At 67.1% G+C, this 55,473-nt stretch carries 58 protein-coding genes, 1 tRNA gene and 1 riboswitch (2 of these 60 cut by a window edge); of the genes, 41 read left to right on the forward strand and 18 right to left on the reverse strand.

The genetic code is table 11. The features are described 5' to 3' along the window. Positions 1-791, forward strand: the 3' portion of a protein-coding gene (gene wecC, locus AC3EC3_RS10500; protein ID WP_488489562.1) for a UDP-N-acetyl-D-mannosamine dehydrogenase. It extends 511 nt beyond the left edge of the window; 791 of the gene's 1,302 nt are visible here — the last part of the coding sequence; its start codon lies beyond the left edge, outside the window; the stop codon is at positions 789-791. An 83-nt stretch (positions 792-874) separates the two neighbouring features. On the opposite strand, the gene AC3EC3_RS10505 is transcribed toward wecC, so the two are convergent. The 7 genes from AC3EC3_RS10505 to AC3EC3_RS10535 all read right to left on the reverse strand — a co-directional run bounded on the left by AC3EC3_RS10505 (position 875) and on the right by AC3EC3_RS10535 (position 5,911). Then, entirely contained in the window at positions 875-1,057 is a 183-nt protein-coding gene (locus AC3EC3_RS10505; RefSeq protein ID WP_260925340.1) for a hypothetical protein, read from the reverse strand. An 80-nt stretch (positions 1,058-1,137) separates the two neighbouring features. Next, positions 1,138-1,323 (reverse strand): hypothetical protein, encoded by a 186-nt coding sequence (locus tag AC3EC3_RS10510; RefSeq protein WP_488489563.1) that lies wholly within the window; start codon positions 1,321-1,323, stop codon positions 1,138-1,140. A 134-nt stretch (positions 1,324-1,457) separates the two neighbouring features. Continuing rightward, positions 1,458-2,165, reverse strand: coding sequence for a CDP-alcohol phosphatidyltransferase family protein (locus AC3EC3_RS10515; protein ID WP_488489564.1), 708 nt, complete (start codon positions 2,163-2,165; stop codon positions 1,458-1,460). A 102-nt stretch (positions 2,166-2,267) separates the two neighbouring features. After that, a complete protein-coding gene (locus AC3EC3_RS10520; RefSeq protein WP_488489565.1) occupies positions 2,268-3,647 on the reverse strand; it encodes an L-serine ammonia-lyase in 1,380 nt (459 codons plus the stop codon). Between the two features lie 156 nt (positions 3,648-3,803). Further along, entirely contained in the window at positions 3,804-4,580 is a 777-nt protein-coding gene (locus AC3EC3_RS10525; RefSeq protein ID WP_488489566.1) for a molybdopterin-dependent oxidoreductase, read from the reverse strand. Continuing rightward, positions 4,577-5,449, reverse strand: a complete 873-nt coding sequence (locus tag AC3EC3_RS10530; RefSeq protein WP_488489841.1) for a cytochrome b/b6 domain-containing protein — start codon at positions 5,447-5,449, stop codon at positions 4,577-4,579. Before AC3EC3_RS10530 ends, AC3EC3_RS10525 begins: the two co-directional genes overlap by 4 nt. A gap of 45 nt (positions 5,450-5,494) precedes the next feature. Beyond that, the gene (locus AC3EC3_RS10535) at positions 5,495-5,911 is read right to left on the reverse strand and encodes a secondary thiamine-phosphate synthase enzyme YjbQ (protein ID WP_488489567.1); all 417 of its coding nucleotides are present in this window, start codon (positions 5,909-5,911) and stop codon (positions 5,495-5,497) included. A gap of 159 nt (positions 5,912-6,070) precedes the next feature. Between AC3EC3_RS10535 and AC3EC3_RS10540 the strand changes: the two genes are divergently transcribed. From AC3EC3_RS10540 to cobJ, 15 genes are all read left to right on the forward strand, one after another. Then, the gene (locus tag AC3EC3_RS10540; RefSeq protein ID WP_488489568.1) at positions 6,071-7,843 is read left to right on the forward strand and encodes a sensor domain-containing diguanylate cyclase; all 1,773 of its coding nucleotides are present in this window, start codon (positions 6,071-6,073) and stop codon (positions 7,841-7,843) included. 87 nt (positions 7,844-7,930) lie between these two features. Further along, positions 7,931-8,647 (forward strand): response regulator transcription factor, encoded by a 717-nt coding sequence (locus AC3EC3_RS10545; RefSeq protein WP_260925320.1) that lies wholly within the window; start codon positions 7,931-7,933, stop codon positions 8,645-8,647. Positions 8,648-8,658: 11 nt separating this feature from the next. After that, positions 8,659-10,026 carry an ATP-binding protein gene (locus tag AC3EC3_RS10550; protein ID WP_488489569.1) on the forward strand — a complete coding sequence of 456 codons (1,368 nt, stop codon included), beginning with the start codon at positions 8,659-8,661 and terminating at the stop codon, positions 10,024-10,026. A gap of 107 nt (positions 10,027-10,133) precedes the next feature. Continuing rightward, a complete protein-coding gene (locus AC3EC3_RS10555) occupies positions 10,134-10,829 on the forward strand; it encodes a carbonic anhydrase (RefSeq protein WP_488489570.1) in 696 nt (231 codons plus the stop codon). Next, entirely contained in the window at positions 10,829-12,397 is a 1,569-nt protein-coding gene (locus tag AC3EC3_RS10560; RefSeq protein WP_488489571.1) for a SulP family inorganic anion transporter, read from the forward strand. The genes AC3EC3_RS10555 and AC3EC3_RS10560 overlap by 1 nt, the downstream gene beginning before the upstream one ends. A gap of 368 nt (positions 12,398-12,765) precedes the next feature. Then, positions 12,766-15,075: a catecholate siderophore receptor Fiu gene (locus AC3EC3_RS10565; RefSeq protein ID WP_488489572.1), complete on the forward strand. Its 2,310-nt coding sequence runs from the start codon at positions 12,766-12,768 to the stop codon at positions 15,073-15,075. 91 nt (positions 15,076-15,166) lie between these two features. Further along, positions 15,167-15,844, forward strand: coding sequence for a Fe2+-dependent dioxygenase (locus AC3EC3_RS10570; RefSeq protein ID WP_488489573.1), 678 nt, complete (start codon positions 15,167-15,169; stop codon positions 15,842-15,844). Positions 15,845-15,987: 143 nt separating this feature from the next. Next, positions 15,988-16,061 (forward strand) — tRNA-Gly (locus AC3EC3_RS10575). Positions 16,062-16,268: 207 nt separating this feature from the next. Continuing rightward, positions 16,269-17,129: an SDR family NAD(P)-dependent oxidoreductase gene (locus AC3EC3_RS10580; protein WP_488489574.1), complete on the forward strand. Its 861-nt coding sequence runs from the start codon at positions 16,269-16,271 to the stop codon at positions 17,127-17,129. Next, a riboswitch (cobalamin riboswitch) is annotated at positions 17,090-17,322 on the forward strand. It overlaps the preceding gene by 40 nt. Before the next feature lie 193 nt (positions 17,323-17,515). Continuing rightward, positions 17,516-18,598 (forward strand): cobalamin biosynthesis protein CobW, encoded by a 1,083-nt coding sequence (gene cobW / locus AC3EC3_RS10585; protein ID WP_488489575.1) that lies wholly within the window; start codon positions 17,516-17,518, stop codon positions 18,596-18,598. Positions 18,599-18,627: 29 nt separating this feature from the next. Further along, on the forward strand, positions 18,628-21,927 hold the full coding sequence (gene cobN / locus AC3EC3_RS10590) for a cobaltochelatase subunit CobN (protein ID WP_488489576.1): 3,300 nt from the start codon (positions 18,628-18,630) through the stop codon (positions 21,925-21,927). After that, positions 21,924-23,057 carry a cobalamin biosynthesis protein CobG gene (locus tag AC3EC3_RS10595; RefSeq protein WP_488489577.1) on the forward strand — a complete coding sequence of 378 codons (1,134 nt, stop codon included), beginning with the start codon at positions 21,924-21,926 and terminating at the stop codon, positions 23,055-23,057. Before cobN ends, AC3EC3_RS10595 begins: the two co-directional genes overlap by 4 nt. Further along, positions 23,057-23,686 (forward strand): precorrin-8X methylmutase, encoded by a 630-nt coding sequence (locus AC3EC3_RS10600; RefSeq protein WP_488489578.1) that lies wholly within the window; start codon positions 23,057-23,059, stop codon positions 23,684-23,686. Before AC3EC3_RS10595 ends, AC3EC3_RS10600 begins: the two co-directional genes overlap by 1 nt. Beyond that, positions 23,683-24,420, forward strand: a complete 738-nt coding sequence (cobI, locus tag AC3EC3_RS10605; protein ID WP_488489579.1) for a precorrin-2 C(20)-methyltransferase — start codon at positions 23,683-23,685, stop codon at positions 24,418-24,420. The genes AC3EC3_RS10600 and cobI overlap by 4 nt, the downstream gene beginning before the upstream one ends. Further along, entirely contained in the window at positions 24,417-25,184 is a 768-nt protein-coding gene (cobJ, locus tag AC3EC3_RS10610; RefSeq protein WP_488489580.1) for a precorrin-3B C(17)-methyltransferase, read from the forward strand. Before cobI ends, cobJ begins: the two co-directional genes overlap by 4 nt. Here cobJ and AC3EC3_RS10615 read toward each other — a convergent pair. Next, complete coding sequence (locus AC3EC3_RS10615; protein WP_488489581.1) at positions 25,148-25,909, reverse strand: cobalt-precorrin-6A reductase; 762 nt, start codon at positions 25,907-25,909, stop codon at positions 25,148-25,150. The genes cobJ and AC3EC3_RS10615 overlap by 37 nt on opposite strands. Here AC3EC3_RS10615 and cbiE point away from each other — a divergent pair. From cbiE to cobU, 15 genes are read left to right on the forward strand one after another with little or no spacing between them, the layout of a single operon-like run. Continuing rightward, the gene (cbiE, locus tag AC3EC3_RS10620; protein ID WP_488489582.1) at positions 25,908-27,116 is read left to right on the forward strand and encodes a precorrin-6y C5,15-methyltransferase (decarboxylating) subunit CbiE; all 1,209 of its coding nucleotides are present in this window, start codon (positions 25,908-25,910) and stop codon (positions 27,114-27,116) included. The two genes, AC3EC3_RS10615 and cbiE, sit on opposite strands and share 2 nt — an antisense overlap. Further along, complete coding sequence (locus AC3EC3_RS10625; protein ID WP_488489842.1) at positions 27,113-27,502, forward strand: cobalamin biosynthesis protein; 390 nt, start codon at positions 27,113-27,115, stop codon at positions 27,500-27,502. Before cbiE ends, AC3EC3_RS10625 begins: the two co-directional genes overlap by 4 nt. Continuing rightward, complete coding sequence (gene cobM, locus AC3EC3_RS10630) at positions 27,499-28,284, forward strand: precorrin-4 C(11)-methyltransferase (protein ID WP_488489583.1); 786 nt, start codon at positions 27,499-27,501, stop codon at positions 28,282-28,284. Before AC3EC3_RS10625 ends, cobM begins: the two co-directional genes overlap by 4 nt. Next, positions 28,281-29,621 (forward strand): cobyrinic acid a,c-diamide synthase CobB, encoded by a 1,341-nt coding sequence (locus AC3EC3_RS10635; protein ID WP_488489584.1) that lies wholly within the window; start codon positions 28,281-28,283, stop codon positions 29,619-29,621. The genes cobM and AC3EC3_RS10635 overlap by 4 nt, the downstream gene beginning before the upstream one ends. A gap of 5 nt (positions 29,622-29,626) precedes the next feature. Next, on the forward strand, positions 29,627-30,412 hold the full coding sequence (gene cobF, locus AC3EC3_RS10640; RefSeq protein WP_488489585.1) for a precorrin-6A synthase (deacetylating): 786 nt from the start codon (positions 29,627-29,629) through the stop codon (positions 30,410-30,412). Next, entirely contained in the window at positions 30,399-31,028 is a 630-nt protein-coding gene (gene cobO / locus AC3EC3_RS10645) for a cob(I)yrinic acid a,c-diamide adenosyltransferase (RefSeq protein ID WP_488489586.1), read from the forward strand. Before cobF ends, cobO begins: the two co-directional genes overlap by 14 nt. An 8-nt stretch (positions 31,029-31,036) precedes the next feature. Continuing rightward, the gene (gene bluB, locus AC3EC3_RS10650; RefSeq protein WP_488489587.1) at positions 31,037-31,672 is read left to right on the forward strand and encodes a 5,6-dimethylbenzimidazole synthase; all 636 of its coding nucleotides are present in this window, start codon (positions 31,037-31,039) and stop codon (positions 31,670-31,672) included. 22 nt (positions 31,673-31,694) lie between these two features. Further along, positions 31,695-32,102 carry a DUF1636 domain-containing protein gene (locus tag AC3EC3_RS10655; RefSeq protein WP_488489588.1) on the forward strand — a complete coding sequence of 136 codons (408 nt, stop codon included), beginning with the start codon at positions 31,695-31,697 and terminating at the stop codon, positions 32,100-32,102. After that, positions 32,099-33,115, forward strand: coding sequence for a nicotinate-nucleotide--dimethylbenzimidazole phosphoribosyltransferase (gene cobT, locus AC3EC3_RS10660; protein WP_488489589.1), 1,017 nt, complete (start codon positions 32,099-32,101; stop codon positions 33,113-33,115). Before AC3EC3_RS10655 ends, cobT begins: the two co-directional genes overlap by 4 nt. Further along, positions 33,112-33,681 carry a histidine phosphatase family protein gene (locus tag AC3EC3_RS10665; RefSeq protein WP_488489590.1) on the forward strand — a complete coding sequence of 190 codons (570 nt, stop codon included), beginning with the start codon at positions 33,112-33,114 and terminating at the stop codon, positions 33,679-33,681. The genes cobT and AC3EC3_RS10665 overlap by 4 nt, the downstream gene beginning before the upstream one ends. Beyond that, a complete protein-coding gene (gene cobS / locus AC3EC3_RS10670) occupies positions 33,678-34,400 on the forward strand; it encodes an adenosylcobinamide-GDP ribazoletransferase (protein WP_488489591.1) in 723 nt (240 codons plus the stop codon). Before AC3EC3_RS10665 ends, cobS begins: the two co-directional genes overlap by 4 nt. After that, positions 34,397-35,386: a threonine-phosphate decarboxylase CobD gene (gene cobD / locus AC3EC3_RS10675; protein WP_488489592.1), complete on the forward strand. Its 990-nt coding sequence runs from the start codon at positions 34,397-34,399 to the stop codon at positions 35,384-35,386. Before cobS ends, cobD begins: the two co-directional genes overlap by 4 nt. Further along, positions 35,379-36,320, forward strand: a complete 942-nt coding sequence (gene cbiB / locus AC3EC3_RS10680; protein WP_488489593.1) for an adenosylcobinamide-phosphate synthase CbiB — start codon at positions 35,379-35,381, stop codon at positions 36,318-36,320. The genes cobD and cbiB overlap by 8 nt, the downstream gene beginning before the upstream one ends. A gap of 1 nt (position 36,321) precedes the next feature. Beyond that, the gene (locus AC3EC3_RS10685) at positions 36,322-37,782 is read left to right on the forward strand and encodes a cobyric acid synthase (RefSeq protein WP_488489594.1); all 1,461 of its coding nucleotides are present in this window, start codon (positions 36,322-36,324) and stop codon (positions 37,780-37,782) included. After that, positions 37,779-38,285 (forward strand): bifunctional adenosylcobinamide kinase/adenosylcobinamide-phosphate guanylyltransferase, encoded by a 507-nt coding sequence (cobU, locus tag AC3EC3_RS10690; protein ID WP_488489595.1) that lies wholly within the window; start codon positions 37,779-37,781, stop codon positions 38,283-38,285. Before AC3EC3_RS10685 ends, cobU begins: the two co-directional genes overlap by 4 nt. 196 nt (positions 38,286-38,481) lie before the next feature. On the opposite strand, the gene AC3EC3_RS10695 is transcribed toward cobU, so the two are convergent. Then, positions 38,482-39,096: a TlpA family protein disulfide reductase gene (locus tag AC3EC3_RS10695; RefSeq protein WP_488489596.1), complete on the reverse strand. Its 615-nt coding sequence runs from the start codon at positions 39,094-39,096 to the stop codon at positions 38,482-38,484. Positions 39,097-39,115: 19 nt separating this feature from the next. Between AC3EC3_RS10695 and argH the strand changes: the two genes are divergently transcribed. Genes argH through lysA form a run of 3 tightly spaced genes read left to right on the forward strand, consistent with a single transcriptional unit; the run spans position 39,116 to position 42,121 of the window. Further along, a complete protein-coding gene (gene argH / locus AC3EC3_RS10700) occupies positions 39,116-40,489 on the forward strand; it encodes an argininosuccinate lyase (protein WP_488489843.1) in 1,374 nt (457 codons plus the stop codon). Positions 40,490-40,497: 8 nt separating this feature from the next. Beyond that, on the forward strand, positions 40,498-40,842 hold the full coding sequence (locus AC3EC3_RS10705; protein ID WP_488489844.1) for a hypothetical protein: 345 nt from the start codon (positions 40,498-40,500) through the stop codon (positions 40,840-40,842). A gap of 19 nt (positions 40,843-40,861) precedes the next feature. Then, positions 40,862-42,121 carry a diaminopimelate decarboxylase gene (lysA, locus tag AC3EC3_RS10710; RefSeq protein ID WP_488489597.1) on the forward strand — a complete coding sequence of 420 codons (1,260 nt, stop codon included), beginning with the start codon at positions 40,862-40,864 and terminating at the stop codon, positions 42,119-42,121. Positions 42,122-42,184: 63 nt separating this feature from the next. Here the strand turns inward: lysA and AC3EC3_RS10715 are convergent, their stop codons facing one another. After that, positions 42,185-42,733 (reverse strand): superoxide dismutase family protein, encoded by a 549-nt coding sequence (locus AC3EC3_RS10715; RefSeq protein WP_488489598.1) that lies wholly within the window; start codon positions 42,731-42,733, stop codon positions 42,185-42,187. A gap of 158 nt (positions 42,734-42,891) precedes the next feature. On the opposite strand from AC3EC3_RS10715, the gene AC3EC3_RS10720 reads away from it, so the two are divergent. Beyond that, a complete protein-coding gene (locus AC3EC3_RS10720; protein ID WP_488489599.1) occupies positions 42,892-43,692 on the forward strand; it encodes a precorrin-2 dehydrogenase/sirohydrochlorin ferrochelatase family protein in 801 nt (266 codons plus the stop codon). 212 nt (positions 43,693-43,904) lie between these two features. Here the strand turns inward: AC3EC3_RS10720 and ruvX are convergent, their stop codons facing one another. Genes ruvX through pyrE form a run of 8 tightly spaced genes read right to left on the reverse strand, consistent with a single transcriptional unit; the run spans position 43,905 to position 49,884 of the window. Continuing rightward, complete coding sequence (gene ruvX, locus AC3EC3_RS10725) at positions 43,905-44,447, reverse strand: Holliday junction resolvase RuvX (RefSeq protein WP_488489600.1); 543 nt, start codon at positions 44,445-44,447, stop codon at positions 43,905-43,907. Then, entirely contained in the window at positions 44,375-45,673 is a 1,299-nt protein-coding gene (locus tag AC3EC3_RS10730; protein WP_488489601.1) for a DUF3089 domain-containing protein, read from the reverse strand. Before AC3EC3_RS10730 ends, ruvX begins: the two co-directional genes overlap by 73 nt. Positions 45,674-45,686: 13 nt before the next feature. After that, the gene (locus tag AC3EC3_RS10735; protein ID WP_488489602.1) at positions 45,687-46,829 is read right to left on the reverse strand and encodes an AI-2E family transporter; all 1,143 of its coding nucleotides are present in this window, start codon (positions 46,827-46,829) and stop codon (positions 45,687-45,689) included. A gap of 16 nt (positions 46,830-46,845) precedes the next feature. Beyond that, entirely contained in the window at positions 46,846-47,766 is a 921-nt protein-coding gene (gene lepB / locus AC3EC3_RS10740; RefSeq protein WP_488489603.1) for a signal peptidase I, read from the reverse strand. A 32-nt stretch (positions 47,767-47,798) separates the two neighbouring features. After that, positions 47,799-48,227 (reverse strand): holo-ACP synthase, encoded by a 429-nt coding sequence (acpS, locus tag AC3EC3_RS10745; RefSeq protein WP_488489604.1) that lies wholly within the window; start codon positions 48,225-48,227, stop codon positions 47,799-47,801. Then, positions 48,224-48,505 carry a hypothetical protein gene (locus AC3EC3_RS10750; RefSeq protein WP_488489605.1) on the reverse strand — a complete coding sequence of 94 codons (282 nt, stop codon included), beginning with the start codon at positions 48,503-48,505 and terminating at the stop codon, positions 48,224-48,226. Before AC3EC3_RS10750 ends, acpS begins: the two co-directional genes overlap by 4 nt. Next, on the reverse strand, positions 48,502-49,242 hold the full coding sequence (locus tag AC3EC3_RS10755; protein ID WP_488489606.1) for a pyridoxine 5'-phosphate synthase: 741 nt from the start codon (positions 49,240-49,242) through the stop codon (positions 48,502-48,504). The genes AC3EC3_RS10750 and AC3EC3_RS10755 overlap by 4 nt, the downstream gene beginning before the upstream one ends. A 57-nt stretch (positions 49,243-49,299) precedes the next feature. After that, positions 49,300-49,884 (reverse strand): orotate phosphoribosyltransferase, encoded by a 585-nt coding sequence (gene pyrE, locus AC3EC3_RS10760; protein ID WP_488489607.1) that lies wholly within the window; start codon positions 49,882-49,884, stop codon positions 49,300-49,302. A 233-nt stretch (positions 49,885-50,117) separates the two neighbouring features. Here pyrE and coxB point away from each other — a divergent pair, with 233 nt between their 5' ends. From coxB to AC3EC3_RS10790, 6 genes are all read left to right on the forward strand, one after another. Then, complete coding sequence (coxB, locus tag AC3EC3_RS10765; protein WP_488489608.1) at positions 50,118-51,224, forward strand: cytochrome c oxidase subunit II; 1,107 nt, start codon at positions 50,118-50,120, stop codon at positions 51,222-51,224. A gap of 16 nt (positions 51,225-51,240) precedes the next feature. Then, complete coding sequence (gene ctaD / locus AC3EC3_RS10770) at positions 51,241-52,959, forward strand: cytochrome c oxidase subunit I (protein WP_488489609.1); 1,719 nt, start codon at positions 51,241-51,243, stop codon at positions 52,957-52,959. A 111-nt stretch (positions 52,960-53,070) separates the two neighbouring features. Then, on the forward strand, positions 53,071-54,006 hold the full coding sequence (locus tag AC3EC3_RS10775; protein ID WP_488489845.1) for a heme o synthase: 936 nt from the start codon (positions 53,071-53,073) through the stop codon (positions 54,004-54,006). Positions 54,007-54,010: 4 nt separating this feature from the next. After that, complete coding sequence (locus AC3EC3_RS10780) at positions 54,011-54,169, forward strand: hypothetical protein (protein WP_488489610.1); 159 nt, start codon at positions 54,011-54,013, stop codon at positions 54,167-54,169. Beyond that, the gene (locus tag AC3EC3_RS10785) at positions 54,166-54,753 is read left to right on the forward strand and encodes a cytochrome c oxidase assembly protein (RefSeq protein ID WP_488489611.1); all 588 of its coding nucleotides are present in this window, start codon (positions 54,166-54,168) and stop codon (positions 54,751-54,753) included. The genes AC3EC3_RS10780 and AC3EC3_RS10785 overlap by 4 nt, the downstream gene beginning before the upstream one ends. A gap of 105 nt (positions 54,754-54,858) precedes the next feature. Then, positions 54,859-55,473 carry the 5' portion of a cytochrome c oxidase subunit 3 gene (locus AC3EC3_RS10790; protein WP_488489612.1) on the forward strand. It continues 207 nt past the right edge of the window, so the window shows 615 of its 822 coding nt (coding positions 1-615); it begins with the start codon at positions 54,859-54,861; its stop codon lies beyond the right edge, outside the window.

The raw sequence follows: 55,473 nt of genomic DNA on the forward strand, positions 1-55,473 counted from the left end.
AAGAGCTGACCAACAACGACCGCTCGATCGGCGGCATCACACCGCGCTGCGCGCGCAAGGCGCTGTCGTTCTATAAGCGCTTCGTGCGCGGCGAGTGCGTGACAACGGATGCTCGTTCGGCGGAAATGACCAAGCTGGTCGAGAACGCCTATCGCGATGTCAACATCGCCTTCGCCAACGAACTGTCGATGGTGGCGGACCGCATGGGGCTGGACGTGTGGGAGGTGATCCGCCTCGCCAACCGGCACCCGCGCGTCAATATCCTGTCGCCGGGGCCGGGCGTGGGCGGCCACTGCATCGCGGTGGACCCGTGGTTCATCGTCCACAGCGCGCCCGAAGAGACGCCGCTGATCCGCACCGCGCGCGGTGTGAACGACGGCAAGATGCACCATGTTGTGGCTCGTGCCGAGGCGCTGCTGGAAGCCCATCCCGAGGCGCGGGTGGCGTGTCTGGGGCTCGCGTTCAAGGCTAACATTGACGATTTCCGCGAGAGCCCGGCGCGCTTCGTCGCCAGCCGACTGGTGCGCCGCTTCGGCAGCCGGATCAGCGTGGTCGAGCCCTATGCCACCGAACTGCCGCTGGAGTTCAAGGATACCGGCGTCGCGCAGATCGACATCGACGATGCGCTGGAAACCTGTGATATCCTGATCGTTCTGGTCGACCACGACGTGTTCCGCGTGGTGCCGCTGGCCGAGCGCGCGGACAAGCTGGTCTACGATACGCGCGGCATCTGGCCCGATCAGCCCCGTGTCGTGCGCGAGGAAGAGGCGAAGCTGCGGCTTGCCGTCTGACCGTTTCGCTGCATCAGGCGCACATACAGAAAGGGCCGGTCCTGATGGACCGGCCCTTCGTGCATCGGGTGTACCCTGCGCGATCAGCGATGGCAGACGCGCACGCGGTGATGATGGCGCCACTCGGTGTGGCACACCACACGGTGATGATGGCGCGCCCAGGCGCCGTCGTGCGGACGGGCCGAAGCGGTGGCCGGAGCCAGGGCGAGAAGCGCTGCAGCAGCGGCAAGCGTGCCGCCGGCGGCGGCCAGAATGGTCTTGGTCATGGTGTCCGTTATCCCTTCCTGATGGACGATGCCGGATGTAACGCCGGGATTGCCCTTAGGTTGCAGACGGGACCAATCCCTTACTTGCAGACCTTCACCTTCTTGTGGTTCTTCACCACGTAACGGCAGGAGACCTTCTTGGCCGGGGTCTTCTTGACGACGACCTTCCGGGTCTCGACCTTGTGCGCAGGGGCAGCGATCGCGGCCACCGGAAGCGCGGCGCCCAGCGAAAGCGCGGAAATCAGGGCGATATGGATGTTCTTCACGTGACGATACCTTTTTCGAGACGGTCGCACCCGTCGCAAGGCTCTCAAGCACGGAATGTCCGTTCAAGGGAGCCGGGGCATCGCAGATACCGGTCGGTCTGTCGCAGGGCGGGGTAAAGCCCCGCCGGACAGACTCAGTCTTGACCGAATGCGTTGGGAATCGGGCCGGGATTGCGCTTTTCCTGACGTGCGAGTTCGCGGCAGGAACGGATCGTCTGGACGACGAAGAGGATCAGCAGCACTACGCCGACGGTGCCGACGAACCAGTCGAACGTGGTCATCGTCGTCATGTCGCGCTGGCGATCGCCGAAGATCAGCATCGACAGCGTGAGGCCGATCAGCACGAAGCGCAGTTCGGTGGGCCCGGCGGACAGGTAGGACAGGCGCATCTCGCCCAGTACGCGCACGGCAAGGAAGGCGTGGACCGAGAGCAGCAGGTAGCCGACCAGCGCAATCAGCGCGATGTCGAGGCGGACGTAAGGGCTGAAGCCGATCCCGGCGAGGATCAGGAACGTCGCGAGACCATCGCAGCTGTGATCGAGGAAATAGCCGTAGCGCGGACGCTCGATCCGGCGGAAGCGGGCAAGACTGCCGTCCATCGAATCGCCGAACCACTGGATCACGTAGCCGGGCAGGCACAGCAGCAGCCAGTCCTCGTTCAGCAGGCTGGAGGTGTAACCGGCGAAGATCAGCAGCGCGCCGAACATGCCGATCCCGGTCAGCAGGTCGGGGAACACCCATTTCGGCATACGCGGGCACAGCCAGTTGAGCAGTCGCCGCTCACCCTTGGCGAGGAAGTTCTGCTGGATACGGTCGATCGCTTGCGGGGCCGGGCTATGCATTGCGCCTTATCGTGACAGAACGAAGACTTGGCAAGCCCGGCCTGCCGTGGGCGCAGGCCGGTTTGGGACAGTGCGAGAGCCGGGAGGAATTGTCCTTTATTTTCAGCAGGCCACCACGTTGATCGCAAGGCCGCCCTGGCTGGTTTCCTTGTATTTGCTGGACATGTCGAGCCCCGTCTGGCGCATCGTCTCGATCACCTGATCGAGCGAGACGCGCGGGGTTTCGCCATCGTGAAGCGCCAGCTTGGCGGCGTTCACGGCTTTTACAGAGGCGATGGCATTGCGCTCGATACAGGGGATCTGCACCAGCCCGCCCACCGGATCGCAGGTAAGGCCCAGGTTATGCTCCATGCCGATTTCGGCAGCGGCGCAGACCTGTTCGGGCGTGCCGCCCCAGACGGCGGCGAGGCCACCTGCCGCCATCGAACAGGCAACGCCGACCTCGCCCTGACAGCCCATTTCCGCGCCCGAGATCGAGGCGCGCTGCTTGTAGAGCAGGCCGATTCCCGCCGCCGTCAGCAGATAACGCCGCGCCTTGGCGGGCACCGCGATGTTACCGTCGCTGCAATACTGGCGCAGCAGCGAGGGGATGATCCCCGCCGCGCCGTTGGTGGGCGCCGTGACGACACGGCCACCGCTGGCGTTCTCCTCGTTTACCGCCATGGCATAGAGGTTGAGCCAGTCCATCAGCGTTTCGGCCTGATTGTCCTGCGGGCGCGAGATCAGCTTCTGGTGGATCGAGCGCGCACGACGGCGCACGCCGAGGCGTCCGGGCAGCAGGCCATCGCGCTGAAGTCCGCGATCGATGCAGGTGTTCATCGCATCGGCAATGGCATCGAGGCCTTCCAGCGTTTCGGCTTCGGGGCGGCGCACGGTCTCGTTCGCGAGCATGACCGAGGCGATGTCGAGGCCGCTGGCCTTGCAGACGGCCAGGAGTTCCTCGCCCGAGCCGAAGGGGTGAGGGACGGGCGGCCCGCCCGGCACCTGATCGTCGGCCACCGGACGTTCCAGTTGCTGGCGCGTCGAATAGAAGCCGCCGCCGGTCGAGAAATAGTCTTGCCGGGCCAGTTCGCCGCCCGTTGCATCGAAGGCGGTGAGCACCATGCCGTTGGGATGAAGATCGGGAATGCAGTCGAAATCGAGCACGAGATCGGTGGCGGGATCAAAGTCGATGTCCCGAGCGCCCAGCAATGCAACGCGCTTTTCGGCGCGGATGCGCGCGGCGGCGGCGTGGGCCTCGTCAGGCTCGGCAGTCTCGGGGCGGAAGCCGGCAAGGCCCATCAGGCAGGCGTCCGGCGTGCCGTGGCCATCGCCGGTCAGCGCCAGCGAGCCCTGAAGCTCGATCCGGATACGCGCTACGGTATCGAGCACGCCATCGTCGGCCAGCGTTTCGAGAAACCGCGTGGCGATGCGCATCGGCCCGACGGTATGCGAACTGGACGGGCCGAGCCCGATGCGGAACAGGTCGAGCGCGGAAATCATCGGGCCGCGCGCCCGCTATCGGTGGTCATGCTGTTTTTCGCCATGGTGCCGCGAGTCCATTTCGCGTGTCGTCAGGCGGGAAGGGATTAGGGCAAGGCGGCAAAGTTGCAATGGGCCAGCGGCGCAGGATGCACAGGGGGCCAGTGATGTGCGCCGTCAAATTCCCGCATACCACGCGTAGGCGCCGTTATCCTCCCAGTAACCGCCCCGGCCGCCATAGATCCCGGCCAGCGAGGTGACGGCCTCGATCCGGGTGACGAACTTGGCGTGCTTGTAGCCCAGCTGCCGCTCCACCCGCAGGCGCAAGGGGGCGCCGTGCGCCTGTTCGAGCGGTCGCCCGTTCATTGCCCAGGCGAGGATCGTCTGCGGGTGGAAAGCATCGGCCAGATCGATCGATTCGTAATAGGGCCGCCCGTGGTAGAGGTCGGCGCAGTGGAACACGATGTAGCGCGTCTGCGGTTGCAGCTTTGCCATCGCCAGCACGGCGCCCAGTTGCGGCCCGGTCCACTGGCCGATCGCGCTCCAGCCCTCGACACAGTCATGCCGGGTGATCTGGGTACGCTGGGGGAGCGCCTTGAGGGCTTCGAGCGAGATCGACAGCGGTTGCTCGACGAGGCCGCCGACCGCGAGATGCCACTGCGCAAAGCCGCGCGCCAGTTGCGCCTGATAGGCGGGATCGGCGACTTCGCGGCTGCCGTTGGCCCGGAAGTTGGGCGACATCTGCGCCGCCGTGAACTCCTGCGCCAGCGCATTGCGCCCGAACAGGCGCTGCGTCGCCTCATGCAGGTCTTGCGCGGATTCGAGTGTGGCGCGGAAGGTGCGGTTGTCGAACAGCTTGTCGCAGCCGGACAGCAGCAGCGATCCGCCGCCCAGCGCCGCGCCGCCCGCCAGTCTGCCGACCAGCTTGCGCCGGGTGATCAGGGGCGGGCTCATACCTCGGGCTTCTTGGCCGAGGCCTCGCCGGGCAGGCGATACCAGCCGGTCACCATCCCGCGCAGCTCGTTGATCGGCCCTGCCAGCAGGACCATCGCCAGATGGACGATGACAAAGGCGACCAGCGCGAAGGCACACAGGAAATGGACCGAGCGCGCCGACTGGCGCCCGCCGAACACCTCGGCCGCCAGCGGAAGCCACGCGTCGGTGCCTGGCGACATGGCAAGCCCGGTCAGGATCATCAGCGGCAGCAGGCCGAACAGCACCCCGGCATAGGCGATCTTCTGGAGTGCGTTATAGCGCAGTGCGGCAGCCCCTTGGGGAAAGCGCAGCCGGGCATGGTCGGCGATCTCGCGGGCGAGGTGGCGGGGGTGCCATTCGTGGCGACGGATATGGATGTCGCGTATCAGGTGGCGGTTCGCCAGCGAGACCAGCAGATAGAGCAGCAGCCCCAGCGCCAGTACCCAGGCAAAGGCGAGATGCCAGATCCGTGCGACGGACAGGCTGTAGCGGCTCGGGATCGTCGCCCATCCGGGGAAGGCATGGCGCTGGATCTGCCCCTGCGGATCGCGCCACAGGCCCAGCGTGCCGGTGGTCTCGACCCGGACCTGCCCGATCTGGAGATAGCCGAACTCGCGGGTTCCGGTGCGGGCCGAACTGATCTTCAGCCACGGATGGTCATAGTTGGCGCCGTACTGCCCCCAGTAAAGCATCGGGTGTGCGTTGAAGATCATCAGCCCGCTCATCAACATGATGAGCAGCGTCACCGCATTGATCCAGTGCCACAGTCTCGTCGACAGGCGGTGGCGACGGACCAGCGAGCCCGCTTGCGGCAGGCCATCAGGGGCAGGCTCTCCGGTCGCGTCCATGCTGGGGAAGGTGGAGAGCGGGGCGGGCCCGGTCAAGTCGCGCGATCACGCGCCGATCAGATGGACGGCGATTTCGCGCCGGTGCGGGCGGCGGCGGTGTTCGGCCAGATAGATGCCCTGCCATGTGCCGAGCGCGAGTCGCCCGTCGATCACCGGGATCTGCAGCGAGACGCCGGTCAGGATGGCGCGAAGATGCGCGGGCATGTCGTCCGTCCCTTCGTCGTCATGGGCATAGCCGGGGCCTTCCGGGGCCAGCTTCTCGAACCATGCGGCGATATCGAGATGAACCTCGGGCGCGGCGTTTTCCTGGATCAGCAGCGAGGCCGAGGTGTGGCGGCACAGCAGGGTCAGCAGCCCCTCGCGAATACCCGTATCCCGCTGCCAGCTCGCGATTTCGCGCGTTATGTCGTGCAGCGCGCGCCCGCGGGTTTCGAAGGAAAGGATTGTGCTCGATTGTTGCATTGCCGCATCTGCCGGAAAAATTGATCGGCCTGCGCAAACTCGGTGCTTTCGCAATCCTGCGTTAGGCGACAGGCACAATATTCAAGACAATTTAACCAAGATCGCGCAAAAGTCTTCCCTGAGATGGCACCAGCTTCGTCCCGCCTGCTACATCTGATCGTGCTTCCCGTCATCGTGAGCACCGCGTACTGCGTTGCGGCCATCGCATCGCTGTCGCTCACGCGCGGGGTGGACGGTATCGCGGCGATCTGGCCGTCGAGCGGGATCGCGGTGGCAGGGATGATCCTTGCCCGAAAGGGGCAGCGCCGCTGGATAGCACTGGCCGTCGCCATCGCCAGCATGACCGCCAACACGATAATGGGCTCGTCACTGCCGACATCGCTGGGCCTGACATGCGCCAATGTGACCGAACCGATCATCGCCTGGCTGCTGATGCGGCGGATCGGCAGCCATCAGGATTCGCTCTATAACCTGACTTCGGTGGCGCGCTTCTGCTTTGCGGCAGTCACGGCAGGTGTTGCCAGCGGGCTGGTTTCGAGCCTGGCGACAGGGCAGTATTCGGACGAATTCGCGCTTTCGTGGATATCGACCGTCAGCCTTGGCATCATGATCGTGACGCCCGCGATCCTGAGCTTCGTGCGCAGTCCGGCAGCGGCCCACGGGGCTTCGGGCGAGGGACGCGGCAAGACCGTGCTGACTGCACTGGCGGTGCTGATCGCAACGCTGCTGGTCTTCGGGCAGTCGAGCTATCCGGTGTTGTACCTGCCGCTGGCGGCGGTGATCTTCGCGACATACCTGCAAGGTGCGCGCGGGGCGACGTACAGCGTGCTGCTGATCGCGGTGGTCGGCTCGGTTTCCACATGGCTGAACATCGGGCCGATTCCCCTTCTGAAAGCGCCCAATCAGGCTTCGGCGATCCTGTTCTTCCAGTTCTATCTGCTGACGTTGCTGCTTTCGGCCATGCCGCTGGCGGCGCTGCTGAATACCCGCCAGCGCCATTATGAACAGATCGCGCGCACGATGCGCTGGCTGGAGTTGTCCGAGCAGTTTTCCAAGGTCGGCCACTGGCGGCTGGAGCTTCAGAGCGGCCAGTTGTACTGGTCGGACGAGGTGTTTCGCATTCACGGTCTGTCCGAACACGGCCCGTTGCCGCTGGTCGAGGATGCGATCAATTTCTACCACCCGGACGACCGGGCGATGGTGCAGGATTTCGTGACGGCGCTGATCGCCGATCATGCCTCTTTCGAATTTGATGCGCGTATCCTGCGTGCAGATGGCGGTTTGCGCCATGTCTATTCGCGCGGAGAGATCGAATGCGATGAGGGCGGACGCCCGATCGCGATATTCGGCATTTTCCAGGACGTGACCGACCGCGTGCTGGCGACGATGCAGATCGCCGAGGCGCAGCGCGTCGCGGAATCCGAGGCCCAGCGTGCAAATGAACTGGCGCAGACCGATCCCCTGACGGGCATCGCCAACCGTCGCCGTTCGATCACCGTGCTCGAAGAGGAGTTCGAACGCGCACGGAACAGCGCGACGCCGCTGGCGGTGGGGATTCTCGATATCGACCACTTCAAATCGGTGAACGATACCTTCGGGCATGCGGTGGGGGATATCGTCATCCGCACGGTCGCGCAGACCTGCCGTCAGATGTTGCGCGGCAGCGATCTGGTCGGGCGCATCGGGGGCGAAGAATTCGTGCTGGTCCTGCCCGGTGCGCTGCTGCCGGTCGCCTCGATGTCGGTCGAACGGCTGCGTCTGGCCGTCGCCGCGATAGACTGGTCGCCGTTGCAGGTCGGGCCGGTGACGGTCAGCATCGGGCTGGCTGCGCTGAATGCGCAGGGCGATTGCTATGAGTTGCTGCAGGAAGCCGATCGCGCCTTGTACGAGGCCAAGCAGGCGGGCCGAAACCGGATGTGTCTGGCGGCGTGATTTTCGCGCACCGGCGGCATCCCGTTTGCGCTGCGTCGCGCACTTGCTATCAACACCGGCACGACAAAGGCGAGCGACACCACCCTTATGCAGACACCCACTATCGTACTGGTCGAAGACGACGGCCCGCTGCGCACCCTGACGGCGCGGGCCTTGCGCCAGAGCGGTTACAACGTGCTGCCTGCGGCGACCGGCGCGGAAATGGCGACGCTTCTGCGCGAGGTGACGCCGGACCTCATCATTCTGGACATCATGTTGCCGGGCACCAGCGGGCTCGACCTGTTCCGCCGCCTGCGCCGCGAAAGCGATGTACCGATCATCTTCGCCAGCGCGCGGGGCAGCGAGGAAGACCGCGTGCTGGGGCTCGAACTCGGCGCCGACGATTATCTGGCCAAGCCGTTCAGCACGCGTGAACTCGCGGCGCGCGTTGCCGCCGTGCTGCGCCGGGGCAATGGCGAGGCGAATGGCCTGTCCGAACAGGTGCCCGCAGGCACGATCCGTTTCGAGGGCTGGACGCTGTCGCTGGCCCGGCGCGAACTGCATTCGCCCAGCGGCGCGATGGTCGACCTGACCGGCGCCGAGTTCGATCTGCTCGCGACATTCGTCGCCCATCCGCAGCGGGTGCTGGGGCGCGAGCGGCTGATCGAACTGTCGCGCACCCGGCTGGGCGACAGCTCCGACCGCAGCATCGACGTGCTCGTCAGCCGGTTGCGCCGCAAGCTGGCCGATGGCGACGATCAGGGCCTGATCGCGACGATCCGCGGCGTGGGCTACATGTTCCGCGCCGATATCGAGAAGTTCTGAGCATCCGACGCATGGGATTCTTTCACCGGCTCACCCTTTCGCAGCGCTTGCTGGCGATCCTCGTGCTGGCGACGGTGCTCGACATTGCCGCCAACGTGGTGCTGCTCGATCGCGCCAACGCCGTGCAGCTCCACCGCGACGATGCGGCGCGGATAGCAGAAAGCGCGGTGCTGGCCGGGCACCTGCTGGAGCTGCTGCCGCAAAGCGAACGCCCGGCGGTGGCGCAGAGCCTGTCCAGCACACGTTTCCACACCCAGTGGGCGACGAAGCCTCCCGCCTCCGGGTCGAGTGTCGGGCTTACCTCGATGCGCCAGCAGATCGTCGCACAGGCGCCTGCGCTCGCCAAGCGCAGCCTCAGGCTGCATGTCGGCAATGCGCTTCTGGGTGATGAGGTGGGCGGATCGCTGAAGCTGGCAGACGGCACCTATCTGGTCTTCGAGACCGACGTGCGCAGCGCCTGGACGCTCGATGCCGCGCGCCTGCTGGGCATTGCCTTTCCCAATCTGGTGCTGGTGCTGACGGTCTGGCTGCTGGCCCGCGCGATCCTCGAACCGCTGCGCGCGCTGGTTTCCGCGACCCGCCAGGTCGGCACTGCGCCGCCCACGCCGATCGTCGAGCGTGGGCCTGCCGAAGTGCGTCAGCTGATCGGGGCGATCAACCAGATGCAGCACCGCATCGACCAGTCGCTGCGCGATCGCACGCAGACGATGCTGGCGATCGGGCACGACCTGCGCACGCCGCTATCGCGCCTGCGCTTGCGGCTCGATGGCACGCCCGAGGCGGCGAGCGAGGAAGAGGCCGCGCTCGATCCCGAGAGCCGGCAGGGCTTTGAGACCGACATTACCGAGATGCTCCACCTGCTCGATTCGCTGCAGGCCTATGTCGATGGCAACGGGCGCGAACTGCCGCCCGAGGGGCTCGATGTCGCGGTGATGGTGGCAACGCTGGTGGACAGCGCTGCCGATATCGGCGCCGATGCGACCTATTTCGGGCCGGACAATCTCGAAATCATGGCGCATCCGGTCTCGCTGCGCCGGGCGGTGTCGAACCTCATCGAGAACGCGCTGCATTACGGCGGTTGCGCCAAGGTGGTGCTGACGGCCTCGGTCGCCGAAGTGGTGATCGCGGTGGAGGACAACGGGCCGGGCATCCCCGAGGATCGCATCGCCGATGCGTTGCAGCCGTTCGTGCGCCTCGACAGCGCGCGGGCGCGCGATACCGCCGGAATGGGCCTGGGCCTTGCCATTGTCGCGCGGGCTGTCGGGGTCGAGAACGGCAAGTTCGAGCTGGCCAACCGCACAGGCGGCGGCCTGCGTGCGACGATCCGGCTGCCGCGAAAGCCGGACGGCGAATTGCCGCGCCGCAGCAATACTTCGTAACGCAAAGGCACCAACCGGGAAAAACGCAGCGCCTATTCTCCTCAGCAACAGCCCGCCGTGACCGGTGGGCACCGGCTTCACCGCCGGTCTTGCCAAGGAGAAACTTCGTGAACGAGCTGATTGGTCGCGTTTTCCAGTTCGAGAAGACCATCTACCCCGCCAGCAGCGATCTCTTCGCCAAGCTGTCGACCCACGGTCAGGAGCCCAAGGCGCTGATCGTATCGTGCGCCGATTCGCGTATCGTGCCCGAGCAGATCATGCAGGCCGATCCCGGCGATCTGTTCGTCTGCCGCAACGCAGGCAACATCGTGCCGCCTTACGCGGCGCAGACCGGCGGTGTCTCGGCGACCGTCGAATATGCCGTCGCCGTGCTGGGCGTGCGCGACATCATCGTGTGCGGCCACTCGGACTGCGGCGCGATGAAGGCGCTGGCCGCGCCTGCGCTGCCCGAGGGCATGCCCGCCGTCGCCAACTGGCTGCACCACGGCTCGGCCGCCAAGCACATCGTCGACAGCTGCCACGGGCATCTCGAAGGCGGTGAGCGCGTGCGTCGCCTCAGCCTTGAGAACGTGATCGCGCAGATCGCCCACCTTCGCACTCATCCTTCGGTCGCTGCGGCGATGGCCAAGGGCGAGATGGCGCTGCATGGCTGGTTCGTCGACATTGGCGCCGGGCAGGTGCTGGGTCTCGATGGCGAGACCGGCCAGTTCGTGCCGCTGCGCGAAGGCCAGCCGCTGCCCGTCGCTGTGCCTGCCATGGTCCGCACGGCCAGCGAAGCCGTCTTCGCCGAGGCAGCCGAGTAATGGCCGCCGGCGCCTCCCCCCCGGACGCGTCGGCTTCGACCGCGCCGGAGGCTTCGGCTTCCGGCAGCGGCCCGCTGCGCTTCTTCGGCCGTGATTTCACCGCCTCGATCGTAGTGTTTCTGGTGGCGATGCCCCTGTGCATGGGGATCGCCATCGCCTCGGGCGTGCCGCCCGAGCGCGGTCTGGTGACCGGGATCATCGGCGGTATCGTCGTCGGCCTGTTCGCCGGATCGCCCCTTCAGGTCAGCGGCCCTGCCGCGGGGCTGGCCGTGATCGTCTTCGAGTTCGTGCGCGAGCATGGCCTCGAAGCGCTGGGCCCGGTGCTGCTGCTCGCGGGCCTGTTCCAGCTTGTCGCAGGCGCGTTGCGGATGGGCGGCGTGTTCCGCGCCATCTCTCCCGCCGTGGTCCACGGCATGCTCGCCGGGATCGGCGCGCTGATCGTGATCGGCCAGTTCCATATCCTGTTCGACGCCAAGCCGATGCCGAACGGGTTGCAGAACCTTTCGATGATGCCCGAGCGCGTGCTTGGCATCTCGCCCATGAACTGGGCCTCGGCCGAGTTTGCGCTGATGATCGGCCTTGTCACCGTGGGCGTGATGCTGGGCTGGGAAAAGCTGCGCCCCGCCTCGATGAAGCTGGTGCCCGGCGCGTTGCTGGGCGTGCTGGCGGCGACGCTGATCGCCTGGCTGGGCGGTCTCGACGTTGCGCGGATTGCGGTGCCGGACAATCTTTCGAGCGCGATTTCGCTGCCCGGCGAAGGCTTCCTGGCAACGCTTGCCAACCCTACGCTGGTCATCTCGGCGCTGGCCATCGCCTTTATTGCCAGCGCCGAGACGCTGCTTTCGGCGGCGGCAGTTGATCGCATGCACGATGGCGTGCGCACGCTCTACAACAAGGAACTGCGTGCGCAGGGTATCGGCAACATGCTGTGCGGCCTGCTCGGCGCGCTACCGATGACCGGGGTGATCGTGCGCAGTTCTGCCAACGTGCAGGCAGGGGCAAAGACGCGTCTGTCGACGATCCTGCACGGAGCCTGGATCCTAGGCTTCGTGGCGCTGCTGCCCTGGCTGCTGCGCGAAGTGCCGATGGCGGCGCTGGGCGGCGTGCTGGTCGTCACCGGCTGGCGCCTCATCAGCCTGAAGCACGTGCGCCATCTGTTCAGCGTTCACGGCCCGCTGCCTGCGGCGATCTGGGCGGTGACGTTCGTGCTGGTCGTCACCACCGACCTGCTGACGGGCGTGCTTGTGGGCCTTGGACTATCGGCGCTCGAACTGCTGCCGAACCTGCGTCACCTGAAGCTCCATGCCGATCATCACGACGATGGCGAAGAGGCGCGGGTGAAGCTGGGCGGCGGCGCGACCTTCCTGGGGCTGACCAAGCTCAATGCCCTGCTGGAGCGCGTGCCCGGCGGCCGCAGCGTCCACCTCGACCTGCACGGCGTGAAGGCGATGGATCACACTACCGCCGAGACGCTGAGCGAGTGGCTCGGGCGCCATCGCCAGAGCGGGGCCGAAGTGGTCGTCTCCGGCCCACCGACGATATTGCGACCTTTGGGGCACGCGGCCTGAGCGCCGGGATGCGTTGAAACCGAACACCGGAGGACCCGGACCCTCACACCGGGCCTTCTACCTCAAGCCGGATGGACCTCCCACGGGTTCATCCGGCTTTCTTTATGCCTTGCCGAGACGCTTCGGCGGATCGCGGAGCGAGCCCGGGCCCTGCGACAATCATGCTAATGATTCGCATTCTGTAACGTAAAAAACACACTTATGGTGTTCGGTATTTTTAGATACCAATCGGTATGTAAAAATATCAATTGAAATCAGAATATTACAGTCAATTTCTACATTCTTTCGCGTATGCGAAATCTTCCTTGCAGTTATTGCGACGTAGTTTCATTAGCGACACATATTTCGTAATGTAACAGGGGGAATGAATGTCGCTTGCCCGTCTACGTGAATCTCTGGCCTCGGGTGCGCCCGCCTATCTCGCGCTCTCGTGCTTCGGCATGGCCGCAACGCCTGCGCTGGCCCAGCAGGCCGATGAACCGAGCGAGACCAACGCCACGCGCCTTCAGGGCGTGACCGTCTCGGACTCGGCCGTTGATGACAGCATCAAGGTCGATCGCGTTGCCTCTCCCAAGTTCACCCAGCCGCTGCAGGACACCCCGCAGACGATCCAGGTGATCAACAAGACGCTGTTCAACCAGCAGGGCGCGACCACGCTGGCCGAAGCGCTGCGCAACACGCCCGGTGTGGGCACCTTCTACGCGGGTGAGAACGGCACGACCTCCAGCGGCGATGCCATCCGCATGCGTGGCTTCGATACCTCGAACAGCATCTACGTCGATGGCGTTCGCGATATCGGTTCGGTCTCGCGCGATATCTTCAACACCGAACAGGTCGAAGTGACCAAGGGCCCGGCAGGTACCGACAACGGTCGCAGCGCGCCCACCGGCGCCATCAACATGGTGACGAAGCGCGCCAATCTCGATCAGTCGATCTCGGGCATCGCCTCGGTCGGCGTCGACAACCAGAAGCGCGCTAACGTCGATGTCAACATGCCGCTCACCGCGCTGCCCAACACGGCGCTGCGCGTGAACGCAGTGTGGCAGGACAGCGACGTTCCGGGTCGCGATCACGTTAACAACAGCCACACCGGGCTTGCCGCCTCGCTCGGCACCGGCCTTGGCACCGCGACCCGCGTGTACCTGAACGTCCTGCATGTCGATCAGAACAACGTGCCCGACGGTTTCGTGCCGACCATCGGCCTGCCGGGCTACATCTCGCCCGGCGGCGTTCTCGATGCGATCGCCGATCGCCCCGTAAATTCCTCGAACTTCTACGGTACGCGTCAGGATCACGACGACGTGAAGGCCAACATGGCTACGTTGATCGCCGAGCATGACTTCTCGGACAACGTGAAGCTCACCAACACCGCGCGCTGGGGCAAGACCTCGCAGGATTACCTGCTGACCTCGTTCATGAGCTCGACCACCAACGTCACCTACAACGCGGCGACTGACACCTACTATCTCGCGCGCAGCAATCCGACGATCAAGGATATCAGCAATCGCATCCTGACTGATCAGTTGAACCTGCGCGCCGATTTCGCGACCGGCGCGGTCCAGCACAACCTCAGCGCAGGGCTCGAAGTCACCAGCGAAAAGCAGATCAGCTACGCCTATTCGACGTCGGGTGCCGAGCCGCTGGCGAACCTGTACGACCCTGATTGGGACGATACCGGCAGCACTTATGTCTATTCGCGCAACGGCGGCGTTGCGCGCGGCCAGACCGACACGTACTCGGCCTACCTGTTCGACACCGCGAAGTTCTTCGACGAGAAGCTGTTGATCACCGGCGGCGTCCGCGTCGATCACTACAAGACCGATTACTTCAGCAGCGCGGCCTGCGGCGGCACCGGCCGTACCGTCATCGTGTGTCCTACCGGACAGCCTGCGGGAACGATCGTGACCTCTGCCGATCTTTCTAAGAAGGGCACGCTGTTCAACTGGAAGCTGGGCGCTGTGGTCAAGCCGATCGAGCCGGTCAGTGTCTATGTGAACTATGCGATCTCGCAGCAGCCTCCGGGCGGCGATGCTTTCACGCTCAGCGCGTCGAGCACGGCAGCCAACGGCATCGATGGCATCAAGCCCCAGAAGGCCAAGACCATCGAGGGCGGCGTGAAGTGGAGCGCGCTGGATGGCCGACTGGCCGTCAACGGTGCGGTGTTCCAGACCAAGGTCGACAACGAGATCGATTCCACCGACCTCGACGATATTCAGAGCGGTTCCAAGCGCGTGCGCGGGTTTGAACTTTCTGCCATCGGCAACGTAACCGATGCCTGGTCGATCATGCTGGGCTACAGCCATCAGAAGACCAAGGTAACGAGTGGCCCGGTCGTCAATGCCGACGGGTCGAGCAGTCTCAGCTATACGCCGGACGATTCGTTCACCTCGTGGACGACTTATCGTCTGCCGTTCGGCCTCGAACTGGGTGGCGGCGTTCGCTATATGAGCGGCATGAAGCGCGGCACCGACTGCGCGACCTGTTCGCCCAGCTCGACCAAGGGCTACACCGTGGTCGATGCGATCGTGTCCTATGCGCTGACCGACAACATCAAGCTGCGCGTCAACGCCTACAACCTGTTCGACAAGGACTACGTCGCGGCGATCAACAAGAGCGGCTATCGCTATACGCCGGGAACGCCGCAGACGTTCCTGTTCAGCGCCGACTTCAACTTCTGATCGCCAACCGCCATCGGATCGGCAAAATACGAAAGCGGCAGGCGAGCGATCGGCTGCCGCTTTCGCGCTTCCATCGAAGGCCATACCCGTCATGCTGCTGCACATTCCCAATGTCCTGACCGTCGATGAAGTGGCCGAGTTCCGGCGTCGGCTCGATGCTGCCGACTGGGCGGACGGGCGCGAGACGGTGGGCGCGCAAGGCGCGCAGGTGAAGCGCAACCAGCAGTTGCCCGATGCCTCGCCGCTCAAGGAGGAACTGGGCAAGGCGATGCTGGCGGCGCTGCGTCGCAGCCCGCTGTTCTTTGCCGGTACGCTGCCGCGCAAGATCCTGCCGCCGCGCTTCAATCGCTATACCGGCGGCGGTGAATACGGCTTCCATATCGACGGCGCGGTGATGAACCTGGGCGATGGCGAGCACTTACGCTCGGACGTCTCCTGCACCGTGTTCCTCAACGATCCCGACGAGTACGAGGGCGGGCGTCTGGTCATCAGCGATACCTACGGCGAACACCGCGTGGCCCACCGCGCAGGCGATGCGGTGATCTATCCTTCGTCCAGCCTGCATCGCGTGGAGCCGGTGACGAAAGGCGCGCGCCTCGCCTCGTTCTTCTGGATACAGAGTCTCGTGCGCGACGATGCCCAGCGCCGGATGCTGTTCGAGCAGGACACCTCGATCCAGAAGCTGACGATGGACGGCGCCGATGCCGACGCGATCCTGCAACTCACCTGTGTCTACCACAACCTGCTGCGACTTTGGTCCGATACCTGAGACAAGGACTGCGAAATTGCGTCTCGACAAGGCGAAGGGCGAATTTCGCCTCGACGAGGCAGGGGCAATCGGCTAATCGCCATCTCCTTCCGACGGCTGGCCTGCATCAGCGCGCAGTCGGACTGGCCGAAACAGGCCCGGATGCGGGTGTAGCTCAATGGTAGAGCAGCAGCTTCCCAAGCTGAATACGAGGGTTCGATTCCCTTCACCCGCTCCAATTTCTTGATATTTCAATGTTTTACCTGACAGGCCGTGCCTGTTGGCCGCTTTTGGCGTGGTTATCGCCCGCCCGTGTCTTGCAAGCAGGAATAGGCAAGAAATCGCCTGCTTCCGACATTCATCTTCGCGCTTCCGCGGCGCAAGGATTGCAGAGCTCCCGAGAGATCGGGTCTTCCTGCCCTGCAAGATGAAAGAGGTTCATTCCATGTCCGAACGCAAGATCGCGATCGTTACCGGCGGTAGCCGGGGGATCGGTCGCAATACGGTGCAATGCCTCGCCGCGCGCGGCGTCGCAACGATCCTGACCTACAATGCCAACCGGGAAGCGGCCGAAGAGGTCGTGGCGCTGGCCGAGGTCGCAGGGGCGCCCGCACTGGCGCTGCCGCTCGATGTGGGTGATGCCGCTTCGTTTGCGGATTTCGCGGGCAAGGTCGGTGAGGCTTTGGCCGCATGGGGTGCCGAGCGGTTCGACTATCTGGCGAACATTGCGGGCACATCGTCCGCCGCGAAGCTGGAAACTATCACCGAGGCCGAGATGGACGCGCTCTACCGGGTCCACCTGAAAGGCCCGATGTTCCTGACGCAGGCGCTGCTGCCGCTGCTGAATGACGGCGGGCGGATCGTGAACATTTCCTCGGGGCTGGCCCGCGTGCCGTTTGTCGGACGGATCGGTTATGGCCCGATCAAGGCCGCGGTCGAGGCGCTGACGCGCAACATGGCGGTGGAGCTGGGCGATCGCGGCATCGTCGTCAACACCGTGGCGCCGGGCGCCATCGCCACCGACTTCAGCGGCGGCGTCGTGCGCGACAATCCCGAGGTCAACAAGATGGTCGCCGCGCACACCATGCTGGGCCGCGCGGGGACGCCGGAAGACGTGGGGCCGGTGCCGCAAAATTCGCGTTCCGCGAATTTTCAAGCGAACTCTGAGAAATCGTTTCAAGAGATTGCACATCGGGCGGGCCGAAGCGGATTGGCATTCGCGTCGGCCTCGTCTATCCGGGCGTTCGGAGAGCGGGTTCGCCTGTGCTCCGAACAGATCGCGCCGGTGCCCCGACAAGGGGCTTAATCGGGAATGCGGTGCGGAAGTTCGCTTCCAAATCCGCGGCTGTCCCTGCAACTGTAAGCGGATAGCGCGATGCACAGGCTCTCCTTGAGGGGGCAGCCACTGGACCCGCGCGGAACATCTCCGCGCATCCGGGAAGGCGTGCATCAAGCTGTGACCCGCGAGCCAGGAGACCTGCCGGCGCTCCGGTCGCTCTTGCCCAGGTCCAGGGGATGGCCTTGGCACGGTGAAGTTTTCCGTCTGAGCGACGAAACGGTGCGGCTGGGGCTGCACGGTTGCGTGGTCACGGGTGCCTGTCGCGCCCGCCCGTCGTCGCGCGCCGGTCGGAAGCAGGGCTTCCGGCAAGTCCCGCTGCGTGTCTCGCTCAAGGCGCGCGGGAAACTGTTGCCATGTCCGCTTTCGGATCGCCGTCTGCTGCCCCGACCAATCTGGCCCCCACCAATCTCGCCAAAGTGCCCGTCACCATCGTCACCGGGTTCCTCGGCGCGGGCAAGACCACGCTCATCAGCCACCTGATCCGCAATGCAGGCGGGCGCCGTCTGGCCGTGGTGGTCAACGAGTTCGGCACGATGGGTGTCGACGGCGACATCATCCAGTCCTGCGCGATCCCCGATTGCCCGGCGGAGAACATCGTCGAGCTGGCCAATGGCTGCATCTGCTGTACCGTGGCGGACGATTTCATTCCCACCATCGAGACGCTGCTGGCGCTGGAGCCGCGCCCCGATCATATCCTGATCGAGACATCGGGCCTCGCGCTGCCCAAGCCACTGCTCAAGGCGTTCGACTGGCCCGCGATCCGCAGCCGCATCACGGTGGACGGCGTGCTGGCGCTGGCCGATGCCGAGGCGGTCGCTGCCGGGCGGTTCGCTCCCGATCCCGAAGCGCTCGATGCTCAGCGCGCCGCCGATCCGGGGATCGACCACGAGACGCCGCTATCCGAAGTGTTCGAGGACCAGCTCGCCTGCGCCGATATCGTGCTGCTGACGAAGGTCGATCTGGCGGGGCCAGAGGGTGTGGCGGCCGCGCGCGCGGTGATCGCAGCGGAAATGCCGCGAGAGGTGCCGGTGATCGAGCTGGCCGAAGGCGCCATCGACCCGCGCGTGATCCTGGGCCTCGAAGCGGCTGCCGAGGATGATCTGGCCGCGCGCCCCTCGCACCACGATGGCGAGGATGAGCACGAGCATGACGATTTCGACAGCGTGGTGATCACGGGCGGCGAGATCGCCGATCCCGAAGACCTCATCCGCCGCATCGAGGCACTGGCGCGCGATCGCAATATCCTGCGCGTGAAGGGCCATGTCGCGGTGGCGGGCAAGCCGATGCGGCTGCTGGTGCAGGCGGTCGGCGCGCGGGTGCGCCAGCAGTACGACCGTCGCTGGGAGGCGAACGAGCCGCGCGTCACCCGGCTGGTCGCGATTGCCGAGCGTGCCGATATCGATGCCGGAGCGATCCGCGCCGCGCTGATCGGCTGAGCGGGGTTCCGGCAAGGCGAGCAGGGCCGATGCACGTCATCTTCCGCGAAACGCACGGGATGGAGGAAACCGCCATCCCGCAGGATCTGGGGCAGGCGCCTGCGGATCTCGTGGTGCTGTCGTTTTCCGACAGCGACCTCGGCGCCTTCGCGGGCGGCTGGCACGCGGCGCGCGCGGCCGACCCGGAGTTCCCGACGCTGCGGCTGGCGAACCTTGCAGCACTGCTGCATCCCTTGTCGGTCGATACTTATGTCGAGCGCACGCTGGAGGGCGCGAAGGCGATCCTCGTCCGGCTGATCGGCGGGGCGCCGTACTGGCGTTATGGCCTGCAACAGCTGGAACTGCTCGCGCGCCGTCGCGGGATCGCGCTGGCGGTGCTGCCGGGGGACGGACAACAGGATGCGCGACTGGAAAGCGCTTCCACCCTGCCGCCCGAGGTGCTGGCGGACCTGTCCCGCCGTTGCGAGGCAGGCGGCGCGGATGCGGCGCGCGGGGCGCTGACGCTGCTGGCGCGCGTGGGGGCCGGGTATCGCGGCGAGGTGTCGGAGTGTGTACCGCTGCCGCTGGCCGGTGGCTGGCATCCGCAGGCCGGGCCGTGCGACCCCGATGATGTCGTGCCTGACGATGTGGACCCTGACGGGCGCCCGCTCGCGCTGATCCTGCTCTACCGCGCCTATCTGGCCGCGCACGATGTCGATCCTTTCGCGGCGCTGCATGCGGCGTTCGAGGCGCGCGGGTTCCGTGCGCTCTCGCTTTACGTGCCGTCGCTGAAGGAGCCCACGGCGCGGGCGCAGGTCGAGCGCTGGATCGCGCGCCTGAAGCCCGCCGCCATCGTCAACGCCACCGCCTTTTCCGCGCGCGACGAGGCCGGGCATTCGCCGCTCGACGCCGCAGGCGTGCCGGTGTTCCAGATCGCGCTGGCGACCGCCCCGCGCGAGGGCTGGGCAGGCAGCACGCGCGGGCTTTCTGCCGCCGACCTTGCCATGCATGTCGTCCTGCCCGAGATCGACGGGCGGCTGTTCGCAGGCGTCGCCAGCTTCAAGCAGGCGGGCGAGCATGACGCCGACCTCGGCCTCGCGCGCAGCATCCACCGTGCCGACCCGGAGCGGATCGCCGCCATCGTCGCGCGTGTTGCCGCCACCGTCGATCTCGCGCGCACGCCGCCATCCGCGCGCAAGCTGGCGCTGGTGCTCTCGACCTATCCCGGCAAGGCGCAGCAGATGGCACATGCCGTCGGCCTCGATGCGCTGGCCTCCGCCGAGGCGGTGCTGCACGATCTGGCCGAGGCCGGATACGATACGGACCCGGCTGACGATCTCGCCACGGCACTCCGGACAGAAACCCTGACCTGGCCGCTCGCCGCCTACCGCACCGCGCTGGAAACGCTCGATCCCGCGCTGAGGGAAGACCTCCTCGCCGTCTGGGGCCAGCCAGAGGCAGACCCGGCGGTGCAGGGCGAGCATTTCCACTTCGCCGCCATTGCCTGCGGCAGCGTCACCCTCGCGCTCCAGCCTGAGCGGGGCGATGTGGCCGCGCGCGACGATGACTATCACGACACCACCCGCTGTCCGCGCCACGGCTATGTGGCGTTCTACCTGTGGCTGCGCGCGCAGGGGCTTCATGCGCTGGTCCACATGGGCGCGCACGGCACACTGGAATGGCTGCCGGGCAAGGCGGTGGCGCTGTCGGGCGCGTGCTGGCCCGAAGCGCTGATCGGGTCGCTGCCGGTGGTCTATCCCTTCATCGTCAACGATCCGGGCGAGGCCGCGCAGGCCAAGCGCCGGATCGCCGCCGTCACCATCGGCCATGCGCCGCCGCCGATGGTCGAGAGCGGCACTGGCGCGGGCCTTGCCCGGATCGAGGCATTGCTCGACGAGTTCTCCAATGCCGGTGGCCTCGACCCCGCGCGGCGCGACCGCCTCCAGCTTGCCATTCGCGACGAGGCGGCGGCGCTCGGGCTGGCCGAGGATCTCGGCCTCGACAGTGCGATGTCGCTGGTCGAGGCGATCACCCGGATCGACCGCTTCGTGTGCGATGTGAAGGACAGCCAGTTCGGCGATGGCCTGCACATCTTCGGGCGGGGCGAGCAGGGGAATGCCGAGCGCGCTGGGCTACTGGCCGCGCTGGACGGCGCGCGCGTGGCGCCGGGGCCTTCGGGTTCGCCCTATCGCGGGCGCAGCGACGTGCTGCCGACCGGGCGCAACCTCTACACCATCGATCCGCGCGCCGTGCCTTCGCGTACCGCCTATGAGCAGGGCGTGGCGCTGGCCGAGGAACTGCTGCGCCGCCATCTGCAGGACCATGGCGACTATCCGCGCGGGCTGGTGATCGACCTGTGGGGCTCGGCGACGATGCGCACGGCGGGCGAGGAGTTCGCGATGGCGCTGCACCTGCTGGGCGCAAGGCCGGTGTGGGACAATGCATCGGGCCGTGTGACCGGCGTCGAAATCCTGCCGCTGGCGATGCTCGACCGCCCGCGTATCGACGCCACCTTGCGCGTCTCAGGCCTGTTTCGCGATGCTTTCCCCACGCTGCCGGTGCTGTTCGGGCAGGCCGTGCGCGCGCTGTGCGAGCGGGACGAGCCCGAGGACTGGAACCCCTTCACGCCCGAAAGCGCCGGTCCGCGCGTCTACGGACCGCAGCCGGGGCGCTATGGTCTGGGTATCGGTGGGGCGGTGGAAGACTATCGCGAAGCGGCGCGCGTCGCGGCGGGTGAGGCGTGGCTGGCGGCCTCCGACCATGCGCTCGACACGCCCGAGGGGCAGTCGGACCCCGAAGGTCTGCGCCGCCGGGTCGCTGGGGCAGATGCCTTCGTCCATTTGCAGGATCTGGCCGAAACCGATCTGCTGCTGGCGGCGGACTATGCCGCGCACGAGGCGGGCTTTGCCGCCGCGCAGGATGTGGCCGGGGGAAGCGCGGCGCTCTATCATCTCGACAGCCGCGATCCTGCGCGACCGGTTGCGCGCACGCTGACCGAAGAGATCGCCCGCGTGGTGCGTGCTCGTGCTGCGCATCCCGGCTGGATCGCCGGAATGATGCGCCACGGCTTTCGCGGTGCGGCGGAACTCTCCGCGACGCTCGACCACCTCGGCGCTTTCGCGCATCTGGGGCAGGGCCATGCGACAGGCGCAGTGCCCTCGCATCTGTTCGATCTCTATTACGACGCGACGCTGGGCGATGCGGCGGTGCGGGACTTTCTGGAGCAGGCGAACCCGCAGGCGCTGGCGGCGATGGAGGCGCGCTTTGCCGCGCTTCATGCGGCGGGGCTGTGGACGACGCGGCGCAATTCGATCCTGGCCGACATGGCGGAACGGGAGGGGCAGCCATGAGCGCTTCGCAAGGCGGTTTCGCCATCCGGGGCTGGTGCCCCTACGCATGGCGACCGATGGCGGCAGGCGATGGTCTGCTGATGCGCGTCAAGCCCCGCCTCGGGTGCCTCTCGCGCGAGCAGGGACTGGCGCTCGCAGGACTTGCGCGCCGCTTCGGCAGTGGCCTGATCGACGTGACCCGCCGCGCCAACCTGCAACTGCGCGGAGTGCAGGAAGCGGGCTGGCCCGAGCTGCTGGAAAAGCTGGTCGCGCTCGATCTGGTCGATCATGATCCGGTGCGCGAGGCACGCCGCAATGTGCTGGTCGCGCCGGACTGGCAGGTGGGCGATGACACCCATCGTATCGCCTTGGCCTTGTTCGAACGGTTACCGGAATTTCCCGAGTTGCCCGGCAAGATGGGCTTCGTGATCGATGCCGGTGCTGCGCCTGTGCTGCGAGACGAGCCGGGCGATTTCCGCATCGAGCGAGGGCTGGATGGTGCTCTGATCCTGCGCGCCGATGGCCGTCAGGCGGGGACGCCGCTGGCACCGGGAACGGAAGTCGAGGCGCTGCTGTCGCTGGCGCAGTGGTTCGTGGCGAGCGACGGCGCGGCTTCGGGCCGGATGGCCCGGCACCGCGCGGTGTTGCCGCAGGGGGCAGGGGAGACGGTCGCGCCAGCAGCCAGCGTAGCGCTTCCCGATCCCGGCGTGCATTCGCTGGGAACGCTTGTCGTCCTCCCCTTCGGACAGGCCGATGCGACGCGTTTTGAAGCCTTGTTGGGCGATCCATCTGCGGCTGGTTTGCGTTTCCTGTCGGGGCGCCGGGTGCTTGTCGAGGGTGTCTTCGACGATGCGTTGGCCGATCCTGCCGAAGCCGCGCTGCTCCATGTCGATGCCTGTCCCGGCGCGCCGCAGTGTCCGCAGGCGAGCGTTGTCACGCGCAATCTGGCCCGCGCGCTGGCGCCGCTGGTGCTGGGGCGCCTGCATGTCTCGGGCTGTGCCAAGGGCTGTGCCCGCTCGGCCCCTGCCGACCTCGTGCTGACCGGGCGCGAGGGCCTTTTCGATCTTGCCTTCCACGCCCGTGCCGGGGCGCCGCCGGAGCAATCCGGCCTGTCGTCCGCCGACCTGCTTGCCCGATTTGGAGTCGCCTGATGCCGCATCTCTATGAAACCGATGGCGCGGCGATCTACCGCCAGTCCTTCGCCACGATCCGAGCCGAAGCGGACCTGTCGCGCTTTTCGGCAGAGGAAGAACCGGTCGCCGTGCGCATGATCCACGCGGCGGGCATGGTCGATCTGGCGCCGCATATCCGCTTCTCTCCGGGCTTTGCCGAGGCCGCGCGGGCTGCGCTGGCGGTGGGCGCGCCGGTCCTGTGCGATGCGCGCATGGTCTCCGAAGGGATCACCCGCGCACGCCTGCCTGCGGACAACGCGGTGCTCTGTACGCTCCACGATCCGAAAGTGCCCGCGCTGGCGCAGACGATGGGCAATACCCGCTCCGCCGCCGCGCTCGAACTGTGGCGCCCGCATCTGGCAGGGGCGGTCGTGGCGATCGGTAATGCCCCGACGGCCCTGTTCCACTTGCTCAACATGCTCGAAGACCCGGCCTGCCCGCGCCCGGCCGCGATCATCGGCTGCCCCGTCGGCTTCGTGGGCGCGGTCGAATCGAAGGCGGCTTTGTGGGAGGCGATGCCGGTGCCGTGCTGCGTGGTCGAGGGGCGGCTGGGCGGTAGCGCGATCACGGTCGCGGCGCTCAACGCACTGGCGAGCCGGGCGGAATGAGCGGGGCGGTGGCATCGGGCAAACTCTATGGCGTCGGCCTCGGGCCCGGCGCGGCGGACCTGATGAGCGTGCGCGCCGACCGGGTGGTGCGCGGCGCGCGCCACATCGCCTATTTCCGCAAGGCGGGGCGCTCCGGGCACGCGCGCCGCATCGTCGAGGGGATGTTGCGCAAGGATGTGATTGAGATCGCGCTGGAATATCCCGTCACCACCGAGATCGCGCTGTCCGACCCTGCGTACAACGCGGCTCTGTCCCGGTTCTATGCCGGTTGTACCCAGTCTCTGCGCGATGTGCTCGGCCAGGGCGAGGATGTGGTCGTGCTGTGCGAGGGCGATCCGTTTTTCTACGGCTCTTTCATGCACTTGCACTCGCGCCTGAAGGACTTCGCGCCGGTCGAGGTGGTGCCCGGCATCACTGGGATGGCGGGCGCCTGGCATGCCAGCGGCGTGCCGATCACCTGGGGCGACGATGTGCTGACGGTGGCCATGGCAACGCTTCCCGAGGCGGAACTGACGCGCCGGATCGCCGATACCGATGCGCTGGTGGTGATGAAGATCGGGCGTAATCTCGGCAAGTTGCGCCGCGCGGTTGCGGCTGCCGGTCGCGAGCACGAGGCGTGGCTGATCGAACATGCGGCGATGCCCTCAGAGCGCGTCACCCCGCTGGCGCAGGCCGAGGCGGTTGCGCCGTACTTCTCGATCCTGTTGATCCACGGGCAGGGGAGAAGGCCATGATTTCAGCAGGATGGCTGTCCATCGTCGGGCTCGGGCCGGGCGATGTGGCACTGGTGACGCCGGAAGTCTCCGCCGCACTGGCCGAGGCGAGCGATGTCATCGGCTATTTCCCTTACGTGGCCCGTATCGCGCCTCGCAAGGGACTGACCTTGCACGGTTCCGACAACCGGGTGGAACTCGATCGCGCGCGATTGGCGCTGGAACTGGCCGCCAAGGGCGCACGCGTTGTCGTCGTCTCTTCCGGCGATCCGGGGGTCTTCGCGATGGCTTCGGCGGTGTTCGAGGCGCTGGAGGCAGCACCGAAGGAATGGCGCGATCTCGACATTCGCGTGCTGCCGGGCATCACCGCAATGCTGGCCGCCAGCGCGCGCGCCGGGGCGCCGCTGGGGCACGATTTCTGTGCGATCAACCTTTCGGACAATCTCAAGCCCTGGGCCTTGATCGAGAAACGCCTGCGCCTTGCGGTGGAGGCGGACTTCGCGATGGCGTTCTACAACCCGCGCTCCAAGGCGCGCCCGGAAGGTTTCGCGCGTGTTCTGAACACCTTGCGCGACGTCTGCGAGCCGGAGCGGCTGATCCTGTTCGCCCGTGCTGTCAGCACGCCCGAGGAAGAGCTGCACGTCGTCCCGCTCGCCGAGGCAACGCCCGAAATGGCCGACATGCGCACGATGGTGATCGTCGGATCGAGCCGGACCCGGCTGATCGCGCGCAAGGGAAACCCGCTGCTCTACACCCCGCGCTCGGTGCCGGAGGGCACGGTGTGACCCAGCCAGTCGAGCACCGCGTCGATGTCGTGCGTCTCCTGCCGTTCGGGCACGGCCGGGCGGTCGATCATCACCACGCGCAGACCAAGCGCGCGCGCCGCGGCCAGCTTCGCGGCGGCGCCGGTGCCGCCCGCGTTCTTGCAGACCACGATCGCGATGCCGTGCGCGGCCATCAGTGCGCGGTCGCCCTCGACAGTGAACGGCCCGCGATCGACGACAAGGCTGTGGCGGGGCAGCACGGGAGGCGCATCGGGGGCATCGACGAAGCGCAGCAGATAGTGGTGCTGCGGCTGCGTGGCAAACGCCTCAACATGGATACGCCCGAGCGCCAGCATCACCGACCGCGCCGGGCCTTCGAGCGCGGCGACAGCCTCGGGAATATCGGCAACCCTCGTCCAGCGGTCGCCTGCGACCGGCTCCCACGCGGGACGGGTGAGCGCGATCAGTGGAATGCCCGCCTCATGGGCGGCGGCTACGGCATGGCAGCTCATGGTCGCTGCGAAAGGGTGGGTGGCGTCCACCAGATGCGTCACATCATGCTCGCGCAGGTACGTGGCGAGGCCCTCGACGCCGCCGAAGCCGCCGATCCGCACCGGCACCGGCTGTGTTCGCGGGGCCTGCGTACGGCCCGCATAGCTCAGCGTCGCGGCGATGCCTTCAGCCGCCAGCCGCTGTGCCAGCGCGCTCGCCTCGGTGGTGCCACCCAGCAGCAGGACATTCGGCATGGCTGACACGGCACCTTCCGCATGGTTGACGATCCTCGGCGTGGGCGAGGACGGGTTCGATGGCCTTTCGACGGCCGCTCGCCGCGCGCTGGCCGAAGCCGAGCTGGTTGCCGGATCGGCGCGCCATCTGGCCCTGTTGCCCGGCCTTACGGGCGAGATGCTCGAATGGCCAGTGCCGTTCGCCGATGGCGTTGTCCGACTTTTGGCCCATCGCGGTCGGCGCGTGGTCATGCTGGCGTCGGGCGATCCGTTCTGGTTCGGCGCGGGGGCAAGCCTTGCGCGCCATCTCGATCCTGAAGAGTGGGTCTCGCATCCGGCGCCGTCGACTTTCTCGCTGGCGGCTTCTCGGCTGGGCTGGGCGTTGCAGGACACTGCCTGCCTTGGCCTGCACGCCGCGCCGTTGGAGCGCCTGCGTCCGCATCTGGCACCGGGCCGCCGGGTTCTGGCGCTGCTGCGCGACGGCGATGCGGTGGCGGATCTGGCGAAGTATCTCGATGCGCTCGGTTTCGGGGCTTCGACGCTGCATGTTCTGGAAGCATTGGGCGGCCCGCGTGAGCGTCTGCGCTCGGTCCGGGCGGGCGATTACGCGCTGGAGGATGTGGCGCATCCGGTTGCCGTGGGCATCGATCCGGCAGGAGAAGGTGCCGTGCTGCCGGTCTGCTCTGGCCTGCCCGATGACCTGTTCGAGCACGACGGCCAGCTGACCAAGCGCCCGGTGCGCGCGCTGGCCCTCTCCGCGCTGGCACCGAAGCCGGGCGAGATGCTGTGGGACATCGGTGCGGGCTCGGGCTCGATTTCGATCGAATGGCTGCTGGCGCATCCCGCCAACCGGGCGCTGGCGATCGATGGCGACGCGGCGCGCGCCGTGCGGGTGAAAGCGAACGCCGCGCGGCTCGGTGTCGATCGGATCGAGGTCCTGACGGCACGTGTGCCGCAAGGCCTGCCGCAGGTGCCGCTGCCGGACGCGGTGTTCATCGGCGGTGGCATGTCCGAGGCGCTGCTTGAGGCGCTCTGGGCGCGGCTGCGGGGCGGGACGCGGCTGGTCGCGCATGCGGTGACGCTGGAATCCGAGGCGCTGCTGGCGCGCTGGCATGGCCTGAAAGGGGGCAGCCTGCTGCGGATCGAACTGGCCGATGCCGTGCCTTTGGGGCAGCGCAACGGCTGGCGCGCGCGCTATCCGGTGGTGCAGTGGAACGTGACGCTATGATCGTCGCGGGCTTCGGATTTCGCACAGGCGCCACCGTCGCGTCGCTGCAGGCCGCGCTGGCACGGGCTGTCGAGGGCGCGCCTCCGGTGACGCATCTGGCGACGCTGGAAGACAAGGCCGATGCGCTCGGACCGCTGGCCGAATGGCTCGGCCTGCCGCTGATCGCGGTATCGCGGGAGGCGTGCGCCACGGTTTCCACCCCGACCTATTCCATGGCCAGCATGGCCGCGCGCGGGATCGGCAGCGTGGCGGAGGCGAGCGCGCTGGCTGCGGCTGGCAATGGCGCAAAACTGGTGAGGCTCCGCGCTCTTTCTCCCGATGGCATGGCGACCTGCGCCATCGCCACAACCATTGGCGCCTTTTCGCAAGGATCTTTTGCAGCATGACCGTCCACTTCATCGGCGCCGGACCCGGCGCGCCCGACCTGCTGACCTTGCGGGGACGCGATCTGATCGCGGCGAGCCCGGTATGCCTCTATGCCGGATCGCTGATACCCGAAGCGGTGCTGGGGCACTGTCCTGCGGGCGCCCGGATCGTCAATACCGCGCCGCTGGACCTCGATGCGATCATGGCGGAGATCGCGGTGGCGCACGCGGCTGGAGCGGATGTGGCGCGGCTGCATTCGGGCGATCTTTCGGTCTGGTCGGCAATGGGCGAGCAGGTGCGACGGCTGCGCGCGATGGGCATTCCCTTCACGGTGACGCCCGGCGTCCCGGCTTTCGCGGCGGCGGCGGCGACGCTGGAGATGGAACTGACGCTGCCGCAACTCGGCCAGTCGCTGGTGCTGACCCGCACGCCGGGGCGCGCTAGCACGATGCCTGAGCGCGAGAGCCTCACCAACTTCGCCGCGACGGGCGCGACGCTGGCGATCCACCTCTCCATCCATAACCTTGCCCGCGTGGTGGCCGATCTGGTTCCGGCTTATGGCACCGAATGCCCCGTCGCGGTGGTCTGGCGCGCGAGCTGGCCCGACGAGCGGGTGGTGCAGGCGACGCTGGGCACGATCGAGGCGGCGGTAGCGGGCAGCATGGAACGCACCGCGATCATTCTCATCGGCCCGGTACTGGGCGCGGAAGAGGCCGCCGAAAGCAGCCTCTATGCGCGCGGCTACGATCGCCGGTTCCGCCCGCAGAGCGCAGCCTCTCCGTTTGCCGAGCGCTCCGAATGAGCATGCTGTCCTCGCCACCCGGCCTGCTGATCGCGGCGCCTGCTTCGGGCACGGGCAAGACCACGGTCATGCTCGGCCTGCTGCGCGCGCTGACTGAACAGGGGCTGGCAGTGCAGCCGTTCAAGAGCGGCCCGGACTATATCGACCCGGCGTTTCACGGCGCGGCCTGCGGGCGGCCTTCGTTCAATCTTGATAGCTGGGCGATGGAGGCCGGGCTGCTCGATACGCTGGCGGGACGGGCGGGCGGCAGCGATCTGGTGCTTGCCGAAGGCTCGATGGGGCTGTTCGATGGCGTTGCGAAGCCGGGCGCGCTCGGCAACGGCGCCAGCGCGGATATCGCCAAACGCATGGGCTGGCCGGTGCTGCTGGTGCTCGACGTATCGGGGCAGGCGCAGTCCGCCGCCGCGACCGCGCTGGGCTTTGCCAGGCTCGATCCCGATCTGCCGTTTGCAGGCGTGATCCTAAACCGCGTCGCCAGTCCGCGCCACGAGCGACTGATCCGCAAGGGCTTCGAGGCGCTGGGCATCCCGGTGTTCGGGGCGCTGCCGAGGCGCGGTGACCTGACGCTGCCGGAGCGGCATCTCGGGCTGGTCCAGGCCATCGAGCATCCCGCACTCGATCAGGCGATTGCCGATTATGCCGCGTTCCTGCGTGCGCATGTCGACCTCGATGCGATCCGTGCGGCGGCGCGCTCTTTGCCCCTGTCGCTGCCTCTCGATGCGGAAGGCTTTGCCGGAAGCCTGCCGCCTCCCCCTGCGCAGCGCATCGCCATGGCGCGCGACGCGGCGTTCTCGTTCACCTATCCGCACCTGCTGGAGCACTGGCGGCAAGCCGGGGCCGAGATCGTGCCGTTCTCGCCACTGGCCGACGAGGCGCCGGATGCGGACGCCGACATGGTCTGGCTTCCGGGCGGCTATCCCGAGCTTCACGCCGGGACCATCGCGGCGGCTGCAAACTTCCTCGACGGCTTGCGCCGTCACGCCGAGACTCAGCCCGTCCATGGCGAGTGCGGTGGCTACATGGTGCTGGGCGAGGCGCTGGTCGACAAGGCGGGAGAGACGCACCGGATGGCCGGGCTGCTCGGCCTCGTCACCAGCCATGCGCAGCGCAAGATGCACCTTGGCTATCGCCATGCGCGGCTGCTGATGCCGCTTTCGGGGCTGGCAAGCGGCACGGCGCTGCGCGGGCACGAGTTTCACTATACGACGATCCTCGAACAGCGCGACGCACCGCTGGCGCATGTCACCGACGCGGAAGGGGCAGAGGTTGCCGAGACCGGATCGCATCGCGGGCGCGTGACGGGCACGTTCTTCCACATGATCGCGGCGGCGGGATGACCGGCATGTCAGGCTCTTCCCCCCGGCTCGACCTGCACCTGATCGGCATCGGCACCGGCAATCCCGATCACCTGACGGCGCAGGCTGCCAAGGCGATGAACGCTGCCGACCTGATCCTGCTGCCGCGCAAGGGCGAGGCGAAGGCTGACCTTGTCGATCTGCGCCGCACGATCTGCGCGGGCGTGCTCACCCAGCCGGTGCGGATCGCCGAATTCGATATGCCCGCGCGCGCAAGTGAAGGCGATTACCGGCGGGCCGTGGAAGACTGGCACGATGCCATCGCGCAAATCTGGCAGGGCGAGATCGACCGGCATTTGCCCCGAGGCGGCAAGGTCGCGCTGCTCGTCTGGGGCGATCCCTCGCTCTACGACAGCACCTTGCGGATCGCCGAGCGGCTGACACGGGCGGGGCGCGAGATCGCCGTGCGCGTGGTGCCGGGGATCACCAGCATCCACGCGCTCACCGCCGCGCATGCGATTCCGCTCAACCCGCTGGCCGGATCGGTGACGATCACCACCGGGCGCCTGTTGCGCGACCATGGCTGGCCGCAGGGTACGGATACCGTGGCGGTCATGCTCGACGGCGGCTGTGCTTTCGAGGTGCTGGACCCGGCGGGAATCACGATCTGGTGGGGCGCCTACCTCGGCATGGCGCACGAGGCGCTGGAGGCCGGGCCGCTGGCCGATGCCGCTCCCCGGATTGCTGCGCGCCGCGCCGACCTGCGGGCGCGTCACGGCTGGATCATGGACGTCTATCTCATGCGAAAGGAACAGGCCGATGCCGCTCGATGAAACGCCCGCAGTGACTGCGGATACCGAGGCGCGCCATGCTGAGAAGATGCGCAAGAAGCAGGCCGCGCGCGGCAGGATCATGGAGGGCAAGACCCGCGAGAAGGGCCTGCTGATCGTCCACACCGGTAACGGCAAGGGCAAGACCAGCGCCGCGCTCGGCATGGTGGTGCGTGCCATCGGGCACGACATGAAAGTGGGCGTCGTCCAGTTCGTGAAAGGCGCGATGACGACCGGCGAGAAAGCCGTCTTCGATGCTTTCCCGAACAACGTCTCGTTCCAGCCGATGGGCGAAGGCTTCACCTGGGACACGCAGGACCGCGCGCGAGACATCGCCAAGGCCCGCACCGCCTGGGACGAGGTGAAGCGGCTGATCGCCGATCCCGACTGCCACATGGTGGTGGCGGACGAGCTGAACATCGTCCTGCGCTATGGCTACCTGCCGGTCGAGGAAGTGGTCGAGGTCTTCGCCGCGCGTTCGGAGATGAAGCACGTCATCGTCACCGGCCGCAATGCGCCCGAGGCGCTGATCGAGGCCGCCGATCTCGTCACCGAGATGACCATGGTCAAGCACCCGTTTCGCTCCGGCGTGAAGGCGCAGGCGGGGATCGAGTTCTGAGCCTCGTCATGTCATCCTTCGACGCTGCGTTTGCGGGCGAGTTCGAGCGGCTGCTGCGCTGGCGCCGCGACGTGCGCCACTTTTCCACGCGCGCCGTGGATGAGAGCGACATGCAGGCGCTGCTGGGCAGCGTGGCGCTGGCGCCTTCGGTCGGCAATGCACAGCCCTGGCGGTTGGTGCGTCTGCGCTCGGCACAGGTGCGCGCGGCGCTGGTCGCGCATGTCGATGCCGAGAATATGCGTGCGGGTCAGCGTTATGCCGGAGAGGCGCGGCATGAGGATTACCTCGCGCTCAAGCTGCATGGCCTGCGTGAGGCGCCCGAACTGCTCGCGGTGTTCTGTGACGAGGCGCCCGAGGCGGGGCACGGCCTTGGCATCGCGACGATGCCCGAGGCGCTGCGCTATTCCTGCGTCACTGCCGTTCATACGATGTGGCTGACCGCGCGGGTGCGCGGCATCGGCATGGGCTGGGTCTCGATCCTGCGGCCCGAGGCGGTGTGCGAGATACTCGATGTGCCGCAGGACTGGTCGCTGATCGCGCTGCTCTGCGTGGGCTACCCGCTGGAAGACCATGACATTCCCGAACTCGAACGCCGGGGCTGGCAGGCGCGCGAAGCGCTGGCCGCGCGGGTGTTCGAGCGATGACAGATAACAGGAGAGACCGATCATGCTGACGCCTGTCGAGGATGGCCCGGCCATCGTGGCCTGCAACACCTGCCGCCACAGCGCCGACGCGCGCGAGGACGCCACGGGCCTTCGCGGCGGCGCGAAACTGGTCGCGGTGCTGCGCGAAGTGCAGGCCGGGGACGCGCGCTATGCCGGGATCGCGGTGCAGGAGATGCCCTGCCTGTTCGCCTGCACCGAGCACTGCACCGTCCACCTGCGCGCGCCGGGCAAGGTCGGCTATGTGCTCGGCCGCTTCACACCCGATCGCGAGGCAGCGACCGCGCTGCTCGACTATGCCGCGCACTATGCCGAAAGCGAGCACGGGCGCGTGCCGTTCAAGCAGTGGCCGCAGGCGATCAAGGGCCACTTCATCACCCGTACGCCTCCGCAAGGATTTGTCGTCGAATGACCGCGTTCCCCTCTATCGCCGCTTTCGAGGCCGCACTGGCCGATCTTCCCGTTGCCGATCCGGGTGCCATCGCCGCCGCCCGCGCGCGGCAGGCGCAGCTGACCAAGCCTGCCGGATCGCTCGGGCGACTGGAGGACATCGCGGTGTTCCTCGCCGGTTGGCAGGGCAACGAACGCCCGGCGCTCCAACGCGGACGCGCGGCGATTTTCGCGGGCAACCACGGCTTTGTCGTCCATGGCGTGAGCCCCTATCCGGCGAGCGTGACTGCCGCGATGGTCGAGAACTTCCGCAGCGGCGGCGCGGCGATCAACGCGCTGGCGGGCGTGGCAGGGCTGGAACTGACCGTGGTTCCGCTCGATCTCGATCGCCCGACGGCGGACTTCACGGTTGATGCGGCCATGACCGAGGAGGAATGTCTGGCCGCGCTTTGCGCAGGGGCCAGGGTGGTCACGCCCGATCTCGACCTGCTGGTGATCGGCGAGATGGGTATTGGCAACACCACTGCCGCCGCCGCCCTGTGCGCCCGCAGCTTCGGCGGCGATCCGGCGCAATGGGTCGGCCCCGGCACCGGGCTCGATCCCGACGGAGTCGCGCGCAAGTGCCGCGTGGTGGAGCGCGCGCTGGCCTTCCATGCCGACGCGCCGATGACGCCGTTCGAGACCCTGCGTCGCCTTGGCGGGCGCGAGATCGCGGCGATGGCAGGCGCGGTGCTGGCCGCGCGACGGCTGCGCATTCCGGTGATGCTGGACGGGTTCATCACCTGCGCGGCGCTTGCTCCGCTGGCACTCGCCGTTCCCGCGATCACCGACCATTGCCTTGCCGGGCACTGCTCTGCGGAACGGGGTCATGCGCTGCTGCTGGAGCGCCTCGGCCTTGCGCCGCTGCTCCGGCTCGATCTGCGACTTGGCGAAGGCAGCGGTGCAGCGGTGGCGGTGCAGATCGTCCGCTCGGCGCTGGCGATGCATGCGGGCATGGCGACTTTCGCCGAAGCGGGCGTGGCGAACCGGGCGTGAGCGGGTTTCTCGTCCATCTCCTGCGCCATGGCGCGCCGCCGGTGCCGGGGCTGTTGCTCGGCCATCGCGACCCGCCGGTTACGCCGCAGGGCATGGCCGCCTGCCTTGCGCGGGTGCAGGCTCTTGCGTTCGCGGCGGTCGCCAGCTCCGACCTGCAACGGTGCGCGGCAACGGCGCAGCAGTTGACGCAAGCACGGGGCCTGTCTTGCAAGACCGATCCGCGCTGGCGCGAACTCGATTTCGGGGACTGGGACGGGCTGGCTCCCGATGAGGTGGACCCGACCGCGCTGGCCGCGTTCCATGCCGATCCCGATGGCAGTCCGCCGCCGCAGGGCGAGCGCTGGTCGGCGCTGGTCACGCGTGTCGGCGAGGCGCTGGCGGCCTTGCCTGCGCGCGATACGCTGGTCGTGACGCATGCGGGGGCGATCCGCGCGGCGCTGGCGGCGCAGCTCGGTTTCGCGCAAGGCCAGCTCTGGGCCTTCGATCTGCCCTATGCTTCGGTGCTGACGCTGCGCATGTGGGAGCGAAGCCCCCGCATGGCGCAGATCGTGGGGCTTGCCGCATGAAGGGCCTGATCGTCGCGATCCAGTTCCTGACGCGCCTGCCGACGCCGCGCGTCACTGTGACAGCGGAGGATTTCTCCGCCTCGATACGCTGGTTTCCGGCGGCGGGCTTGCTGGTGGGCGCGCTGGTCGCAGCGGCGGCCAGGGCGGGGGCTTGCCTCGACAACTGGACCGGGGCGCTTGTCGGGCTGGTCGTGTGGGTGCTCGTCACCGGCGCGCTGCATCTCGATGGGCTTGGCGACATGGCCGATGCCAGCGGTGCGGCGCACAAGGACGCCGAACGGCTGCGCGCGGTGCTTGCCGATCCGCATGTCGGCAGCTTCGGGGTGACGGCGATTGCCCTGCAACTGGTCGCCAAGCTGGTGCTGCTGCACGGTGTGCTCGATCGCGGACTGGTGGGGGCGCTGGTGCTCGTCCCGTTCGCCGCGCGGATCGCTCCGCTGGTGTGGACGCGCGTGCTGGCCCCGCTGCACGAAGGGCTCGCCTCGCGCTTTCGCGATGCGGTGCGCCCGCGCGATCTGGCGCTGTGGAGCATCGCGCTGCTGGTCGCGGCGTGGTTCGTGCCCGCTCTGCTGGTGGGCGTGCCGGCGGCATGGCTCTGGGCACGCTGGCTGTCGCGCCGGATCGGCGGGATTTCCGGCGACGGCCACGGCGCGGGCATCGAACTGATTGAGACCGCCATCCTGCTGGGGCTCGTCGTGCAGGGAGCGCTGATGACATGAGCACGCGCTGGACCTGGCATGGCGGCGGCCTCAGCGCCGCGCGCGCGCACTTCGGCGAGGGCGAGCTGCCCTGGCTCGACCTTTCGACCGGGATCAATCCGCAGCCCTGGCCTCACGCGCAAAGCCTTGCCATCGACTGGCAGAGCCTGCCCGACGAAGGTGCCTTGCGCGATCTGGAGGCAGCGGCGGCGAAGCACTTCGGCTGCGATCCGGCGCATGTCTGCGCCGTGCCGGGCACCGAAGTCGGCCTGCGGCTGGTCGGCGACCTGCTGGGACAGGCCTCTGCCTTTCACCTTGCCCCGACCTATCGCACCCATGGCGAGATCGTGGCGGGCAGCCGTGAGGTCTCGTCGTCCGAAGTCGAAATGGCGGATGGTGAAACATTGATCCTCGCCAATCCCAACAACCCCGATGGACGCCTTCTGCAACCTGCAAAGCTGATGGCATGGCTCGCCCGGCGCGGCGCCAAAGGCTGGCTGATCGTCGACGAAGCCTTTGCCGATTGCCACGAGGGGATGAGCCTTGTCGCAGAGGTGTCCGATCACCGCCGCCTGCTGGTATTCCGCTCGTTCGGCAAGTTCTTCGGGCTGGCCGGGGTGCGGCTGGGTTTCGTGATCGGACCGCGCGATGTACTGGTGGCGCTGCGTGCGCGATTGGGGGCATGGCCGGTATCGGCCGCCGCCATTGCCATCGGCACGGCGGCCTATCGTGACACGGCGTGGATCGCGCAGACCCGCGCCCGTCTGGTCGAGGACGCAGGAGTGCTGGATCGAGGTCTGGCGGAGCTTGACTTCGTAACGCGAGGCGTCTGCCCGCTGTTCCGCCTGATCGATTGTCCGGATGCTCATGCCCTGTTCGGACATCTCGCACACCACGCGATCCTGACGCGCCCGTTCGACGCCCAGCCGCACTGGCTGCGGCTGGGCCTTCCGCCGAGTGCGGAAGCGCGCGCGCGGTTGCTGTCCGTGCTGGCATCCCATGGTTGAGCCGGTCGCGCTGGTGGCGCTGGTGCTCGATGCGGCGTTCGGGTGGCCGGGGAATGTCTATCGCCGGATCGGGCATCCGGTGGGCCTGTTCGCACGCGTGATCGACGCGGGGGAGCGGCGCTGGAATGATCCCGAACGCCGGGAGGCGACGCGGCGGATGCTGGGTGTGGCGCTGGTCGTTATCCTGCTGGGCGGTGTGATCGGTGTTACGCTCGCGCTCGAATATCTGCTGCGTGCGATCTGGGGAGCGCATGCCTGGATTTTCATCGGGGCGTTGGCGTGGCCTGCGCTGGCGCAGCGCAGTCTCTATGACCATGTGCGGCCCATCGCGATTTCGCTGTCGCGAGGCGAAGTGATCGGCGCGCGGCGGGGCGTGGCGATGATCGTCGGGCGCGATGTCGAGGGTCTGGACGCTGCCGGAATCGCCCGCGCCGCGATCGAGAGTCTGGCCGAAAGCTTCTGCGACGGGATCGCCGCGCCGCTGTTCTGGCTGCTGGTCGGCGGGCTGCCCGGCGTCTGGGCCTACAAGGCGATCAACACCGCAGACAGCCTGATAGGCCACCGCGAGCCGCGCTGGCGCGCGTTCGGCTGGGCCTCTGCGCGGCTGGACGACGTGCTCAACCTGATCCCGGCGCGTCTGGGCGGGATGGTCCTGTGCCTTGCAGGGGGTGGAGGCTGGCGCGTGCTGTGGCGCGACCACGCGCGCCATGCCTCGCCCAACGCCGGCTGGACCGAGGCGGCGATGGCGGGCGCGCTGGGGTTGAGGCTGGCCGGGCCGGTGTCATACGATGGGGCGTTGCAGGACAAGCCATGGATCGGCGGTGGGCGGACAGAGGCTTGTGCCGACGATGTATTCCGTGCGCTGCGGGTCTATGTGCGGGCCTGTGTGCTGCTCGCGCTGATCGCGGCGGGCGTTCTTTGGGGGATGGGGTAAGATGGGCGCCTTGATGTTGCAGGGCACGGGCTCGGACGTGGGCAAGTCGGTGCTGGTGGCGGGGCTGTGCCGGGCCTTTGCCAATCGCGGTCTGGCGGTGCGCCCGTTCAAGCCGCAGAACATGTCGAACAATGCCGCCGTCACCATCGACGCGGGTGAGATCGGCCGGGCGCAGGCGCTTCAGGCGCTGGCCTGCCGGGTCGAGCCGCATACCGACATGAACCCGGTGCTGCTGAAGCCGCAGGCCGATCATACCTCGCAACTGGTGGTGCAGGGGCAGGTGCGCGGGACCATCGGCGGCGGCAATTTTCGCGAAGCGCGCGCGGCGCTGCTGCCGCAAGTGCTGGAAAGCTGGGAGCGGCTGCGCGCGCAGTCGGACGTTGTGGTCGTCGAAGGCGCGGGCGCAGCGGCGGAAATCAACCTGCGCGCGGGCGATATCGCCAACATGGGCTTTGCGCGCGCTGCGAAAGTGCCCGTCGTGCTGGTCGGCGATATCGACCGGGGCGGGGTGATCGCCTCGCTGGTGGGGACGCGCACGGTGCTTGCCCCGGACGACGCGGCGATGATCCGGGGCTTTCTCGTCAACAAGTTCCGCGGCACGCCCAGCCTGTTCGCGGATGGCTATGCGCAGATAGAGGCGCTGTCGGGCTGGCGGGGTTATGGCGTGATCCCGTGGCTCCATGCTGCCGCGCGGTTGCCCAGCGAGGATGCGGTGGTGCTGGAAAGGCCCGATAGCTCGTGCCGCGCCGCGCTGCGCATCGCCTGTCCAATCCTGCCGCGTATCGCCAATTTCGACGATCTCGATCCGCTCAAGGCCGAGAGCGGCGTCGAACTGGTGATGGTGCCGCCCGGCCAGCCGATCCCGCTCGACTGCGATCTGGTGATCCTGCCCGGCTCGAAGGCGACGCTGGCCGACATGGCGGCGGTGCGCGAGCAGGGCTGGCATATCGATATTCTCGCCCACCACCGGCGTGGCGGCCGCGTGCTGGGCATCTGCGGCGGCTACCAGATGCTGGGGCGCGTGATCCGCGATCCGCGCGGGATCGAAGGACAGCCGGGGGAAATCGCAGGACTGGGCCTGCTCGATGTCGAGACCGAACTGACCTCCGGCAAGACGCTGCTGCGCGTCTCGGGCGCCGCGATGGGGCAGACGTTCGAGGGCTTCGAGATGCATATGGGCGAGACCTCCGGGCCGGATTGCGCCCGGCCTTTCGCCACGCTGGACGGTACGCGCGCGGATGGCGCGATGGGCGCGGACGGGCGGGTGATCGGCACCTATGTCCACGGGGCTTTTGCCAGTACGGGGCTGCGGACGGCTTTGCTGGAGCGTTTCGGCGTCGCCTCCGATGGACGCAGCCATGCTTCCACGGTCGATGCCGCGCTTGACGAGATCGCTGTCGAGCTGGAGCGTCATGTCGATGTCGGCGGGCTGATGCGCATGGCGCTGGGGCGCGAGCGATGAGCAGCCTGCTGGTGATCGGCGGCGCGCGTTCGGGCAAGAGCCGCTACGCGCAAGGGCGGGCCGAGGCGCTCGGGCAAGAGGCGGTCTATATCGCCACCGCGCAGGCCTTCGACGAGGAGATGCACGCGCGGATCGCCAGCCACAAGGCCGATCGCGGCGAGGGGTGGCGAACGGTGGAAGCTCCGCTTGACCTGCCGCAGGCCCTGGCGGCGAACGATGGCGAGGGCGCGGTGTTGCTGGTCGATTGCCTGACGCTGTGGACCAGCAACCTGATGCTGGCCGACCGCGATATTCCCGAGGCGCTCGACAGGCTGATCGAGGCGATAAATGCCGCACGCGGCACGGTGATCCTCGTCACCAACGAGGTCGGGCTGGGGATCGTGCCCGATAACGCGCTGGCCCGCCGCTTTCGCGATGCGGCGGGGATCGTCAACCAGCGCGTCGCCGCGTGCGTGGAGGAGGTCCAGTTCCTGTGCGCGGGGCTGAACCTCCGGATGAAATGAGTCTTTCGGTGGAAAATGCCGTTCAGGCATTTTCGGCCCGGCACCGGCCCTCTCCCCCACCCGGCCTCCCACAAATGTACCCTGTTGGGAGGCTGGCCCCCTCAGCGAATATGTCCCCCGGACATGTTCGTGATCTTCGGGACGGGAGAGGGCCGGTGCCGCAAAATCCGCATGGCGCGGATTTTCAAACAGACCCCTACTTCGCCTCGGCGATCAGCTTCTGGGCGACAGGGCTGGTCCAGTCGTTGCCGCCCGACCAGCGCCAGACCTCGCGGCCCTGACTGTCGAACAGGATCGTCTCGGGCAGGTTGCCGCCGTACTTGAAGCCGAGATCGCCCTCGTTGTCGGTCCACGGCGCGATGTGCTTGAGCTTGCGGCGCTGGAGTATCTCGGCGGCCTTGTCGGGCTGGCCCATGTTCTGCGAGATCGGCAGGATCTTCACCGGATAGTCCGCCTTCGCCGCCAGCGTATCGAGCGTTGGCAGTTCCGCGACGCAGGGCGCGCACCATGTCGCCCACAGGTTCACCAGCACCGGCTTGCCCTTCAGCGAGGTCAGCTCCAGCTTGTGGCCGGAGACGTCGACCAGCGTGATCTGCGGCAGCGGCTCGCCCTTGTGCGAACGGTCGAGCGTGCCGGTCACGGCGGGCGCCGGTGCGGCAGTGGCGCTAGCGGCAGGCGTATCGCTGGCCTCCTGCGACGGTGCAGGTTGCGCGGCGTCCTTGCTTTGCCTATCGCAGCCCCCGGCGAGGAGCGTGGCTGTCCCCGCCAGCGATGCGAGGATTAGCGACTTGAGCGATTTCGAAGAGAGCAAGGCAGGCGGCTCCAACCAGATGTGGGGCGGACGGTTCGCGGAAGGACCGTCGGCGATCATGCGCGAGATAAATGCCTCGATCCCCTTCGACAAGGCGCTGTGGCGTCAGGATATCGCCGCCAGCAAGGCACATGTCGCGATGCTGGGCGCCTGCGGCATCGTTTCGGCGGCAGATGCCGTGACGATCCGCGACGGTCTGGATGCGGTCGCGGCGGAGTACGAGGTCAGCGGAGTCCCGGAAAACTGGGATCTCGAAGACATTCACATGACCACCGAAAGCCGCCTTGCCGAACTGATCGGCCCGGCGGCAGGCCGCCTGCATACCGCACGCAGCCGCAACGATCAGGTCGCCACCGATTTCCGTCTGTGGGTCCGCGATGCGATGGATCAGGCGATCTCGGGGCTCGACGCCCTGCAGGTCGCGCTCGTCGCGCGCGCGGGTGAACATGCCGATTCGATCATGCCCGGCTTCACGCATCTGCAGACCGCGCAGCCGGTGACGCTCGGCCATCACCTGATGGCCTATTACGAGATGATCGGGCGCGACCGTTCGCGCTTTGCCGATGCGAGGAAGCGGATGAACCGCAGCCCGCTGGGCGCAGCAGCGCTGGCAGGCACCGGCTTCCCGATCGACCGGACGATGACCGCGAAAGCGCTGGGCTTCGACGCGCCGACCGACAACAGCCTCGATTCGGTGTCCGATCGCGACTTCGCGCTCGATTACCTGATGGCCGCCAGCCAGTGCGCCCTGCATCTCTCGCGTCTGGCGGAAGAGTTTATCATCTGGGCCAGCCAGCCGTTCGGCTTCGTCGCGCTGCCTGACAGCCTTTCCACCGGCAGCTCGATCATGCCGCAGAAGAAGAACCCGGACGCTGCCGAACTGGTGCGCGGCCATTCGGGACGGATCACCGGTTGCCTGATGGCGCTGATGATGACGATGAAGGGCCTGCCGCTCGCCTATTCGAAGGACATGCAGGACGACAAGCCGCCGGTGTTCGAGGCCGCCGGGCTGCTGGCGCTGTCGATCGCGGCGATGACCGGCATGGTTGCCGAGACCCGCTTCAAGACCGACCGCATGCGCAGCGCCGCCGAACTCGGCTTTGCGACCGCGACTGACCTTGCCGACTGGCTGGTGCGTGAGGGTGATATCCCCTTCCGCGAGGCGCACCACATCACTGGCGCAGCGGTCAAGCTGGCGGAGACGCGCGGCCTTGCGCTCGACCAGTTGCCGTTGGACGACCTGAAAGCCATCGACAGCCGCATCGACGAGCGCGTATTCAAGGCGCTCTCGGTCGAGGCCTCGGTCGCCGCGCGCAAGTCGCACGGCGGTACGGCGCCCGATCAGGTTCGTCTGCGTGTGGCCGAGGCGCGCGTGGCGCTCGGTCTGGAGTGATTGAATTGATGCGTTTTTCCGGCAAGATCGCTGTCGTTTCCGCTCTCGCACTGTCGCTTGCGCTGGCCGCCTGCGGGCAGCGTGCAGAGCTGAAACCGCCCAAGGGCGCGATGCTTCCGCCCGCGCCCTATGGCGTGAGCGAGCGTCCGAATTCGACAGCGCTGCTCAAGACGCCGACGATCGCGATCCCGGAGCGCAACCTCGAACTGCGCACCAAGTCGGAAACGCGCGAGGACGATCCGTTCAACCTGCCGCCGCCGGAAAAACCCGATCCGACAGCGACTTCGACGCCGTCCGATACGCCGACCGCGAACCCGACAGAAACGCCCACAACCGGGGCACAGGGCAACTGAGCCCGCCACAGGACCGTCCATGAACCATTTCGACATTACAGACGGCGTGCTTCACGCCGAACAGGTCTCGCTGGCCGAAATCGCCCGTGAGGTCGGCACCCCGGTCTATGTCTATTCGCGCGGCACCATCGCCCGCCACGCCCGCGTGTTCCGCGAGGCGCTGGCTGCCGTGGACCGGGTCCACATCGCCTTCGCGGTGAAGGCGAACCCGAACCTTGCGGTGCTGCGTCTGCTGGCCAGGGAAGGCTACGGTGCCGATGTGGTCTCCGAAGGCGAGATGCGCCGCGCGTTGGCGGCGGGTATCCCGGCGCAGGACGTGGTATTCTCGGGCGTGGGCAAGACGACGCGTGAACTGGTCGCCGCGCTCGAAGCCGGGATCGGCCAGTTCAACCTCGAAAGCGAGGAAGAGGGCCACGAACTGGCGGACATCGCCGAGGCCCGCGGGCTGGTCGCCTCTTGTGCGCTTCGCGTGAACCCCGATGTCGATGCCAAGACCCATGCCAAGATCTCGACCGGCAAGGCCGAGAACAAGTTCGGCGTCGCCTATGATCGTGCTGCCGGGATCTATGCCCGCCTTGCCGCGCGTCCCGGCCTGATGATGCGCGGGCTGGCCGTGCATATCGGCAGCCAGATCACCGACCTCGAACCCTCGCGCCAGGCCTTTGCCAAGATGGGCGACCTGATGCGCGCGATCCGCGCGGACGGTTTCGCGGTCACGCACATGGACCTCGGCGGCGGTCTGGGCGTGCCGTACAAGACCACCGATGTGCTGCCCGGTCCCGCCGAATACGGCGCGATGGTGGCCGAGGTCACGAAGGACTGGGACGTCACCGTGATGTTCGAGCCGGGCCGCGTGATCGTCGGCAATGCCGGGCTGCTTGTGACCGAAGTGGTGCGCGTGAAGCAGGGCACGGGCGCGCCGTTCGTGGTCGTCGACGCGGCGATGAACGACCTTGCCCGCCCGGCGATGTACGATGCCTGGCACGATTTCGACGCGGTGACGCCTTCGGGCGAGACCATGGTGGCCAACATCGTCGGCCCGATCTGCGAAAGTTCGGATACTTTTGCGATGGGTCGCACCATCGACGTGGTGAAGGCGGGCGATCTGGCGGTGTTCCGCACGGCGGGCGCCTATGGCGCGACGATGGCGAACACCTACAACAGCCGCGCGCTGGTGCCCGAAGTCATGGTCGATGGCGACAAGTGGGCGCTCGTCGCCGCGCGTATCGAGCCCTCGACCATCCTTGCTGCCGAGCAGGTGCCTGACTGGCTGGCGTAAGGTATGTTGAAACCAGCCCCGTGCGAGGCGTGACCTTACACGGGGCTGTCTCGAAGCGCTGCCTCAGTGAATGACCGCGCAGGCGATGCGGTCGCCCGCGCCGCCGATCGGCTGGGTGGTGTAGTCGTCGGGCTTGGCGTGGATCACCAGCGCCGAGCCATCGGCATCGAGCAGTGCGGGGCGCCCGCCTTCGCCGTGGAGCGAGGCCAGCGTCGAATGCAGCTCGACCATCGCCTTGCCCTTGGCATCGACGTAGAGGTTTGGCAGGTCGCCCGCGTCGTTCTCACCCTGCATCATGAAGCCGTGAACGACGGGCGTCTGCATATGGACATGCGCGCCTGCGGCCTTGAACATGGCGTCGCTGCAATCGCCTTTTTCATGGAAATGCATGCCGTGCCAGCCTGCGGGCAGGCCACGGGCATCGACGCGCAGCAACACGCCCGAGGCCGTTTCCTTGAGGCTGATGGTGCCGATCGCCTTGTGGGCGGTGTCGTAGATCGTGCCGGTCGCGGTATCAGCCGCAGTGCCGGGGGCGGGTGCCTGGGCGCTGGCGGCCGTGCACAGGCCTGCCATGAGCAGGAGGGCGGAGAGCTTTCCGATATGGGGGGGCATTCGCAGTTCCTTCGTTGAGATGAACGTTCGGTGCGCTTGTGCTGGGTATGCGTCGCAATAGCGGTGCGGTCCAGACAAAAGGCGCCGCGATTTCAGCGCGGGAGTGTGAATCTGGAGCTTGCTGGCATAACCGCCGTGCAGCCGCTAGGCTCCCGGCCATGATCGAAAGCCTGCCGCTGTTCCACCGCATCGCCGACGCGCCCGTGATCGTCATGGGCAGCGGCGATGCCGCCGAGGCCAAGCGGCGACTGGTGGCGCGCGCGGGCGGACGGATTTTCACCCAGCTTGCCGAGGGCACCGCGGCAGGGGCCAGGCTGGCGTTCCTCGCTTTCGAGCCGGAAGAGGGTGTTCTCGCCGAGCGCCTTGTCGCCGAGGCCCGCGCGGCCGGATTGCTGGTGAACGTCACCGATCGTCCGGCCTTGTGCGATTTCACCGTCCCCTCGATCCTCGACCGCGCGCCGTTGCTGCTCGCCATCGGTACGGGCGGCGCTTCGGCGGGGCTCGCCAAGGCGGTACGGCTGCGGCTGGAAGCGCTGTTGCCGCAAGGGCTGGGGCGCCTTGCGCGTGCGCTGGGCGAGGGGAGGCCACTGCTGCGCCAACGCCTTCCCGATGCCTCGGAACGCCGCCGCGCGCTCGACGCCGCGCTGGGCGAGGGCGGTGCGCTCGACCTCCTGCGCGAGCATCCCGAAGGCGCAGTGCCCCGCTGGCTGGAGGACGCGAGCGGCGGGCCCTCGGGCATGGTCGAGATCGTGTTGCGCAGTGCCGATCCCGAAGACCTGACCTTGCGCGAGGCGCGCCTGCTCGGCTCGGTCGACCTGCTGCTTCACGAACCTCGCGTGCCTCCCGCGATCCTCGACCGCGCCCGCGCCGACGCGGTGCGCGAGGTGCTGCCCGATGGCGCGACGGTGCCGGAGGCGCGGGCGGGCGAGGGCTTTGTCGTGGTACTGCGGGAGCCGTGATCGGGGGGGGGGCGGTGTTCGGCAGGGCTTCGCGTTGCTTGGCAGGCCTTCCGCCCACGCTTGTTATGCCCGCTCCCACCACCTTCGTCATTCCCGCGCAGGCGGGAATCCAGTTCCGCCCTCACGTCCACAGCACACCCTACCGTGTCACGCCGACTGGATCCCCGCCTGCGCGGGAATGACGAGGGTGGGGGACTGAGCGATATCTATCCTCAGAACATCCCCCCCGCCAGCGCGTCGATGGCGCCTTGCAGGATCACGGCGGCGGCGGCGGAATCGATGCGTTCGGAGCGTTTGGCGCGGCTCATGTCCTGTGCGATCAGGCTGCGCTCGGCGCCGGAGGTGGACCAGCGCTCGTCCCACAAGAGGATCGGTAGGCCGAGCACGGCCAGATTGCGGGCATAGGCGCGGCTGGACTGCGCGCGCGGGCCGGAGGAGCCGTCCATGTTGAGCGGCAGGCCGATGACGATGCCCTTGACCGAGCGCTCGCGGATTAGCGCTTCCATCGTGGCCTTGTCGGCGCCGAACTTGCCGCGCTTGATCGTTTTGCCGGGTGAGGCAAAGCGCCAGCCGGCATCGCAGAACGCGGTGCCGATGGTCTGGGTGCCAAGGTCCAGCCCCAACAGCGCACCGCCGCCGGGCAGGGCGTCGCGGTAATCGAGGGCACCAGTGAGGATCGGCGCTAGCGCTGCCTTCTGGCTCGTGCCGTCGTTCTTGGTGCCGCCGTCTTCAGCTGCGCCTGATGTGTCGTCCATATCTCTACCCGGTGCTCGAAATCCGCCCTGAGATTGGCCCAGAACAGCATCACGTCGTAGAGATGATAGTTGTTTCCGGGAAGCACGTAAGGCCCAAGATCGAGGTCTGGCGGCGATCCGATGTGGAGAATGTCGTCCGGGCCGCAGCGCGCGGGCACCACGCCGGGGGCGAGCGTGCCGGTCCAGGTCTTGAAGTCGGGCACCAGTGTGCCGAGGTTCGCCTTCGCGCCTGCCTCGATGGGGGCCTCGATGGGCGGCGGAGCATCGGTGGCGCTGTCTTCGGGCTCGGCAGAGGCCGTGCTGTGCTGCGATGCAGGCGTACCGCTGGCCGTAGGATCAGGAGCAGGCTCCATCGAGGCGCCCGTCAGCGGGTTGGTGCACAGGAACGGGCTGTTGCCCACGTGCTGGAAGTCCAGCCCCATGCGGCGGCCATAGGCGCGGCGCAGCATCTGTGTCTCGTCCGGGTCGGCGAAGCTGATCCAGCTGGCGACGCAGCCGGTGGAGTCCGCATCGTGGCACGCGGGCAGGCCCATGCGCGGCAGGTCGTGCTCCAGCGAGACTGGCCAGCCCACCGCATAAACCGCGACGATCCGGCGCGCGAGAGGCTGCCCCGCGACCCGGTCGCGCATCAGGCGGCGCAGCATGAAGGCGCCCTGGCTATGCCCGGCAAGGACGATCGGCTCGTCCTTGGGCACGTTTTTCAGAAACACGTCGAAGGCGGCGAGCACGTCGCCGTAAGCGAGTTGCAGCGCCTGGCTGGCCTGCGGGTCATCGGTCAGGAACGCACCAACGGCGGCCTGCCGATAGCGCGGGGCCCACAGGTCGAGCGTGGCGTTGAACGGTGTCGCGTTGGCCTTCACGAACAGGCGCGCGCGGCCGTTCGCCTCGGGATCGTCCAGACTGGCGTTCCACGCCGAGCGGGCGACGAAGCTGGTCGGGTGGACGAAGAACACCGCGACGCGCAGCGGCGTCTCGGGCGGCTGGACGCCGGGCGGTAGCCAGCGGGCGGGATCGTTCTGTGGGTTGCCCCCGGCCGAGGCCGGACGCGAAATCCACAGGCGCGGATCGTTGTAGGCCCCGGGGCTGACGGGAGGTTGGCGGACGAACTTCGCGGTCGGCACGAAGGCCATCTCGGTCAGTTCGTCGGCATAGATGCGCAGGAGAATGACCGCAGCGAGGGCGAGGACCACGAGGCCGGCGACGGCGTAGAGGAACTTGCGGGCCATCCGGGGACTGTCGTCAGTCGCCGGATGCAGCGCTGGCGGCGGCGACTTCGGCGGCGTGGTCGAAATCCTCGCGGTTGTGCGTGGCCTGCTGCTCCAGCCAGATCTTGATCATCGCCACCAGCGGATCGGCGAGGATCAGGCCGATTACGCCGAACAGCACGCCCATGATGAGCTGCGCGGCCAGCACCAGCGCCGGGGGCAGGTCCACCGTCTTGCGGGCGATCACGGGCACGATCACATAGCCGTCGATCAGGTGGATCATGACGTAGACGCCGATGGTGTAGAAGCCCATCTGCATGCCGCCGGAAAAGCCGACGAGGATCATCAGCATGCCCGAAATCGGCGCGCCGATATTGGGCATGAACGCCAGTAAGCCGGTGATGAGGCCCAGCAGCGCCGCCATCGGCACGCCGTAGCCCTGCAGCATCGCCCAGGTGAACACGCCCTCGATCACCATGCCGATCACGCGCCCGAACAGCAGGCGGCGCAGCGCGTGGCCCATCATCCGGGTGGTCTTCTCGAAGTGGCGGCGGCGGTCCTGCGGCAGCACCCACGCCACGCCGCGGCGATAGAGGCGCGGCTCCAGCGCGAAGTAGATGCCCAGCACCACGATCAGGAACACCGTCGTCACCGCGCCGATCAGGCCGCCGAGCGCTGCCGTCACCTGTCCGATGCCGGAAAGCCCCTCGTGCAGCAGGTTGCGCCAGTCGCCGATGCGCAGGTCGATGCCGTGATGGTCCAGCCAGAGCAGCAGTTCGCGGCCCTGCTTCTCGATGGTGGCGGGAAGCTGCGTTGCCTGCGTGGTGATCTGGTTGCCCGCGAAATGCGTCATCCACACGAAGAACAGCGCGGCGGCGAGCAGCACGATCCCCACGCACCAGGTGCGCGGGATCGGGATCACGCGGGCTACAAGGCGCGCGCCGCCGTCGATCAGGCTGCCGAAGACGATGCCGCCGAAGATCACCATCAGCGATTGCGAGAGGAACGCCACCAGCGCGAAGGCGGCGACCATGCCGACCCACACCAGCGCCTTGCGCACTTCGGTGCGGACCAGCGGATCGGCGATGTCGGTCGGCCCGGTATAGGCGACCATGGGCGTGGCATCCGCCCGAGGGTCTGCCGGGGTTTCCGTGTGATGCGTGCCCCCGCTCGCCATCAGTGCCCCCTTGCCATCAGTGGGGCGTCGTTTCCGCCAGCGAGACGCCGGGCTTGGTCACGGTGCCGTAGGCGGCCTTGGCGGCGGCCTCGTCGATCTTCGGGCGCAGGCTGGTGAAGGCACGGCCGCTGCGCAGCGCGTGGAACCAGCTGATCGGGTTCCAGCTTTCGGTGCCGTTGAGCGAGAAGGTCAGGAACTCTGCCCGGCCACCGATGTCGGAGAGCGGGACGGGACCGCCAAGGCCATTGCCCCACAGCGGTTCGCGGCTGTCGGCCGAATGGTCGCGGTCATCGCCCATCACGAAGACCTGACCCTTGGGAACCGTGATTTCGGGATAGTGGTCCAAGGGCTGATCCATGTGGTCGATAATGTCGTAACTCGCGCCGTTGGGCAGGGTTTCACGATAAAGCGGCAGTTCGCATACTTCCTTGCCCGAAGGCAGCTTGCCCTTGAGGCCGGGGAAGGTCTCTTCCTCGCACGGCTGATCTGGATCGACCGCCAGTTCCAGCGCGGGCTGCGCGCGCTGCGGCACCGGCTTGCCGTTGAGCACGATCTGGCCGTTGACCACGGCGATGCGGTCTCCGGGCAGGCCGACGACGCGCTTGATGAGGTCTTCCTTGCGGTTGCGCGGCACGACGATCACGATATCGCCGTACTGCGGGGTCTTGCCCGCGATCCGCCAGGTGCCGCGCGGCATCAGGTGGAAGCTGAGCGAGGACCAGTCCCAGCCATAGGGATACTTCGAGACGACCAGCCGATCGCCGACCAGCAGGTTGGGCATCATCGAGATCGAGGGGATGTAGAACGGCTTGGCCACGAACGAATGGAACGCCAGCACCGCCAGCAGCATCACCGCCAGGCCGCGCAATTCGCGCCACCAGTTGACCTTCTCGCCGTCCTTGCTGCCGGTGCTGTCGCTGGGGGGCGTCTTGGTCATGGTCGTGGAAGCGGTCTCGGAAGTGTTGTTGGTCATGCGGAGGGGGCACCCGGATGCGGCGCGAGCGGGCGCGCCTCGATAACGACGAAGGCCTGTGCCCATGGATGGTCATCGGTGAGCGTGAGGTGAACCACCGCCTCGTGCCCTTCCGGTGTCATGCTGTCGAGCCGCGCCTTCGCGCCGCCAGTCAGCGCCAGCGTGGGGGCGCCGGAAGGGGCGTTGACGACGCCGATGTCCTTCATGAACACGCCTGCCTTGAACCCGGTGCCGACCGCCTTGGAGAATGCTTCCTTGGCGGCAAAGCGCTTGGCGAGGGTTCCCGCCACGGTATGCGGGCGCCGCGCGGCCTTGGCCTGCTCCAGATCGGTGAAGACGCGTTGGAGGAAGCGGTCACCATAGCGTTCGAGCGAATGGGCGATCCGCTCGATATTGCACAGGTCCGAGCCGAGGCCGATGATCATCGGTTGATCCACCATACGAAGGCGATATCGCCGAGTGCGATAACGACCGGGATCGCCAGCAGCACCCGCTTGCGACGCGGCACCTTGGCCACGGCGGCAGCGCAGACGCAGGCGATCGAGATGACGAAGCTGGCAAGGTAGAACAGGCGATAGGCGAGGAACACCCCGCTCCAGCTGCCGGGCATCAGCACGCTGCCCGCCGCGACATAGGATGTGACCAGCAGGGCCAGCATCGCCAGAATCCACAGCAGGGGGCGCACGATTTTCACGGCCGTCAACGAACCTCGTCCATCAGCGCGCGCATTTTCGCGACGCTGGCTTCGAGGCCGATGAAGATCGCCTCGCCGATCAGGTAGTGGCCGATGTTGAGTTCGGCGATCTGGGGAATGGCGGCGATCGGCTGGACGTTCTCGTAAGTCAGGCCATGCCCGGCGTGCGGCTCGATACCGTTCTTGGCGGCGAGCGCGGCCATGTCGGCAATGCGCTTCAGCTCGATCTCGACCTGCTCGTCGGTAGCATGGGCATATTCGCCGGTGTGGAATTCGACCACCGGTGCGCCCAGCTTCATTGCCGCTTCGATCTGTATCGGTTCGGGGGCAATGAACAGGCTGACGCGCACGCCCGCGTCGGCAAGGCGCGCACAGATCGGCGCGAGGCGGTTGTGCTGCCCGGCAGCGTCGAGCCCGCCTTCGGTGGTGCGTTCCTCGCGCCGTTCGGGCACGATGCAGGCGGCGTGCGGACGATGGCGCAGCGCGATTTCCAGCATCTCGTCGGTCGCCGCCATCTCCAGATTGAGCGGCAGGCCGGTGGCGGCAGCCACGCGCGAGATGTCGTCGTCCTTGATGTGGCGGCGGTCCTCGCGCAGATGCACGGTGATGCCGTCTCCGCCCGCGCGCGCCACGATCTCCGCCGCGCGAACCGGATCGGGATGAACGCCCCCGCGCGCGTTACGGATCGTCGCCACATGGTCGATGTTGACGCCGAGGCGCAGCTTCGCGGGAGAAAGGACGTTCATGCCGGGTTCCTGGGCTGGAGAATGCGGAAAGTGTCGATAAGGCCTTAGAGCCTGACCTTAGGGTTGTGCGCGGCTGCCCGGCTTGATCGCGGGGGTCTTGGCGAGTTCGGCGGGAACTTCTTCCGGCGCATACGTCGGGAAGTTCAGCGCGACGAGCGGGAAGAACGGCACGCCGAGGTCCACGGCGCCTGCGGTGCGATCCACCAGCGAGGCGGCGGCGATCACGCGCGCGCCGGTCTCTTCGATGGCCTTGATCGCCTCGCGGCTGGACAGGCCGGTCGTCACCACGTCCTCGACCATCAGCACGCGGTCAGACGGCTCCAGCGAGAAGCCGCGGCGCAGCTCGAACGTGCCGGTCGGGCGCTCGACGAACATCGCGTCGACCTGCAACGCGCGGCCCATCTCCTGACCGATGATCACGCCGCCCATCGCGGGCGAGACCACCTTGGTGATCTGGCGGCGCAGGTCATGCGGCAGCTTGGCGGCGATGGCGACGGCCAGGCGCGCGGCGCGATCGGGGTTCATCAGCACGCGGGCGCATTGCAGGTAGTGCGCGCTGTGGCGTCCCGAGGAGAGGAGGAAGTGTCCTTCGAGCAGGGCCTTGCTCTGGCGGAACTCGGCGAGGACGTCTTCTTCGAGCATTGCGAAATGGCTCCCTTCGCGTGTCATGGCGGCGCGGGCGAAGGCATTCGCTCCGATCCCGAGCCCGAAATTTCCTAGAGTCGCTTGAGACGACCGGCAAGCGCGCGTATAGCCATGTGAGAGACGGGGGCAAGAAGCTCCCGCTTATACAAGAGAGGATGCGCGCGCCCGGACGTACGGGAAAGGCCTGGACACTCGAAATCCGTCCTCCCCCCAACCGTTCTGCCGTGCCGATGCAGCCCGATCTCGATGCGCACCATGACGCGCGGCTTGATGCGGTGGGAGTGACGATGACAGGCAGGGCGGCGGGACACATCGTTGGCAGGACTTTCGTGCAGGGGGCGGTCGCTTTGGTGGGGGGGCTTGTGGCCTTCGGTCTGGGGATCGGGTCCGCCCTTGCGCAGGCGGCGGTAAAGGCCCCGGCTGCTGCGCCTGCCGCAGCCGCCACGACACCTGCCGCCACACCCGCCTATATCCCGATGACGCCGACGCCGGGCATCGGCATGCCGGTGGACGGCGGGATCGGCATGCAGCGCCAGTTCTCGCCGACCGGGCAATATGCCGAGTGGATCCATGACGCGGTGCTGCTGCCGGTGCTGGTGGTCATCTGCCTGTTCGTGCTGATCCTGCTGGGCATCGTTGCGGCGCGCTTCAACAACCGGCGCAATCCAACGCCTTCGCGCACCAGCCACAATACCGCGCTCGAAGTGATCTGGACGCTGGCGCCGGTGTTCATCCTGCTGGGCATCGCGGTGCCCTCGTTCGACCTGATCGCCAAGCAGTACAAGCCCGCGCCTGCCAATGCGCTGACCATCAAGGTCACGGGCAACCAGTGGTTCTGGAGCTACAGCTATCCCGACAACGGCGATTTCGAGGTGATCTCGAACATGCTGAATGTGCCCGGACAGCCGGTGATAAACGCAGGCGTGCGCTATGTCGGCTCGAAACCGTGGGACGGGCCTTCGCATCTGGAGGTCGACAACCGCATGGTCGTGCCCGCCGGAGAGCCGATCCGCCTGCTCATTACCGCCACCGACGTGATCCACTCCTTCGCGGTGCCGTCCTTGTGGTTCAAGCTGGATGCGGTGCCGGGAAAGATCAACGAACGGGTGCTCTATGTCGAAAGGCCGGGGGTCTATTACGGCCAGTGCTCGGAACTGTGCGGGGCCAAGCACGGCTTCATGCCGATCGCGGTCGAGGCGCTGCCGCGTGACAGGTACAATGCCTGGGTGATGACCCATGCGGGCGCGAAGGTGGACGCGCACCGTCCGGCGCCAGTGCTGGCGCTGGTGAACCCCGCGCCTGCCGTGCCCGCCGCACCCCAGACCCAAGCCGACTGACCGGGAGGAAGAGACCATGGCCACTACCATCGACCACTTCCACGGCAACGTCGAAGACCACGGCGCCCACCACACGGGGCACTCGCATGACCACAAGCCCGCGTTCTTCGCGCGCTGGTTCATGTCCACCAACCACAAGGACATCGGCACGATGTACCTGATCTTCGCGATCGTCGCGGGGATCGTGGGCGGCGCGGTCTCGGGCCTGATGCGTCTGGAACTGGCAGAGCCGGGCATCCAGTACCTGGGCACCATCGCGCGGCTGTTCGGTGAGAAGAACCCCGATTTCACCACCACGCTGCACACCTGGAACGTGCTGATCACCGCGCACGGCCTGATCATGGTGTTCTTCATGGTGATGCCCGCGATGATCGGCGGCTTCGGCAACTGGTTCGTGCCGCTGATGATCGGCGCGCCGGACATGGCCTTCCCGCGCATGAACAATATCTCGTTCTGGCTGACGGTGGCGGGGTTCTGCTCGCTGATGGCCTCGGCCTTCGTGCCGGGAGGGACGGGCCTTGGCGCCGGGACCGGCTGGACGGTCTATGCCCCGCTCTCGACCTCGGGTTCGCAGGGGCCGGCGGTGGACTTCGGCATTTTCGCGCTGCATCTGGCGGGTGCAGGCTCGATCATGGGCGCGATCAACTTCATCACCACCATCTTCAACATGCGCGCGCCGGGGATGACGCTGCACCGCATGCCGCTTTTCGTGTGGTCGATGCTGGTGACGGCGTTCCTGCTGCTGCTCTCGCTGCCGGTGCTGGCCGCCGCGATCACCATGCTGCTGACCGACCGCAATTTCGGCACGACCTTCTTCGAGGCGTCGGGCGGCGGCGATCCGGTGCTCTACCAGCACCTGTTCTGGTTCTTCGGGCACCCGGAAGTCTACATCATGATCCTGCCGGGCTTCGGGATCATCAGCCAGGTGGTGTCCACCTTCAGCCACAAGCCGGTGTTCGGCTATCTGGGCATGGTCTACGCGATGGTGGCGATCGGCGCGGTGGGCTTCATCGTCTGGGCGCACCACATGTACGCCACCGGCCTGTCGGTGGACGTGAAGATGTACTTCACCGGCGCCACGATGCTGATCGCGGTGCCCACCGGCATCAAGATCTTCTCGTGGATCGCGACGATGTGGGGCGGCTCGGTGGAGTTCAAAAGCCCGATGGTCTGGGCTTTCGGCTTCATCTTCCTGTTCACCGTGGGCGGCGTGACCGGGGTGGCGCTGGCCAACGGCGGCTTCGACGACGGGGTTCACGATACCTACTATGTCGTCGCGCACTTCCACTACGTGCTCTCGCTGGGCGCGGTGACGGCGCTGTTCGCCGGGTTCTATTACTGGTTCCCCAAGATGAGCGGGCGGATGCACTCCGAACTGCTCGCCCACATCCATTTCTGGATCTTCTTCGTGGGGGTTAACACGATCTTCTTCCCGATGCATTTCCTGGGACTGCAGGGCATGCCGCGCCGCTATCCGGACTATGCGGAAGCCTATACTTACTGGAACCACATCGCCAGCATCGGCTACCTGATCATGGCCGCCAGCCTTGTCGTGTGGCTGGCGAACATCGCTTATGCCTATATCGCGGGCAAGCGCGCTGCCGACAACTATTGGGGCAATGGCGCGACGACGCTGGAGTGGACGCTGACAAGCCCGCCGCCCTATCACCAGTTCGAGACGCTGCCGGTGATCGAGTCTCCCGGTCACGAACCTGCCCATCCGGCCGGAGCGTGAGCGCGAAACGTGGCGGAAAATTACTCCAACATATTGATAAAGCGTAATTTACGGGGTGGACATATTGCCACCTCGAAATTCGCGACAAACGGTTTTATAGGCGCCGCCATGATGCCCCCCCGTACGTCTGTTTCCGAAGCCTCCACGCAGCCTGCCGCGCCGGTGGCCCTGTGGCGCGACCTGCTGGCGCTGACCAAGCCCAAGGTTATCAGCCTTGTGGTCTTCACCGCGATCTGCGGCCTGATCGCGGCGCCGGTGCGGATCGATCCGGTGCTGGGCTTCACCGCGATCCTGTGCATCGCGCTGGGCGCAGGCGGGGCCGCCGCGCTCAACCAGTGGTGGGAAGCGGACCTCGACGCCGGGATGCGCCGCACCGCCAACCGACCGCTGCCGCAGGGGCGCCTCCAGCGTTCGACCGCGCGCGATTTCGGGATCGGCATCTGCGCCGCCTCGGTGCTGCTGATGGGCCTGGCGATCGGCTGGCTGGCCGCCGCGATCCTGCTCGTCTCGATTGTCTACTACTCGGTGATCTACACCATCTGGCTGAAGCCCCGCACCCCGCAGAACATCGTCATCGGCGGCGGCGCGGGCGCGTTTCCGCCGCTGATCGGCTGGATCGCGGCGACCGGACACATCACCCCGATGCCGCTGGTGCTGTTCGCGATCATCTTCTTCTGGACCCCGCCGCACTTCTGGGCGCTCGCGCTGTTCGTGAAGAGCGATTACGCCAAGGTCGGCATTCCCATGATGCCGGTGGTGGCGGGCGAGAAGGCGACGCGCCGCCACATCATGGGCTATGCGGTGCTGCTGCTGCCGCTTTCGATGGTGCCGTGGTTCCTGCCCAACGAGGCGACCGGGCCGGTCTATGGCCTCAGCGCCATGGTGCTCTCGCTGGCGTTCCTCGCACTTTCGCTGCGCGTGGGTCTGCGCACCCGGCAGGGCGAGGCGGATCGTATGGTCCCCGAAAAGCAGCTGTTCGCCTATTCGGTGATCTATCTGTTCCTGATCTTCGCGGCGCTGGTGCTCGACCGCTTCGTGGCGTTCTGACGCGATGACCGGCGCGCCCGATCCTGATCTCGATCCCGATCAGACCCGGCGCCGGACCATTCGCCGCAACAGCCGCGTGACAGCGCTGGTTCTGGCGGCTTTCGTCATTCTGGTGTTCTTCATCTCCATCGCCAAGATGGCGCACGGGGCCTACGGGGGATGACGAAGGCGCCCGCCCGGCCTCGCAGCAACCTGCGGGTCGGCGCGATGGCGCTGGGCGTCGCCTGCGCGATGCTGGGCATGGGCTTTGCCGCGGTACCGCTCTACCGCATCTTCTGCGAGGCGACAGGCTACGACGGCACCACCCGCCGCGTGGATGAGGCGCAGGCCGCGCAGATCGTCGATTCCGGCCGGACGATCTCGGTCCGCTTCGATGCCAATGTGGAACGCGGGATGCCGTGGCAGTTCAGGCCCCTGCAGGCGACCGACACCGTGTCCATCGGCGCGCGCGACATGGCGCTTTTCTGGGCGAAGAACACCTCCGACAAGCCGATTACCGGCACCGCCAGCTTCAACGTCGAGCCCGAGCAGGCCGCGCGCTTCTTCAACAAGATCCAGTGCTTCTGCTTCACCGCGCAGACGCTCGGCCCCGGTGAGGAAGTGCGCATGCCGGTGGTCTACTACATCGATCCCGCGATCCTGAACGATCCCGATAACAAGGACGTCCAGCAGATCACGCTGAGCTATACCTTCCACGAAACCCCTTCCGCTCCCGATCCGAAGGCGCTGGACCGCAAGGGCGCGTGACGCTAACCTGTCGATTACTGGGAGACCCGGCCGCCAAGCGCCGGGCCGTGAGAACATAGCAACAGGCCCGTGTGCCGGGCCGTCGATAACGGGGATGAAGAGGCCATGTCGGGCGTCAAGAATCACGATTATCACATCCTCCCGCCGGACATCGCGCCGCTGGCGACGACGATCGGCGCGCTGATGACCACCACCGGCCTGGTGCTGTTCATGCACGACATGCCGGGCGGCACATTCGTTCCCTGGCTTGGTCTTGCGATCCTGCTCGCCTCGATGTGGATGTGGTTCGCCAAGATCATCGACGAGGCGAAGGCGGGCGATCACACCCCGGTTGTCCAGCTGCACCAGCGCTACGGCATGATCCTGTTCATCGCCTCGGAAGTGATGTTCTTCGTTGGCTGGTTCTGGGCATTCTTCGATTTCTCGCTGTTCCCGTCGAAACTTGCCGAGGCCGTCGCCGGGCAATGGCCGCCCAAGGCGGTGGAGGCGGTGATCGATGCCTTCGACCTGCCGCTGCTCAATACGCTGATCCTGCTGTGCTCGGGCACCACCGTCACCTGGGCGCACCATGCGCTGATCCACGGCGACCGCGAGGGGCTGAAGAAGGGCCTGACCGCGACGATCGTGCTCGGCCTCCTGTTTACCTCGATACAGGCCTACGAATACCTGCACGCGCCGTTTCCCTTCGGCGTGAATACCTATGGTTCGGCCTTCTACATG

The organism is Novosphingobium sp. BAM6 (genome assembly GCF_057784955.1).

Coding starts and splice junctions, on each gene's coding strand:
- AC3EC3_RS10505 (WP_260925340.1), bottom strand. CDS start 1,057: ATGACCAAGACCATTCTGGCCGCCGCCGGCGGCACGCTTGCCGCTGCT.
- AC3EC3_RS10515 (WP_488489564.1), bottom strand. CDS start 2,165: ATGCATAGCCCGGCCCCGCAAGCGATCGACCGTATCCAGCAGAACTTC.
- AC3EC3_RS10520 (WP_488489565.1), bottom strand. CDS start 3,647: ATGATTTCCGCGCTCGACCTGTTCCGCATCGGGCTCGGCCCGTCCAGT.
- AC3EC3_RS10525 (WP_488489566.1), bottom strand. CDS start 4,580: ATGAGCCCGCCCCTGATCACCCGGCGCAAGCTGGTCGGCAGACTGGCG.
- AC3EC3_RS10530 (WP_488489841.1), bottom strand. CDS start 5,449: ATGGACGCGACCGGAGAGCCTGCCCCTGATGGCCTGCCGCAAGCGGGC.
- AC3EC3_RS10535 (WP_488489567.1), bottom strand. CDS start 5,911: ATGCAACAATCGAGCACAATCCTTTCCTTCGAAACCCGCGGGCGCGCG.
- AC3EC3_RS10545 (WP_260925320.1), top strand. CDS start 7,931: ATGCAGACACCCACTATCGTACTGGTCGAAGACGACGGCCCGCTGCGC.
- AC3EC3_RS10550 (WP_488489569.1), top strand. CDS start 8,659: ATGGGATTCTTTCACCGGCTCACCCTTTCGCAGCGCTTGCTGGCGATC.
- AC3EC3_RS10560 (WP_488489571.1), top strand. CDS start 10,829: ATGGCCGCCGGCGCCTCCCCCCCGGACGCGTCGGCTTCGACCGCGCCG.
- AC3EC3_RS10565 (WP_488489572.1), top strand. CDS start 12,766: ATGTCGCTTGCCCGTCTACGTGAATCTCTGGCCTCGGGTGCGCCCGCC.
- AC3EC3_RS10570 (WP_488489573.1), top strand. CDS start 15,167: ATGCTGCTGCACATTCCCAATGTCCTGACCGTCGATGAAGTGGCCGAG.
- AC3EC3_RS10580 (WP_488489574.1), top strand. CDS start 16,269: ATGTCCGAACGCAAGATCGCGATCGTTACCGGCGGTAGCCGGGGGATC.
- cobW (WP_488489575.1), top strand. CDS start 17,516: ATGTCCGCTTTCGGATCGCCGTCTGCTGCCCCGACCAATCTGGCCCCC.
- cobN (WP_488489576.1), top strand. CDS start 18,628: ATGCACGTCATCTTCCGCGAAACGCACGGGATGGAGGAAACCGCCATC.
- AC3EC3_RS10595 (WP_488489577.1), top strand. CDS start 21,924: ATGAGCGCTTCGCAAGGCGGTTTCGCCATCCGGGGCTGGTGCCCCTAC.
- AC3EC3_RS10600 (WP_488489578.1), top strand. CDS start 23,057: ATGCCGCATCTCTATGAAACCGATGGCGCGGCGATCTACCGCCAGTCC.
- cobI (WP_488489579.1), top strand. CDS start 23,683: ATGAGCGGGGCGGTGGCATCGGGCAAACTCTATGGCGTCGGCCTCGGG.
- cobJ (WP_488489580.1), top strand. CDS start 24,417: ATGATTTCAGCAGGATGGCTGTCCATCGTCGGGCTCGGGCCGGGCGAT.
- cbiE (WP_488489582.1), top strand. CDS start 25,908: ATGGCTGACACGGCACCTTCCGCATGGTTGACGATCCTCGGCGTGGGC.
- AC3EC3_RS10615 (WP_488489581.1), bottom strand. CDS start 25,909: ATGCCGAATGTCCTGCTGCTGGGTGGCACCACCGAGGCGAGCGCGCTG.
- AC3EC3_RS10625 (WP_488489842.1), top strand. CDS start 27,113: ATGATCGTCGCGGGCTTCGGATTTCGCACAGGCGCCACCGTCGCGTCG.
- cobM (WP_488489583.1), top strand. CDS start 27,499: ATGACCGTCCACTTCATCGGCGCCGGACCCGGCGCGCCCGACCTGCTG.
- AC3EC3_RS10635 (WP_488489584.1), top strand. CDS start 28,281: ATGAGCATGCTGTCCTCGCCACCCGGCCTGCTGATCGCGGCGCCTGCT.
- cobF (WP_488489585.1), top strand. CDS start 29,627: ATGTCAGGCTCTTCCCCCCGGCTCGACCTGCACCTGATCGGCATCGGC.
- cobO (WP_488489586.1), top strand. CDS start 30,399: ATGCCGCTCGATGAAACGCCCGCAGTGACTGCGGATACCGAGGCGCGC.
- bluB (WP_488489587.1), top strand. CDS start 31,037: ATGTCATCCTTCGACGCTGCGTTTGCGGGCGAGTTCGAGCGGCTGCTG.
- AC3EC3_RS10655 (WP_488489588.1), top strand. CDS start 31,695: ATGCTGACGCCTGTCGAGGATGGCCCGGCCATCGTGGCCTGCAACACC.
- cobT (WP_488489589.1), top strand. CDS start 32,099: ATGACCGCGTTCCCCTCTATCGCCGCTTTCGAGGCCGCACTGGCCGAT.
- cobS (WP_488489591.1), top strand. CDS start 33,678: ATGAAGGGCCTGATCGTCGCGATCCAGTTCCTGACGCGCCTGCCGACG.
- cobD (WP_488489592.1), top strand. CDS start 34,397: ATGAGCACGCGCTGGACCTGGCATGGCGGCGGCCTCAGCGCCGCGCGC.
- cbiB (WP_488489593.1), top strand. CDS start 35,379: ATGGTTGAGCCGGTCGCGCTGGTGGCGCTGGTGCTCGATGCGGCGTTC.
- AC3EC3_RS10685 (WP_488489594.1), top strand. CDS start 36,322: ATGGGCGCCTTGATGTTGCAGGGCACGGGCTCGGACGTGGGCAAGTCG.
- cobU (WP_488489595.1), top strand. CDS start 37,779: ATGAGCAGCCTGCTGGTGATCGGCGGCGCGCGTTCGGGCAAGAGCCGC.
- argH (WP_488489843.1), top strand. CDS start 39,116: ATGTGGGGCGGACGGTTCGCGGAAGGACCGTCGGCGATCATGCGCGAG.
- AC3EC3_RS10705 (WP_488489844.1), top strand. CDS start 40,498: ATGCGTTTTTCCGGCAAGATCGCTGTCGTTTCCGCTCTCGCACTGTCG.
- lysA (WP_488489597.1), top strand. CDS start 40,862: ATGAACCATTTCGACATTACAGACGGCGTGCTTCACGCCGAACAGGTC.
- AC3EC3_RS10715 (WP_488489598.1), bottom strand. CDS start 42,733: ATGCCCCCCCATATCGGAAAGCTCTCCGCCCTCCTGCTCATGGCAGGC.
- AC3EC3_RS10720 (WP_488489599.1), top strand. CDS start 42,892: ATGATCGAAAGCCTGCCGCTGTTCCACCGCATCGCCGACGCGCCCGTG.
- ruvX (WP_488489600.1), bottom strand. CDS start 44,447: ATGGACGACACATCAGGCGCAGCTGAAGACGGCGGCACCAAGAACGAC.
- AC3EC3_RS10730 (WP_488489601.1), bottom strand. CDS start 45,673: ATGGCCCGCAAGTTCCTCTACGCCGTCGCCGGCCTCGTGGTCCTCGCC.
- AC3EC3_RS10735 (WP_488489602.1), bottom strand. CDS start 46,829: ATGGCGAGCGGGGGCACGCATCACACGGAAACCCCGGCAGACCCTCGG.
- lepB (WP_488489603.1), bottom strand. CDS start 47,766: ATGACCAAGACGCCCCCCAGCGACAGCACCGGCAGCAAGGACGGCGAG.
- acpS (WP_488489604.1), bottom strand. CDS start 48,227: ATGATCATCGGCCTCGGCTCGGACCTGTGCAATATCGAGCGGATCGCC.
- AC3EC3_RS10755 (WP_488489606.1), bottom strand. CDS start 49,242: ATGAACGTCCTTTCTCCCGCGAAGCTGCGCCTCGGCGTCAACATCGAC.
- pyrE (WP_488489607.1), bottom strand. CDS start 49,884: ATGCTCGAAGAAGACGTCCTCGCCGAGTTCCGCCAGAGCAAGGCCCTG.
- coxB (WP_488489608.1), top strand. CDS start 50,118: ATGCAGCCCGATCTCGATGCGCACCATGACGCGCGGCTTGATGCGGTG.
- ctaD (WP_488489609.1), top strand. CDS start 51,241: ATGGCCACTACCATCGACCACTTCCACGGCAACGTCGAAGACCACGGC.
- AC3EC3_RS10775 (WP_488489845.1), top strand. CDS start 53,071: ATGCCCCCCCGTACGTCTGTTTCCGAAGCCTCCACGCAGCCTGCCGCG.
- AC3EC3_RS10780 (WP_488489610.1), top strand. CDS start 54,011: ATGACCGGCGCGCCCGATCCTGATCTCGATCCCGATCAGACCCGGCGC.
- AC3EC3_RS10785 (WP_488489611.1), top strand. CDS start 54,166: ATGACGAAGGCGCCCGCCCGGCCTCGCAGCAACCTGCGGGTCGGCGCG.